The 57,671-nt window shown below is 39.6% G+C and carries 42 protein-coding genes (2 of these 42 cut by a window edge); 26 read left to right on the forward strand and 16 right to left on the reverse strand.

Annotation, left to right across the window (positions count from 1 at the left end; genetic code table 11):
• The 4 genes from B3600_RS24185 to B3600_RS24200 all read right to left on the reverse strand — a co-directional run.
• Positions 1-1,003, reverse strand: partial view of a TonB-dependent receptor gene (locus tag B3600_RS24185; protein WP_286754734.1) — the 5' end (the start) only. It extends 2,456 nt beyond the left edge of the window; the window shows 1,003 of its 3,459 coding nt (coding positions 1-1,003); the start codon lies at positions 1,001-1,003; its stop codon lies off the left edge, out of view.
• A 304-nt stretch (positions 1,004-1,307) separates the two neighbouring features.
• Positions 1,308-2,435, reverse strand: coding sequence for a FecR family protein (locus tag B3600_RS24190; RefSeq protein ID WP_286754735.1), 1,128 nt, complete (start codon positions 2,433-2,435; stop codon positions 1,308-1,310).
• Positions 2,436-2,586: 151 nt separating this feature from the next.
• The gene (locus tag B3600_RS24195; RefSeq protein WP_286754736.1) at positions 2,587-3,162 is read right to left on the reverse strand and encodes an RNA polymerase sigma factor; all 576 of its coding nucleotides are present in this window, start codon (positions 3,160-3,162) and stop codon (positions 2,587-2,589) included.
• Positions 3,163-3,322: 160 nt separating this feature from the next.
• Positions 3,323-4,750, reverse strand: coding sequence for an arylsulfatase (locus B3600_RS24200; RefSeq protein WP_286754737.1), 1,428 nt, complete (start codon positions 4,748-4,750; stop codon positions 3,323-3,325).
• Positions 4,751-5,157: 407 nt separating this feature from the next.
• Here B3600_RS24200 and B3600_RS24205 point away from each other — a divergent pair, with 407 nt between their 5' ends.
• The 22 genes from B3600_RS24205 to B3600_RS24310 all read left to right on the forward strand — a co-directional run bounded on the left by B3600_RS24205 (position 5,158) and on the right by B3600_RS24310 (position 43,418).
• Entirely contained in the window at positions 5,158-6,144 is a 987-nt protein-coding gene (locus tag B3600_RS24205; RefSeq protein WP_286754738.1) for a LacI family DNA-binding transcriptional regulator, read from the forward strand.
• Between the two features lie 146 nt (positions 6,145-6,290).
• Complete coding sequence (locus tag B3600_RS24210) at positions 6,291-8,639, forward strand: GH92 family glycosyl hydrolase (protein ID WP_286754739.1); 2,349 nt, start codon at positions 6,291-6,293, stop codon at positions 8,637-8,639.
• A 10-nt stretch (positions 8,640-8,649) separates the two neighbouring features.
• The gene (locus B3600_RS24215; protein ID WP_286754740.1) at positions 8,650-9,372 is read left to right on the forward strand and encodes a basic secretory protein-like protein; all 723 of its coding nucleotides are present in this window, start codon (positions 8,650-8,652) and stop codon (positions 9,370-9,372) included.
• A 10-nt stretch (positions 9,373-9,382) separates the two neighbouring features.
• On the forward strand, positions 9,383-11,677 hold the full coding sequence (locus tag B3600_RS24220) for a GH92 family glycosyl hydrolase (RefSeq protein ID WP_286754741.1): 2,295 nt from the start codon (positions 9,383-9,385) through the stop codon (positions 11,675-11,677).
• Positions 11,678-11,765: 88 nt separating this feature from the next.
• Positions 11,766-13,088 (forward strand): sensor histidine kinase, encoded by a 1,323-nt coding sequence (locus B3600_RS24225; RefSeq protein ID WP_286754742.1) that lies wholly within the window; start codon positions 11,766-11,768, stop codon positions 13,086-13,088.
• Positions 13,089-13,790 carry a response regulator transcription factor gene (locus B3600_RS24230; RefSeq protein ID WP_112374000.1) on the forward strand — a complete coding sequence of 234 codons (702 nt, stop codon included), beginning with the start codon at positions 13,089-13,091 and terminating at the stop codon, positions 13,788-13,790. It abuts the gene before it with no gap.
• 158 nt (positions 13,791-13,948) lie between these two features.
• Positions 13,949-17,203, forward strand: a complete 3,255-nt coding sequence (locus B3600_RS24235) for a SusC/RagA family TonB-linked outer membrane protein (RefSeq protein WP_286754743.1) — start codon at positions 13,949-13,951, stop codon at positions 17,201-17,203.
• A gap of 19 nt (positions 17,204-17,222) precedes the next feature.
• Positions 17,223-19,145 carry a RagB/SusD family nutrient uptake outer membrane protein gene (locus B3600_RS24240; RefSeq protein WP_286754744.1) on the forward strand — a complete coding sequence of 641 codons (1,923 nt, stop codon included), beginning with the start codon at positions 17,223-17,225 and terminating at the stop codon, positions 19,143-19,145.
• A 159-nt stretch (positions 19,146-19,304) separates the two neighbouring features.
• Positions 19,305-21,602 (forward strand): GH92 family glycosyl hydrolase, encoded by a 2,298-nt coding sequence (locus B3600_RS24245; RefSeq protein ID WP_286754745.1) that lies wholly within the window; start codon positions 19,305-19,307, stop codon positions 21,600-21,602.
• 117 nt (positions 21,603-21,719) lie between these two features.
• Positions 21,720-22,082, forward strand: a complete 363-nt coding sequence (locus B3600_RS24250) for a hypothetical protein (RefSeq protein WP_286754746.1) — start codon at positions 21,720-21,722, stop codon at positions 22,080-22,082.
• A 269-nt stretch (positions 22,083-22,351) separates the two neighbouring features.
• Positions 22,352-23,458: an efflux RND transporter periplasmic adaptor subunit gene (locus B3600_RS24255; RefSeq protein ID WP_286754747.1), complete on the forward strand. Its 1,107-nt coding sequence runs from the start codon at positions 22,352-22,354 to the stop codon at positions 23,456-23,458.
• Between the two features lie 14 nt (positions 23,459-23,472).
• A complete protein-coding gene (locus tag B3600_RS24260) occupies positions 23,473-28,023 on the forward strand; it encodes an efflux RND transporter permease subunit (protein WP_286754748.1) in 4,551 nt (1,516 codons plus the stop codon).
• A 164-nt stretch (positions 28,024-28,187) separates the two neighbouring features.
• Positions 28,188-29,816: a DUF6377 domain-containing protein gene (locus tag B3600_RS24265; RefSeq protein WP_286754749.1), complete on the forward strand. Its 1,629-nt coding sequence runs from the start codon at positions 28,188-28,190 to the stop codon at positions 29,814-29,816.
• A 255-nt stretch (positions 29,817-30,071) separates the two neighbouring features.
• Positions 30,072-33,050, forward strand: a complete 2,979-nt coding sequence (locus tag B3600_RS24270) for a SusC/RagA family TonB-linked outer membrane protein (RefSeq protein WP_286754750.1) — start codon at positions 30,072-30,074, stop codon at positions 33,048-33,050.
• Between the two features lie 11 nt (positions 33,051-33,061).
• Positions 33,062-34,579: a RagB/SusD family nutrient uptake outer membrane protein gene (locus B3600_RS24275; RefSeq protein WP_286754751.1), complete on the forward strand. Its 1,518-nt coding sequence runs from the start codon at positions 33,062-33,064 to the stop codon at positions 34,577-34,579.
• 78 nt (positions 34,580-34,657) lie between these two features.
• On the forward strand, positions 34,658-36,130 hold the full coding sequence (locus B3600_RS24280) for a glycoside hydrolase family 30 protein (RefSeq protein WP_286754752.1): 1,473 nt from the start codon (positions 34,658-34,660) through the stop codon (positions 36,128-36,130).
• Between the two features lie 57 nt (positions 36,131-36,187).
• Positions 36,188-37,528 carry a DUF5125 domain-containing protein gene (locus B3600_RS24285; RefSeq protein WP_286754753.1) on the forward strand — a complete coding sequence of 447 codons (1,341 nt, stop codon included), beginning with the start codon at positions 36,188-36,190 and terminating at the stop codon, positions 37,526-37,528.
• 190 nt (positions 37,529-37,718) lie between these two features.
• Positions 37,719-38,096, forward strand: a complete 378-nt coding sequence (locus tag B3600_RS24290; RefSeq protein WP_075990767.1) for a hypothetical protein — start codon at positions 37,719-37,721, stop codon at positions 38,094-38,096.
• 384 nt (positions 38,097-38,480) lie between these two features.
• Positions 38,481-39,386, forward strand: a complete 906-nt coding sequence (locus B3600_RS24295; protein WP_286754754.1) for a hypothetical protein — start codon at positions 38,481-38,483, stop codon at positions 39,384-39,386.
• 5 nt (positions 39,387-39,391) lie between these two features.
• Positions 39,392-41,380, forward strand: coding sequence for a TonB-dependent receptor plug domain-containing protein (locus tag B3600_RS24300; RefSeq protein ID WP_286754755.1), 1,989 nt, complete (start codon positions 39,392-39,394; stop codon positions 41,378-41,380).
• Positions 41,381-41,403: 23 nt separating this feature from the next.
• Positions 41,404-42,252, forward strand: coding sequence for an MbnP family protein (locus B3600_RS24305; RefSeq protein ID WP_286754756.1), 849 nt, complete (start codon positions 41,404-41,406; stop codon positions 42,250-42,252).
• Between the two features lie 143 nt (positions 42,253-42,395).
• Positions 42,396-43,418 carry a cytochrome-c peroxidase gene (locus B3600_RS24310; protein ID WP_286754757.1) on the forward strand — a complete coding sequence of 341 codons (1,023 nt, stop codon included), beginning with the start codon at positions 42,396-42,398 and terminating at the stop codon, positions 43,416-43,418.
• A 7-nt stretch (positions 43,419-43,425) separates the two neighbouring features.
• On the opposite strand, the gene folP is transcribed toward B3600_RS24310, so the two are convergent.
• The 4 genes from folP to B3600_RS24330 are packed head-to-tail and all read right to left on the reverse strand — an operon-like array spanning position 43,426 to position 46,203.
• Positions 43,426-44,268 carry a dihydropteroate synthase gene (folP, locus tag B3600_RS24315; protein WP_286754758.1) on the reverse strand — a complete coding sequence of 281 codons (843 nt, stop codon included), beginning with the start codon at positions 44,266-44,268 and terminating at the stop codon, positions 43,426-43,428.
• 32 nt (positions 44,269-44,300) lie between these two features.
• Positions 44,301-44,780: a DUF4920 domain-containing protein gene (locus B3600_RS24320; RefSeq protein ID WP_070561720.1), complete on the reverse strand. Its 480-nt coding sequence runs from the start codon at positions 44,778-44,780 to the stop codon at positions 44,301-44,303.
• Position 44,781: 1 nt separating this feature from the next.
• Positions 44,782-45,360, reverse strand: coding sequence for an L-threonylcarbamoyladenylate synthase (locus B3600_RS24325; RefSeq protein ID WP_070561718.1), 579 nt, complete (start codon positions 45,358-45,360; stop codon positions 44,782-44,784).
• A gap of 24 nt (positions 45,361-45,384) precedes the next feature.
• Entirely contained in the window at positions 45,385-46,203 is an 819-nt protein-coding gene (locus B3600_RS24330; RefSeq protein WP_070561716.1) for a 2,3,4,5-tetrahydropyridine-2,6-dicarboxylate N-succinyltransferase, read from the reverse strand.
• Positions 46,204-46,380: 177 nt separating this feature from the next.
• On the opposite strand from B3600_RS24330, the gene B3600_RS24335 reads away from it, so the two are divergent.
• Together B3600_RS24335 and B3600_RS24340 are read left to right on the forward strand one after the other, a co-directional pair.
• Entirely contained in the window at positions 46,381-46,791 is a 411-nt protein-coding gene (locus B3600_RS24335; protein WP_070561714.1) for an RNA-binding S4 domain-containing protein, read from the forward strand.
• On the forward strand, positions 46,784-47,833 hold the full coding sequence (locus tag B3600_RS24340) for an isoaspartyl peptidase/L-asparaginase family protein (RefSeq protein WP_286754759.1): 1,050 nt from the start codon (positions 46,784-46,786) through the stop codon (positions 47,831-47,833). The genes B3600_RS24335 and B3600_RS24340 overlap by 8 nt, the downstream gene beginning before the upstream one ends.
• A gap of 118 nt (positions 47,834-47,951) precedes the next feature.
• On the opposite strand, the gene ytxJ is transcribed toward B3600_RS24340, so the two are convergent.
• From ytxJ to B3600_RS24365, 5 genes are all read right to left on the reverse strand, one after another.
• The gene (gene ytxJ / locus B3600_RS24345; RefSeq protein ID WP_197084070.1) at positions 47,952-48,290 is read right to left on the reverse strand and encodes a bacillithiol system redox-active protein YtxJ; all 339 of its coding nucleotides are present in this window, start codon (positions 48,288-48,290) and stop codon (positions 47,952-47,954) included.
• A gap of 1 nt (position 48,291) precedes the next feature.
• The gene (locus B3600_RS24350; RefSeq protein ID WP_286754760.1) at positions 48,292-49,032 is read right to left on the reverse strand and encodes a hypothetical protein; all 741 of its coding nucleotides are present in this window, start codon (positions 49,030-49,032) and stop codon (positions 48,292-48,294) included.
• Between the two features lie 287 nt (positions 49,033-49,319).
• A complete protein-coding gene (gene ribH / locus B3600_RS24355; RefSeq protein WP_070561710.1) occupies positions 49,320-49,808 on the reverse strand; it encodes a 6,7-dimethyl-8-ribityllumazine synthase in 489 nt (162 codons plus the stop codon).
• A gap of 88 nt (positions 49,809-49,896) precedes the next feature.
• On the reverse strand, positions 49,897-50,568 hold the full coding sequence (locus B3600_RS24360; RefSeq protein ID WP_046674761.1) for a tetratricopeptide repeat protein: 672 nt from the start codon (positions 50,566-50,568) through the stop codon (positions 49,897-49,899).
• 78 nt (positions 50,569-50,646) lie between these two features.
• A complete protein-coding gene (locus B3600_RS24365; protein ID WP_070561708.1) occupies positions 50,647-52,572 on the reverse strand; it encodes a polysaccharide biosynthesis protein in 1,926 nt (641 codons plus the stop codon).
• Between the two features lie 134 nt (positions 52,573-52,706).
• Here B3600_RS24365 and B3600_RS24370 point away from each other — a divergent pair, with 134 nt between their 5' ends.
• Positions 52,707-53,918, forward strand: a complete 1,212-nt coding sequence (locus tag B3600_RS24370) for an alanine dehydrogenase (RefSeq protein WP_112373985.1) — start codon at positions 52,707-52,709, stop codon at positions 53,916-53,918.
• Between the two features lie 112 nt (positions 53,919-54,030).
• A complete protein-coding gene (locus B3600_RS24375) occupies positions 54,031-54,882 on the forward strand; it encodes an alpha/beta hydrolase (protein WP_070561704.1) in 852 nt (283 codons plus the stop codon).
• Positions 54,883-54,891: 9 nt separating this feature from the next.
• On the opposite strand, the gene B3600_RS24380 is transcribed toward B3600_RS24375, so the two are convergent.
• The 3 genes in view from B3600_RS24380 to B3600_RS24390 are tightly spaced (at most 24 nt apart) and all read right to left on the reverse strand, a layout consistent with a single transcriptional unit that may run on beyond the window.
• Positions 54,892-55,938 (reverse strand): ABC transporter ATP-binding protein, encoded by a 1,047-nt coding sequence (locus tag B3600_RS24380; RefSeq protein WP_070561701.1) that lies wholly within the window; start codon positions 55,936-55,938, stop codon positions 54,892-54,894.
• Between the two features lie 24 nt (positions 55,939-55,962).
• Positions 55,963-56,373 (reverse strand): tRNA (adenosine(37)-N6)-threonylcarbamoyltransferase complex ATPase subunit type 1 TsaE, encoded by a 411-nt coding sequence (gene tsaE / locus B3600_RS24385; RefSeq protein ID WP_070561699.1) that lies wholly within the window; start codon positions 56,371-56,373, stop codon positions 55,963-55,965.
• Between the two features lie 12 nt (positions 56,374-56,385).
• A protein-coding gene (locus B3600_RS24390; RefSeq protein ID WP_070561696.1) for a bifunctional response regulator/alkaline phosphatase family protein crosses the window boundary here: on the reverse strand, positions 56,386-57,671 show its 3' portion. 268 nt of this gene lie beyond the right edge of the window; only the last 1,286 of its 1,554 coding nucleotides appear in the window; its start codon lies off the right edge, out of view; it ends in the stop codon at positions 56,386-56,388.

Below are 57,671 nucleotides of genomic sequence, written 5' to 3' on the forward strand. Positions count from 1 at the left end.
CTATCTTTGTTGTCACTAAAACAACTCCGTTTGCTCCACGGGAGCCATATACGGCTGATGCGGTGGCATCACGTAAGATCGAAAAATTTTCGATGTCATCAACGGGGATACGTGCCAAATCATCCGCTGTGACCTCCATATTATCGACAAGAATCAATGGTTTATTATTTGTTCCAAAAGTACCTACACCCCTGATGAAAAAATCGGCATTGTCGCCCCCCGGCTCTCCACTACGTTGGAATGAAACGACACCAGCAACTTTGCCTTGTAATGCTGCTGTAAGGTTGCTTACTGGTGCACGTAGTTCTTTAGGGCTAAGTGATGAAACGGAACCAATAAGGTCGCTCTTCTTGGAGCGTTGACCAAATGCTGTAACAACGACTTCGTCAATAGAACTTGATACAGATTCTTTTAATATGATATCAAATTTTGATTTTCCGTTAACAGCAACTTCCTGTGGATCATATCCAACCATTGTGAAAATCAGGGTCGCATTAGTGGGTACTTTTAGTACAAAAGCTCCATTGACATCTGTAGCAGTACCAAGACCTGATTTTCCCTTGATACTTACGCTTACCCCGGTAAGTTTTCTGCCTAAGGTGTCACTGACAGAACCTGTTACTTGAGTTTCTTGCTGAAGATCTAAATTCTTATTGATTATTGGTTTGCTAATAATCTTGTTAAGGGCATCTCGTTGCGGTTCATTTTTTTTCTTAATGACAATTGTTTTGTCAAAGAAATCATAAGTAAAATCTGCATTCCCCAATAGAATGTTTAAAACCTGTGAAAATGGCTGGTTTTTTACATCGATTGAGATGTCTTTATTGGCAGATATTTCATTCTTTTTATAGAAGAAAGTATATCCACTTTGTTTCTCAAGATCTTTTAAAATAACTTGAAGACTTGTATTATGCTTTTTAAGCGTAATTTGCTGTGCATAGGTATGAGCATCCACTTGGGATAGTCCTAGGCCGATCAGTAAAGTGATTAAGTTGACCCTCATAAGAGATCTAGGTAATGGTCGCGCAAAAAAAGGTTTTTGTTTTTCACTTTTAAGGCTTTTATTAGGCGCAATGTTAACGCCCAACAATCCTTCATGAAAATCCCTCTCCTTCTTCATGAACGGAGTTATTGAAAATTTCATTAAATTCGTTTGGTTTTAATGTGTTAATAATTGAGATGTTATACGATGCTTAAATACCAATTACTACTACGGATTCTGCGCCAACAGGGTCCGTTTTTTTATTGGTATTAGCAGTAAGGATTTATGGCGGCAGTTTTGTGCTTATCATAATTTTAACAATTGGTTATGTAATGATTAATTTAATTCGGCTATTGTCACCCATCAAAGCTTTTGTATTGAGATCTGCATAATTGAGCAGTTCAATCAATTTATTTAAACTTAGATTGCGGGGGATTGTACCCGTGTATTGTTCTTTGCTTTTACTTCGTTTGTATATAATGTCAATATTATACCAGCGGGCAATTTGTTGCATTACCTCTTCCGTGTTATTACCATTAAAATAAAACTGACCTTTTTTCCAACTTAGTACTTCTTCAATATCTACGTGGCGGGAATTTAGGGTGCCATGTTGCAAAGTAGCCTGCTCATTTGGTTTTAGGTAAATATTGGATTGCGGTACATCTTGCGCTGAGACCATCACAGATCCTTCCTCTAGGGTCGTTTGTGTTCTATCTGTTTCGGGATATGCATTGACATTGAAGCGGGTTCCAAGAACTTCAATTTTCTGACCACGTGTTTTAACAATAAATTTGCTTCTATTGGTTGTTTTCTGCACATGAAAATAGGCCTCACCCTGTAATTCAACTTCTCTGTCTCTATTGTCAAAGGAGGTTGGATAAGAGATTTTCGAATCAGCGTTTAGTGTCACCAATGTGCCATCTGATAAGGTTAGGTCATAGGTGGCTCCTTTTGGCGTATACATGCTATTTTTCTGTATACTTAATTGTCCTGTTTTAACATCATGATAGCTGATTTGACCATTTCCATCCTTTTTTATAATAACATCGCCTGTTTGTATACTTTGATTGAGCGAAAGATGTTCGAGATCTATTCGTTTGCCATTTCCCAAGATAATGATTGCTCTTTCTTTGCCAGGCGGTATTGATGCCAGTTGCGCTGTGGTCGCTAAGATCTCGGGCTTTGGCCAGAATCGTAAGATCGAAAAACCGATCAGTAGGACGCTGGCAGCGACAGCTATATATCTGGCTGTACGAAGCTGTATAATTTTTCTTTTCGGATTTTGTATATCCTTGATAAGGCTCTTTCTCGCATTATGTTGAATAGCTTCAAATTCGGTCTCAGAAATGCCATCTTCTGATTGTTTTTCAAACCAGTCAAGTAGTTCTTTTCGCTCTTGAACAGTATCCTTCCTGTTCAAGAAGACGGAAATCAGCTTGTATATTTCGTTCATTTGATTCATAACAGGTTCCATTGGAATGGTCAGTTATTATACAAGTGTGTGAAATAAGGGGGAACCTCTAGTCGAAAATGAAAAAAAAGTGTTTTTTTTTCAAATGGTTGAAATATCTATAATATACCTGTTAAAGAGTTACGGGTATTGACTAAAAAAACAGTGTAAAGTGAAATAAATGGCTTGTTGCTGCGCGAAGATGTTTGAGTGCTTTATTAATGTGTTTTTCAACTGTAGACTCACTGATATTAAGCTGCAGAGCAATAGCTTTATTGCTCATGTAGAAATCACGGCTCAATTTAAATACTTCTCTGCACTTTTCGGGAAGGTTTTCGACTTCTTTAGCGACAATATCGATGATATAGCGGTAATAGAGTTTGTCTTCTATTGCAACGGTTTCATCTTCTAGTTCGAGCTCGTCAAACTCGAGGGATGATACCTTTAATTTTAAATTCTTACGATAATGAGCAAGAATGAGGTATCTACAGGAGCTAAATAGATAGGCTGGGAGAGATTCTATTTGTTCAATCATTTCCCGATTTTTCCATACTGACATGAAAAGGTCGTGCAGTATATCTTCAGCGGCTTCACTGCTAGCAACTTTTTTTGCAATAAAAGCAATTAAATCGGGTGTGAATAGATCATATAATACAACAAATGCCCGTTGGTCCCCTTTGCGTATAAGAGGGAGGAGTTCGTGATATTGATATGATTTTTGATTTTTCATGGGGTACTCGGGCAGTAAACTTAGTGAAAAAAATACGATTTCTTGTTACAGGAAAGATAATCTCTATTTTTTAACGTTCTTCCTATATTCTCAAGGACTTTAATAGCTTTTTGGGGGAATAAAACTCAGTTAGCTACCCCCCAAATCGTTGTTTTATTTTTTATGGCTGAGTTATACTTGTCAATGGGAAAATACCACTTTCGACATGCGCTTTTTCAATCAGCTGGCGTAATTCTTTTACTTTCTTTGGATTTTCCTGGGCAACATTGTGTTGTTCTTTGGGATCTCGTTGGAGGTTATATAGTTCGGCTGTAGATTGGCTACTTTTAACTTTTTGTAAGATAAGTTTCCAGTCTCCCTGACGCAAGGCTTGACGTCCCCCATCTTCATGAAATTCCCAGTACAGGTATTGGTGCTGTTTTTGTTGCTTGTTTTTACCTAGTAGCGTTGGCACAAATGAAATACCGTCTGTATAATGCGGTTTGTTTGCTCCGGCAAGCTCAACCATCGTAGGCATAATATCCCAAAAGGCGCCTAGGTAGTTTGAAGTTTTCCCTTCGGCAACTTTACCATGCCAGTACACAATGAAAGGGGTCTTGATGCCACCTTCATAGAGGTCGCGTTTGTTGCCACGCAACCCACCGGAGCTATTGAAAAAATTGGGGTCAGCTCCGCCTTCCTTGTGCGATCCGTTGTCGCTCGTAAAAATGATAATTGTATTGTCCAATAGCTTGTTTTCACGTAACCGATCAACAATTTGACCGACATAAGCATCCATACGGCTTACCATACTCGCATACATCGCATGTGGTTTTTCAACCGAAGTGTAACCGGGAACAGTTGCTTGTGGTCCATAGTCATTTCCTTTATGCGGTTTTTCATCAAACCGGTCTGCATATAATTGGTAATATTTGTCATCCGGACCTGATAATTCGGCGTGTGGAAGAACGGTAGGTACATAAAGGAAAAAAGGTTTCTCCTTATTTTCATCGATAAATTCCAGGGTCTTTTCTTGGATTAATGCTGGTGCATACTGCCTTTTGGCCATTAAACCATTGCCATGGAGTTCTATCCTTTCCTTATTATGCCAGAGGTGAGTTGGGTAGTAACGATGGGATTGACGTTGACAGTTATAGCCATAAAATTCATCGAATCCTTTTTGATCGGGCGCCCCTGTTGTATTGACCATTCCAAGGCCCCATTTTCCAAATGCACCGGTTGTATATCCTGCCTGTTGTAGAAGCATAGCGAAAGTTTGTACAGAGTCTGCTAGCGGTTGTTGTCCTTCGGGTTCAATTTCTTTGTTCCCGCGTACATAGGTGTGGCCAGTGTGCTGTCCTGTCATTAAAGATGATCGCGACGGAGCGCACACAGATGTCCCAGCGTAGAAGTTGTCAAATTTCATTCCTTTGGCAGCCAATGAATCGATATGTTTCGTTTCAATTTTTTGCTGACCGTATACACCAAGGTCTCCATAACCAAGATCATCTGCCATAATAAGTACAATATTCGGTCTTTGGTCCTTCTTTTGAGCTATGGCAAGAGAGGCTAGATTCAAAAGAAGAGACAAGATAAAAGATGTTTTCATTTGCATTAGGTTATTTCTTCAAATTAATTTTTTCTTCGCTAAGACTGTCCACTAGTTTATATAGTAGTCCAATTTAATCCACTAAAACAGTCAGGTGGTCCTAATTTAGTTTTATTGGTTATGCTTCGTATGCTTTTTTTAGTACTTCTATTTTTGAGAAGTATATTATTCTAATTATTCCAAAAAAGAATGAGGGTTAAATTTACTCAAAAATAGCTTTTGATCGTACTAGTTCGCATTGGTTGAGATATAATAGCGGTAATGAAAGAGCCTTAATTTGATAATATGTTACTTTTTACTGTCTACGCATACGATTGTGTAATAATTTATTGTGTGCTATCAATTGTAATCTCCGATATGTTCATATTTATTTTCTAATTTCACCCTAATTTTATGAAAATGCTCTTATGGCCAAATCAATTAAAGAAATAGCACAAGAACTCAATGTGTCTAAATCAACTGTTTCATTAGTCATTAATCACAAAGCCGAGCGAGCACGCATTAGCAAGGAATTGGAAAACCGTGTACTTGCATACGTTGAAAAAGTAGGCTATAAGCCCAATGCTCTCGCTAAGAGTTTAGCTACGGGGCGGTCAAATACCATCGGTCTAATTGTAGAGAATATTGGAGATTCTTTTTTTGGTCCATTTGCTTTATATGTAGAGGAATTGTTCCGAAAGGAAAATTATCACGTCCTCTACAGTAGTACGCTTGGCGATTCACAAAATGCACGCGATATCATTGATTCGATGTTGGAAAAGAAAGTAGAGGGTATTATTTTGGCTCCGACAGTAGATTTGGAAGAATACCAACGCAAAATATTGGAGCATAAAGTTCCATTGGTCGTTTTTGATAGAAATTCTCCAGCAGTGGAAACCCATTATGTGCATATTGACAATGAAGTTAGTGGGAAGAATGCATGTGACCATTTGAAATCTATTGGTTGTAGAAATTTTGGACTGGTAACCATCGATTCGGATCAACCACAAATGTTGGCGCGCAAACGTGCCTATTTAGATTTTTGTGACACATACGGAATGGAGCCTCGCATACTGCAATTACCTTATCAGCATCTGAAGCAGAAAGGTTCACGTACGTTGAAAAATTGGGCAGCTAAGCAGGTTGGATTAGATGGTCTCTTTTTTACGACAAATTACCTTTGTATTCTCGGCTTGAAGGCCTTGCGGTCAGCGGATGAAAATAACTATGATTTTCCGATGTTTTCTTTTGATGACCATGAGTTGTTTGATCTTTTAAACCCTAAAATCTCCTGTATACAACAACCATTGGAACCTCTGGCTAAGACTTGTGTGAAAGTTTTGTTAAAGGAAATAGATCAAGGGATATCCACACCAAAAGAATATATCATCTCAACAAAATTGATCCGGCGCTAAAATGGGGCAATAAAAGGATGTGTAGAAATTGATTGTAAAAATAATAAGACCTGCTTCTCAATGCCAGGTGTTTGTTTTGATTTAATATTCTTTTTTATATCTTTACTAATACGTTTTAGTAGAAATATTTTTATATATCCTAAATAATGAAAAAATCTATAAGTGTTTTTCTGGGTTCGTTATTGTCTTTTGGTTTGTTTTGCGCAAAACCGGTTTTGGCTCAGAAATTTAGAGGGCAGCAAATGGAAGCTGTCGATCTTGTTAATCCATTAATGGGTACGGAATCCAAATTTGAATTGTCCAATGGTAATACCTATCCCTCAATAGCGCGACCTTGGGGAATGAATATGTGGACACCTCAAACGGGGAAAAATGGCGACGGATGGCAGTACCAATATACTGCGGATAAGATTCGTGGTCTAAAACAGACTCACCAGCCATCACCCTGGATGAATGATTACGGTGTTTTTTCAATCATGCCTGTGACTGGAAAGCCGGTATTCGATCAAGAGGAGCGCGCGAGCTGGTTTTCGCATAAAGCGGAGATTGTAAAACCGTACTATTATTCGGTTTACCTAGCGGACCACGATGTGACTGCAGAGATGACACCAACAGAACGCGCGGCAATGTTTAGGATCTCGTTTAATAAAACAGACGATGCGTATATTGTTTTGGATGCTTATGAAAAGGGATCTGAAGTTCAGATTATTCCAGAAAAAAATATGATCATTGGCTATTCTTCTAAATATGCACGGGGCCCACTGCCTGCTAATTTCAAGAATTATTTTGTTTTGGTTTTTGATCAACCTTTTGCAAGTGTCGCTACTTGGGAAGGCAAAGAGAAGAAGGATGGGCAACTTCAGATCAAAGGTGATCACACTGGTGCAATCGTAGGGTTTAAGGTAAAAGACAAATCGAAACCAGTACAGGTGAGCGTAGCATCTTCCTTTATTAGTGCCGAACAAGCCTTATTAAACTTAAATGAGTTAGGTAATAAGTCTTTCGATCAAATAAAAGAAGATGGACGTCAGATCTGGAACTCTACGTTAGGAAAAATTAAAGTAGAAGGCGATGATATCGATCAGTTGCGTACATTTTATTCGACGATGTATCGGACCTTATTTTTCCCAAACAAGTTATATGAAATTGATGCGCAAGGAAAGGCTGTACATTACAGTCCATATAATGGAAAAACACTTCCTGGTTATTTATTTGGAGGAACAGGTTTTTGGGATACTTTCAGAGCGTTGTATCCATTCTTAAACTTTATGTACCCTTCCATTAATAAGGAAATGCAGGAAGGTCTTCTCAATGCCTATTTGGAAGGAGGTTTCCTACCTGAATGGAGTAGTCCTGGATATGCCGATATTATGGTGGGCAATAATTCCGCTTCGGTGGTTTCGGATGCTTATATGAAGGGATTACGCGGTTATGATATCAATAAGTTATACGAAGCTTTACAACACGGTGCTAATAACGAAGGACCAATGAGTGCTGTTGGAAGGAAGGGCGTTGACTATTACAATAGTTTGGGGTACGTGCCATATGATGTTAAAATCAATGAAAATGCAGCACGTACTTTAGAATATGCCTATGACGATTTCACGATCTACCAATTGGCAAAAGCGTTGAACCGTCCGAAGGCTGAAATTGATTTGTATGCTAAGCGTGCGCAGAACTATAAGAATTTATTTGATCCATCGACCAATCTTATGCGTGGAAAGAATAAAGATGGAAAATTCCAGGCTCCTTTTAATCCATTAAAATGGGGTGACGCATTCACCGAAGGAAATAGCTGGCATTATTCGTGGAGCGTATTTCACGATGTTCAGGGGCTGATCGACCTAATGGGAGGAGAAAAGACATTTGTGAGCATGTTGGATTCGGTGTTTGTCCAGTCTCCAGATTTCGACGATAGCTATTATGGCGGTATTATCCATGAAATACGCGAAATGCAAGTTGCGAATATGGGGCAATATGCACATGGTAATCAGCCAATTCAGCATATGCCATATTTGTACAATTACGCTGGCCAACCTTGGAAAACACAATATTGGGTGCGTCAAGTGATGGATCGCATGTATAAGCCTACACCTGATGGCTATTGTGGTGACGAAGATAATGGTCAAACTTCTGCATGGTATGTTTTTTCAGCACTGGGATTCTATCCTGTTTGTCCGGCAACGGATGAATATGTGCTCGGAGCGCCATTATTTAAAAAAGCGACCTTAACATTTGAAAATGGTAAGACGTTGACCATTGATGCTCCAAAGAATTCTACTGAAAATGTATATGTAAATACATTGCAAATGAACGGTAAGGACTATGGTAAGAACTGGTTAAGTCACAAAGCATTGCATGAAGGTGGGACACTTAATTTTGACATGGCGGCAAAGCCTAATTATACGAGAGGAGCGTCCAAAAATTCAGCACCTTATTCAATGACAACAGATTTGCAAACAAATATCAAGTTGAAATCGAACAAAAAGAAATAATCATTAGGTTATGATAAACTTTAAAAACTTAAAAATCGTTGTTACTGTATTTGGCTTGGCATACTCTTGTTCACTTTTTGCGCAGGACAACTGGAAACATACCGAAAATGATCGCAAGGTTGCTGTGGATATTGATAGTATCAGTAAAGGTGGTTATACCCTAATTTGGATTAATAAAGACAAAGATTTTAGTGCTTCTTTAAAAGAAAGGCTGGTAGCGGCATATTTTACCAACTATCCTAAACTAGCCAAGAAATATAATAAAAAGACTATAAAAAAGGTCTCTTTTGTTATTGATCCGGACTATAAAGGTGTGGCAGCGACAGCGGGTGGGATTGTCCGTTATAGTCCAGCCTGGTTTGCCAAAAATCCAGGGGATATTGACGTGGTTACCCATGAGGTCATGCATATTGTTCAAGCATACCCCGATGGGGCGGGCCCGTGGTGGATTACGGAGGGGATAGCCGATTTTGTTCGATTTGATGATGGCCTAGATAATGCGGGGGCAAACTGGAAGCTGCCAGAATATAACGAAAAGCAGAAATACACCGATTCTTATCGTATTACAGCGCGCTTTTTGTACTGGATCAATCTACATGTAAAGAAGGATTTTGTCAAAAAATTGGATGCAGCGATGCGTAGCAAAAGCTATAGTGATGCTTTTTGGAAAGTGGAGACGGGTAAAACTATTGATGAGCTATGGGCCGATTATAGCCAAAATCCCACACTATAATTCATAAGCGATGAATATCAGAAGTTTAGTCTTTTTGGGATTAATTAGTGTCCCATATCTATTAAAGGCACAAGAAACTAAATTAGTTCAGTATGTCAAACCACTCATCGGAACGGCGAAAATGGGACATACTTTTCCGGGGGCGACAGTTCCATTCGGTGCTGTACAATTAAGTCCTGATACGGATACATTATCTTATGCTGTCAATGGACGGTACAACGGTGATGTTTATAAATATTGTGCTGGTTATCAGTATGATGATCCGACGATTGTCGGGTTTAGTCATACACATTTTAGTGGCACAGGTCACTCCGATCTTGGTGATATACAGATCATGCCGACACAAGGAAAAGTTCAATTAAACCCGGGAACAGCTGATCGACCGCAAGATGGTTATCGATCATCCTACTCACATGCCAATGAGCGAGCTGAGGCCAATTATTACAGTGTTCTACTGGATAAACATCAGATTAAGGCTGAATTAACGACTACAACACGTGTAGGGCTCCACCGTTATACATTCAAAGAGTCTGACGCTTCACATCTTATCGTAGATCTAACTGCTGGGATTTATAATTATGATGGCAAGAATGTTTGGACCGTTGTCAAGGTATTGAACGATTCAACACTGGTAGGTTACCGTCAAACAAACGGTTGGTCGAGAACGCGCTCCGTATACTTTGCAATAAAGACCTCAAAAGCTTTTAAGAATTATGGCGCCAAGTATGAAGATGGAAAATCTGTGTATAATGGTTTCTGGCGTAAGTTTGATCAACAAAATAATTTCCCCGACCTTGCAGCGCACAATATTAAGCTACACTTGGATTTTGATACAAAAGCACAAGAATCCATCCTTCTGAAAGTAGCTTTAAGTCCAGTAAGCATGAAGAATGCATTGGCCAATATGGAGGCTGAGGCTCCGGACTGGAATTTTGATGGCTACGTTAAGAAAGGCCAAGAAGCTTGGGAAAAGGAGCTGCATAAGATAGAAGCTGAAATGTTGAACAAGGAAGACCTGGTCAATTTTTATACAGCCATGTACCATGCAAGCTTAATGCCGACAGTCTATATGGATACGAATGGTGAATATAAAGGCTTGGATCAGGAGGTGCACCGCGCCAAAGGTTTTACGAATTATACTTCATTTTCGCTGTGGGATACTTATCGGGCTTTTCATCCGCTGTTGAATTTAATTAACCCTTCTCGTAATGCTGATATTGTAGCATCCATGATGGCTCATTATGACCAGAGTGTATTGAAGATGTTGCCAATTTGGTCGCATTATGCGAATGATAATTGGTGCATGAGCGGCTATCATTCGGTGTCTGTTATTGTTGATGCAATACTTAAGGGCGTTTACAAAGGCGATGCGCAAGCCGCTCTAGCGGCTTGCGTACAAACGGCAAATACACGTCAGTATGAGGGAATCGGCGCCTACATTGATAAGGGGTATGTTCCTGCAGATGTATCGGGAACATCCGTTTCTAATACATTGGAATATGCGTATGACGATTGGTGTATAGCGCAATTGGCGAAAAAGTTGGGAAAAGAGGATATTTACACGACTTTTTCCAAAAGAGCTGAAAGCTGGAAATCACTCTATGATTCCTCCATTGGATTTATGCGTCCCAAGAATTCGGTGGGTAAATTTCAGGAGAAATTTGATGTTTTGGATACACATGGACAAGGATTTATTGAAGGGAATTCATGGAATTACAGCCTGTATGTACCGCATCAACCTACTGAAATGATGGCATTAATGGGAGGCAAAAAACGTTTAGAGTCTTATTTGGATTCCCTGTTTACCATGGAATTACCGGATAAATATTTTGAACATACGGAGGATATTACCCGCGATGGCATTATCGGAAATTACGTGCATGGAAATGAGCCTTCACATCATGTGGCATACTTGTACAATATAACCAATAGTCCCTGGAAAACCCAGGCCCGCGTCAGACAGATCATACGGAATCAGTATCACAATGGCCATGCGGGTTTAGGGGGAAATGATGACTGTGGACAAATGTCTGCCTGGTATTTATTTACTGCATTGGGTTTTTATCCAGTGGCACCTGGGGAAGATAGTTATTGGATTGGTAGTCCTTTGGTAAAATCGGCAAAGGTTAATCTTGAAAATGGACGCAGTCTTTCCATAGTTGCCCGTAACCAGTCTGAAAAGAATGTTTACGTTAAATCCGTTTCTTTAAATGGGCGGAAATTGGATAATTTTCTGTTACCCTATAGTAGCATTATAAATGGTGGTGAATTAATCTTCGAGATGAGCAATAAACCAAATAAATAAAAGCCTGCTCACAAAGATGAGACGATCAGGTGTGTACAAATGGATAGCTATCTGTTGCTTAGTTTTGTTTCTGATATTACAGTATCTCATGATCGCACGATCATATGAGATTAAAAGAAGCGAACTATTTCAGAAAGAAAAAAAGGCAATTAAGGTTGTTTACGATAAGCATATCTCGAACGATAAGATATTTCCGGGCGGGCAGAAACTTATCGATTCAACCTTAATGCCTCATTTAGTTCGTCTGAAAGCTTATTACCAAGACGATAGTAATGCTTTCAATAATCTGAAAGATAGCATCGCAAAAACGTTGGTAACGAGGCTTCGAAATCATCCAGCCATGGACAGCCTATTTCATAAGATCAGATCCGAAGTCAATTTGGGCGAAGGTTTTGGTTATGCCATTGTGTTGAAAGATATTTCGGTGACTTTTGATGCGAACACTTTTATACCAATCCTAGACTTTGGCATAGATAAGCATACTCCTATTGGGGGTGAATTTCGGTTTATTGACAAAGACAATATCGTATCGTCGATTGCAATAACCGCAAATAGTAAGATGTCAAACCGTGTGGCTTTTACGTTGTATGTTGGGAATATTGATACAAATTTTTCAGTATTAAAAGCCATTTTACCATTATTATTACTGTCGGGCTGCTGTATAATTGGTATTGTTTGGTTGTATTTGGTGACATATGGTAGCTGGATAAAGCAGAAAAGAATGGCGGAAATGGCTTCTGACTTTATTAACAATGTCACCCATGAATTCAATACACCATTGACAACCATACGAATTGGTTTAACTAACTTGGTGGTAAAGGTTTCTAAAGAAGATAGACTAAAAATGGCAACAACTTTGGATACGTTGATGCGTCAGGTAAACCGTTTGGATCGATTAGTTAACAAGGCTATTGATTTGAGCGTGTTTAATCAGGAAGAGGTGGTTCTCGAAGAACACTTTCTGGCAGAACTTTTGGACCAATTAGAACAAGACCTAGCGATTTTGGTATCAGAAAGTACAGTAATTCAAATTTTAATGGATGAAAACGTTAAAGACGTAAAGGCGCTTGTCAATCCATTTATGTTCGTCACTGCTGTAAACAATTTGGTCGATAATGGGCTGAAGTATAATAAAGAGCCAATAAAACGTATCCATATTCGCTTGAGTATGGGTGGAGTAAATACTGTGATGATGACTGTACACGATAACGGAATAGGTATTTCACATAACCAACTGCCGTATATTTTTACGAAGGGATATCGGGGTAAGCAAGAAGCTTCTTCAAATGGGCTAGGTTTGGGACTTTTTTTCGTAAAGGAAGTTATGCGGATTCATCGATGGAAAATAGACGTTAAATCAGGAACCCAGTCTGGAACAACGTTTTCGGTTTCCATACCAATAATACAATAGATGATACTAAAATATGGACATATATTGCTGATTGAAGATGATCTTGATTTAGCGACAATGCTCATAGATTATCTATCAAATTTTGGATTTGATGTTAGTCATGCTATGTCTGCTGAAGAGGGGATATCCTATTATGAGATTAATAAATATGATATCCTTATAGTAGATATACAACTTCCTACTTGGGACGGATTTCAATTTGTTGAATATATTTCACAGTTAAATAAAAACCAATTTGTACTTTTTCTCACAGCCAGACTGTCTAAAACAGATCGATTAAAGGGACTCCGTCTAGGGGGTAATGATTACATAACAAAACCGTTTGATGTTGAAGAATTGTCTCTGAAACTTCAAAATTATATTGTTAAGCAGCCTGTTGTTTCTCAATTGCAACTCAATATTGGTGACATTAAACTTGACCGTAATTTACTTGCAATAGAATTTAATGATAAATCTCGGCAGGTTGTATCACCACGTGAATTTGAACTTTGGACTTTCTTAGCCAGCAAACCGAATATTGTATTGAAAAGAGAAGAGATCTTACTTGCTCTTTGGGGAGATAACGATTATTTTTTAGGACGAAGTCTTGATGTTTTTATATGCAAGATTAGAAAAATGCTGAAAAGATCGCGGTATGTTGCTATTAAAACTGTTTATAAGGTGGGATTTATTTTAGAGGTCGATTTCAATAATTGTCATTAACAATCGATTAACAACTTTCTCTTTTCTTTCTTTTTAATTTTACTAAAACGAATTAGTTTATCAGCTTAAGGTTGATTTCTTTGGAGGTGTTCATTCCAAAGAAATAACTAATTAACGACCAATTTTTGTATTAGTAAACCAATCATTAATTATTATTTATGAAAAGAAAGGTAATTCCATTATTTTTTACGCTTTCGGTGTGTAGCACATTCAATTTGTGGACCGAATTGAAAGCTGCGTCTAGCCACTTCAGTTTCCAACAAGAAGGTATTATTGTAGAGGGAACAGTTTTAAACAGTTCGACAGGTAAAGTTTTGCAAGGTGTTACCATTGTCGTTAAAGCAAGTGGAAAATCAACGAAAACAGATGCATCAGGCCGATATCGAATAGAAATTCCCTATAAGGATGCGGTGTTGACTTTCTCGTATATTGGCTTTCAGCCTCAACAAATTGTTGCCGCTGGAAGATCGGCGCTACAGGTTAGTCTGATAGAAGATGTAAAAGCATTAGAGGATGTTGTTGTTGTTGGATATACAACACAGAAGAAAAGAAATGTAGTAGGTGCGGTAGCAACAATTACGACTAAGGACCTGGTGCAGAGCCCTGCTGCAAATATTAATAACATGCTCGCTGGGAGATTACCAGGACTGGTCGTCAACCAATATGCTGGAGGAGAACCAGGGGTAGATCGTTCAGAATTATTTATTCGTGGTAAGTCAACTTATGGCAATCAATCACCCATTGTAATTGTAGATGGAATTGAGCGTGATATGAGTTATTTGGCCCCAGACGAAATTGAAACGGTTTCCATTTTGAAAGATGCAGCAGCTACAGCGCCATATGGAATTCGGGGAGCAAACGGTGTTATCGTTGTTACAACAAAACGGGGGCAATCCGCAGATAAGGCAACGGTGGATTTCAAAGCGTCTTATGGCCTAAATACACCCGCACAATTGCCGATGCTTTTGGGATCTGCAGATTATGCAACTCTCTACAATGAAGCGTTAACGAATGATGCGAAGCTGTCTGGAGGAAATACCGATAACTTAAAATTGTTTAGTCAGGATGCTATAGATAAATTTAGACGGGCAAAGGGAGATAATTCGGATGGGCTAGGCTATAACTGGGACTATTTTGATTATATTTTTAGAACTGCACCTCAACATGAATACAATCTTTCTATACGGGGAGGCAATGATATTGCGAAATATTTTGTGATGGGCGGTTATATGGGGCAAGACAATAATTATGATCATGTTGATTTATCTAAATATAATGTTTCTCCTAAATTTCAACGCTATAACTTTAGATCCAATATTGATGTCAACATTACAAAAAACTTGTGGGTTAAGCTCAATTTAGGTGCCCGTATTACCAATCGAACCTCGCCTGGAACTTCCGCCAGTAGATTGATGACATTGGCGATGACACAGCCGCCGTATTTGCCCATCATTCTCGAACCCAATAGCCAACCTTCGACTCAAGGTTATCTGCTAAATAATCCATCAGGACTGTTGTTTGGTAATCAAATTTACCGATTTAATGTTCTTGGAGAATTGACTAGATCAGGATATCATACAGAAAAAAACACCTATCTGGAAGGGAGTTTTGCCGCCGGTTGGAATATGGATTTTATTACGAAGGGACTTTCTGTTGATGGAATATTTTCCTATGATGCAAGAGAGCAACAATGGGTCAGACGCGAGCTGGGCACTTATAGTGAAGGATATAGGGTATATCCCAATTATGCGACTTTTCAGCCTACAGATGGTATAGATTTATTTATGAATCCACAATACTATGAGGGTACTTATAGAAATGGGAACAAATATACGGTAGATCAAACTGTTGGAAATTCATTTACACAAAGTAGTCCTTTTAATAGAACCTTCATTCAAGGAAAAATAAACTATAACCGGCTATTTAAAGATAAACACAATGTTACGGGAATGTTGCTTTTCAATCGCTCGAGCCAGTCTGTTTATGATGCGGCGAATTCAAGAGCCAGTGTTGATATCCGTTATCAAGGTATGACAGGACAGTTTACCTATAATTATCTAGAAAAATATTTGGCGGAATTTAACTTTGGTTACAATGGATCCGAAAATTTTATAGAGGGAAAACGTTACGGATTTTTCCCGGCTGGAGCATTGGGTTGGGTGGTTAGCAAGGAGAAATTTATGTCGAATACCAAAGATTGGCTGAGCTTTTTGAAGCTTAGAGCTTCGATGGGCCTTGTGGGCAATGATAAAATGCCAGGTGATGCTCGATTCGGATATCTAGCATTTTTTCAGGGAGGAGACGGTTATAGTTTCGGCGAACAGAATTTTAACAATGGACTAAGTGGCCTTCGTGAAGGGCGCCTAGCAAATGAAAATATAACATGGGAGAAATCTAGAAAAACTAATATAGGTCTCGATATGGGTTTTTTAAAGAACAAGATGAACTTTAGCATCGATGTTTTTGAGGATTATCGTTATGACATTATTACCGAACTTGGGGCGGATGACATTGGTTTTCCAGGCGTAGTTGGTAAAGGTTCTCCGCTGATCAATATTGGAAAGGTCCGCAACCGTGGTATCGATATTGAAATGAGTTATTCAGATATGATCGGGGATAATTTCAGATTCTCTCTGAAACCTAATTTCACCTTTTCCAGAAATAAGTTGATCTACCGACAAGAGGTTCCGCGACAATATGAATACAGGCAAGCAACAGGTAAACGACTTTATGAAAATTTTGTCTATGTTTTCGATCACTTCGTTAGGGATCAAGCCGAGGCGGACAAGTTAAATCAGGCTAATTTTCAACCTTGGGGAACAGTAGGACCAGGTGATGTCGTTTATAAGGATTTGAATGGCGATGGTAGAATTACGGACTTAGGCGATCGTACAGTTATGGGAAATCCTAGAAGTCCAGAGATTCAATTTGGCTTACCAATATCACTGCAATATAAAGGCTTTGATTTTAGTCTTTTATTTCAAGGAGCGTTAAATTCTTCAATTTTGTTGAAAGATGCGGCTGTATGGGATTTCCCAACTTTCGATCAAGATAAACTCGGCTCGGTTAGACCAATTCATATGGGGCGTTGGACACCAGAAACGGCCGAAACTGCAACTTACCCCGCTCTACATATAGGTAATTCTGAAAATAATAAAAATAGCAATAGTAGTTTGTTTTTATACGATGCTAAATATTTAAGACTTAAAAATATAGAGATTGGTTATAATTTGCCGAAAGATCTTATTAAAAGAATTGGTTTAAATCAATTACGCATTTATGCGCAAGGAATGAACCTATTTACCTGGTCAGGTTTGAAGGATTTAAGTATAGATCCTGAGATGGGAAATACAAGCGGTTATTGGTACCCGATTCTAAAAGTCTACAATTTTGGAATAAATCTTAATTTCTAACCTTATGAATGTATTGAAGATGAAAAAAATACTTTTTTTTATGGCAGGTGTGGTTGCTTTTATGATCGCAAGTTGCAACAAATATTTGGACAAATTACCCGACGATCAGATCCGGGAAGATGAGGTTTTTACTCGTTATGAAAAAGTAAATCAGCTCGTTACGGATGTGTATGCTAAAGCGAAGGGTGTCAATCAGCCTATCTCGTGGTTCTATCATTTTTCGAGTGCTGCGATAACCGATGAGGCCGAAGGCTCTACAGTAGAAGGAAATATTACAAATAGATATAATACAGGTGATTGGAATATCAATGAACTACCCGGAGACAATGGGCAATTCTGGAATAGTATGTTTGACGGGATCCGTAGAACAAACGTTATTTTGGAAGGAATTAAAAAATATAGTACACCAGATGATATCTTAGAACCAGGTTCACTGCCTATGCGCGTGGGTGAGGTCTACTTTTTAAGAGCTTACTTTCATTTAATGGCTGTTCGTATATATGGTGAGATACCTTACATAGATCATGTTGTTACGGCAACAGAGAACATGAACTTCGAGCGTGAGTCAGTTCACAAAGTTATTGATAAAATTGTGGCTGATGCAATAACAGCATATAATGCCGTCCCAGAAAAATGGGAGGGTCAGAATTTTGGACGTATCGATAAAGGTGCATGTCTTGGGCTGATTGCAGAAGCGCGGTGGATGGCCGCTACACCACTTTGGAATGGAGCTGCTGCAAAAGGCTATAATGGGACGCGTAAGTTTGAGTCCGAATACGCTACGTACGACCCTCAGCGTTGGGTGAAAGCTAAAGAGGCGGCTAAGGCAGTTCTTGAAAGTAAGGTTGCAGGGGGAAAACGTTATAGTCTGTATCAGAAATACTCAAATACCGATTTTGGAGATAGTGGCGGTCAAAACACGAGTAACTCAACAGTTTATACACGCTTATGGCAGATGTTTTATGATATGGAGGCGTTCAAAAATGAGTATGTTTTGTTTTTTACACGCTATAAGGGTGAAGGGTGGTTTGGTGATGTATATCCGCCAAGCCGCGGTGGTGGAGCTCGTCAGATGCCCGTTCAAGAACAAGTAGATGAGTATGAGTACTTGTCGCCAGATGGCTTTGGTTACCCGATTTATAGTACCAAGGCTAAACAGGACGGGTATGATGACGCAAATCCTTATACTTCAGTAAAAAGGGATCCACGTTTTTATCGCGACATTATATTTCACGGTGCAGCATTCCGCGGCGGTAACAATAATCCATCCCAGACAAATATTGCGAGTGGTGCCGATCAGATCGGAGCGAATAATGCAACGCGCACGGGATATTACCTGAGGAAATTTTTGCAGGAAGCTTGGAATAAAAATGGAAGTGTTATCATCAGCGCACCTCCAGTATGGCGTTTGCCGGACTTTATTTACATTTATGCTGAGGCAGTTAATGAAATCGATGGACCAACACAAGAGATCTATGATTTAATTAATCAGGTAAGATCAAGATCCTTTATGGCGCCAATGCCTTTGACAACACTTGCTGATAAAAATGTGATGCGCGAGTATATTTATCGCGAACGAAGAGTCGAATTCTTTTATGAGAATAAGAGAGCTTTTGATAGTCGCCTATATCTAGAACCAAGTAGTTCGGTAGAGAAAACCAAATTTCAGACTTTTACTGCATCAGGTGGTACAAATAATGAACGAAGTATAAACTACTGGAAAAATAGTAATACAGCGTATCCGAAACTTCAAAATATGATTAATGGCATGAGAGCCGTTGAGGACGTAAATGGTAAAATTCAAATCGGTGATAAACGTTATAGAATGGAACGCTTCTTTGTTGAAAGTAGAGTTTTTACCGCTCCAACTCATTATTTATTTCCTATTTTAAACTCAGAGATTCAAAAATCGCCCTCATTAGGGCAGAATCCCGGCTGGTAGTATTTCTGTGATATAAAATCCGCAATCATTTGATTGCGGATTTTTTTGTAACCATCTTGTGAAAAACACCTGACCATCTTTTCTATTTAATTATCTTACTTATATTTACTAATACGGTTTAGCTTTTTTTGCTAGTACGATCAACCAAATACGTAATTTATGTTTAATATTAAAAAACTAACAGGTAGTATTCTTTTTCTATTCGCGATCCATGGGGGGATGGCACAGCAGGCTTCACCTGTTGATTTTGTTAATCCACTGATTGGTACAGAATCGAAGTATGAATTGTCCAATGGGAATACTTATCCAGCAATAGCTCGTCCTTGGGGGATGAATTTTTGGACACCCCAAACAGGAAACATGGGCGATGGTTGGGTATATACTTACACGGCGGATAAAATAAAGGGTTTTAAGCAAACGCATCAGCCAAGTCCTTGGAACAATGATTATGGACAGTTTTCAATTATGCCCGTTACAGGTACACCTCAATTTGATCAGGAAAAACGTGCGAGCTGGTTTTCACATAAGGCGGAAATTGCCAAACCTTATTATTATAGCGTTTATCTTGCGGATCATGATGTGACAACAGAACTGTCGCCTTCACAACGTGCAGCAATCTTTCAATTCACATTTCCTAAAACCGATAGCGCTTATGTTATTATTGATGCTTTTGATAAGGGGTCCTATATTAAAGTAATTCCGCAGGAGAATAAGATTATCGGGTATTCAACAAAAAATAGTGGCGGTGTTCCAGATAATTTCAAGAATTATTTTGTCATTACTTTCGATAGACCATTCTCTTACAAAGCTGCTGTGAAAAGTGGAACGGTAAGCAAGGATGAACTGGAAATTCAGGATAATCACGCCGGAGCGGTCGTGGGTTTCTCTTCCTTGAAAAGAGGGGAGAAAGTCATCGCTCGGATTGCTTCTTCTTTTATAAGTTTTGAAACGGCAGAAATAAACCTCAAAGAGGTTAAATCGAAAACATTTCAACAAGTTGTTGACGAAGGTAAAGCACAATGGAACGAAGTCCTTGGGCGTGTACAGGTTGAAGACCAAAATATTGACCGATTACGTACATTTTATTCCAGCCTATATCGTTCAACACTTTTTCCGAGAGATTTTTCTGAAATTGATGGAACAGGCAGGCGTATGCACTATAGCCCTTACAATGGGCAGGTCCTTCCTGGCGAAATGTTTACGGATACAGGCTTTTGGGACACCTTTAGAAGTTTGTTTCCCTTGCTGAACTTATTGTATCCGTCGATGAATGATCGGATGCAGGAGGGCTTGGTGAATGCGTATAAAGAGAGTGGTTACCTTCCGGAGTGGGCTTCGCCGGGACATCGTGCATCGATGATTGGAAACAATTCCGCTTCTATTGTAGCCGATGCCTTGATTACTGATCGGAAAGGCTATGATAAAGAACTCTTATGGGAAGCACTCAAGCATGGGGCGAATAGTGCCTATCCGAAACATTCTTCGACAGGACGCTTCGGTTATGAATATTATAATAAATTGGGCTATATACCTGCAGATGTAAAAGTCGACCAAAATGTAGCACGCTCATTGGAATATGCGTACAATGACTGGTGTATTTATGAATTTGGTAAGGCACTGGGCAAACCCGAAGCTGAAACAGCTATTTATGCAACACGTGCGATGAACTATAAAAACCTGTTTGATCCAAGTACCAAACTGATGCGTGGCAAAAAAACAGATGGATCATTCGTCTCGAATTTTGATCCAAGTGCTTGGTCAAGAGAATATACGGAAGGGAATGCTTGGCATTGGAGTTTTTGTGTCTTCCATGATCCTCAGGGTTTAATTAATTTGATGGGTGGTAATAAATCATTTGTGTCCATGTTGGATACGGTGTTTATCATTCCGAGCTATGAAGGAATGAAGAGTCGCGGGATGATCCACGAAATGCGTGAAATGCAGGTAATGAATATGGGGCAGTATGCGCATGGAAATCAGCCCATCCAACATATGCCATATCTGTATAATTACGCTGCAGAGCCTTGGAAAGCACAATATTGGGTACGCAAGATAATGGATAAACTTTATTTGCCGACACCAGATGGCTATTGTGGTGATGAAGACAATGGACAGACGTCAGCCTGGTATGTCTTTTCTTCGTTAGGATTTTATCCTGTTTCTCCCGCCTCGGGCGAATACGTGATTGGTTCACCACAATTCAATAAAGTGACACTCCGACTTGAAAACGGGAAAGAAGTCTTGATTCAGGCCAAACAACAGGAGCCAAATCAGGTTTACGTAGATCAGTTATCTTGGAATGGAAAGCCTTATAATCGCAATTATATCCGGTATAGTGATTTATTGCAGGGCGCTAACCTTGAATTTAAAATGAGTGACACACCGAATAAAAATAGGGGAACAAAAAAAGAGGATGCTCCATATTCCTTTAGTAACGAAAAAATTAAAGGAAAATAAAGATAGAATTCTTTATTGAAAACCATGACTGCTAATTTTAGGCTGTCATGGTTTTTTTACACGAATAAAATAATCTTAGCTATTTAAAGTCATACCTTTGTGATTCGAAATTTCGATATGTTAGGCAAAATATTTCATTTTTTAACACTCTTTGCATACCTTAATCTGTTGACCTATGAGTCTTTCTCCTCGGCAACTGGGCAGGTCCTGCATGCAGGTGAGACCATTGTGGAGTATTTTTTGGATGATGTATTGAATTTGGAGCCCATTCATTCTTCCGAAGAAGAAAGCGTACTATTGCAGGATGATTATCGTATATTTTCGCTCAATAGTCAAGTATTACCAATCTTTATTTTTGTTTTTGGAATCGTCTTTACGGCATTATGTTTTGCAAAAGATGATGAACATCCTTTTTATCGATCTAAAACCCTATGCTTACCAGGGTATTATCGATTCCTATCCCGCTTTAGGCCATTCTAGTTACCTCCAATAATTTTCTATCGGAGGCTGCAATAGTTTTATTTTATTTCTGTATATGGTATGGAAGGCCTTAGGCCGCTCTTTGCCCTATAAAATTGCTGTAGCTCCTATCTAATACATTCTCCTAACGACTGACTTTAAAATGCCGTAGGAGAGTTTAACATTTTACATTTTTTATCGTTTATGAAATACCAATGTTTGGCAAACACCAACGTGGATGAAAAACAACTGGGTATTCCATATGACCTTTAAAAAAAGATTATTCCCATATGAACAAATTACGAATACTGTGCCTTTTGCTTGGCGCGGTCGGGATGTTGGCCTCATGCCGCTCCACAAATGCTAATGCTGACCAAAAAGAAGAACTCAAAAATATACCCGTCGCCTCTTTGATGGTGATGGACACAACTGTTTATCAAGAATATATTGCGGATGTCCAAGCCTTGAAAAACGTCGAAATTCGTTCCAAATTGAATGGTTTTTTGGATAAAATATATGTAGATGAAGGTGCATGGGTCAGAAAGGGACAAGTACTGTTCAAATACAATAATGAAGAGTATCGTTCGGAACTGGCAAAAGCGAAAGCACAATATGACAACTCCATCGCTGAAGCACAAAAGATCAAGCTTGAGATGGAACGGACTCAAAAACTAGTTGACAAGAATATTGTAAGTTCCTCGGAGTATAATTTATTGAAAATCCAGTTGAAAGCTGCCAATTCGAAAATTGAAGAAGCCCGCGCATTGGTTAACCAGGCTCAGACCAGATTGGATTATACTGTCATACAAGCGCCTTTTGATGGACGTATAGACCGGATTTTGTTAAAAGAGGGCTCACTATTAACTGAAGGAAGTCTGATCACAACTATTTCGGATCTAAGTAAAGTGAATGTTTATTTTGATATTTCGGAAAGAGAATATCTTGCACTTATGCGTGATAAGCTGAATGGCAAAGAAACGCAAAAATCGGTAAAATTAATTCTGGCAAATGGCGAGTTGTATCCACACGAAGGGATTGCCCACTTGGTAGAAAGTGAATTTGAAGCAAATACGGGATCGATAGCGCTACGTGTACAATTTCCGAACGCAGAACATATTCTAAAGCATGGCGCAACAGGTAAGATTGCTGTACCAATGGAAACGGGTGAACATACTTTTGTGCACCAAAAATCAGTATTTGAAATTCAGGATAAGACTTACGTATATACCATGCAGGCCGATAGTACGGTCAAAATGACGCCTTTTGTTGCTGGACCACGTGTGGGGCATTATTACATTGTCGAAAGCGGTCTGAATCCTGATGTCAAGGTGGTATATGAGGGAGTCCAGAGTTTGCGTAGTGGAATGAAGATTAATCCAAAAATGAGGAAACTGTAGCGGGGGGATAGATTATGTTTGAAACATTTATAAAGAGGCCAATATTATCGTTGGTCATTTCGGTGTTTATTACCCTTTTGGGACTTTTGGCTTTGTTTACATTGCCTATAACACAATTCCCGGATATCGTACCACCTTCGGTCGTAGTAAATGCCAACTATACTGGTGCCAATGCTGAAGTAAGTACAAATGCTGTAGCTATTCCCTTGGAGAAAGCAATCAACGGTGTAGCTGGGATGACTTATATGAATTCAGTGTCTACCAATAACGGTAGCACAGTGATTCAGATCTTTTTTGAAGTCGGTACAGATCCAGATATTGCAGCTGTAAACGTACAGAATAGGGTAACAACGGTATTGGATGAATTGCCTGAAGAGGTTATCAAGGCGGGAGTAACAACGGAGAAAGAGGTGAACTCAATGCTGATGTACCTGAATGTTTTTACCGATGATAAAACGGCAGATGAAAGATTCATATACAACTTTGCGGACATCAATATTCTCAAGGAACTAAAACGTATTGAAGGGGTTGGTCTGGCTCAGATTATGGGAATGCGGGATTACGCTATGCGTGTTTGGGTTAAACCTGATCGTATGGCAGCGTATAATATTTCTGCAGAGGACGTGGTAGCTGCATTGCGAAAGCAGAATATCGAGGCCGCGCCAGGACAAACAGGTATCAGTTCGGATAAAATGCGCAACATGCAACAATATGTGTTACGTTATCCGGGTAAGTTCACTGAAATTGAAGAGTATGCGAATGTCCCCATCCGAGCGACTTCAAATGGTTCCATTATCCGTATAAAAGATGTTGCCGATGTTGAATTTGGCTCATTGGATTATGAAATGGTATCCAAGACGGATGGCCGACCATCTGCCTCCATCATGTTGAAGCAATTGCCAGGATCAAATGCACAGGAGGTAATTCAACGTGTGAAAGATCGCATGGCCGAATTAAAACAAACCCAGTTCCCTACCGGCATGACTTATACCATGGGTTACGATGTGTCGCGGTTTTTGGATGCTTCGATTTCCTCGGTCATCAAAACCTTATTGGAGGCCTTCCTCTTGGTTTTTATTGTTGTGTTTATCTTTTTGCAGGACTTTAGGGCGACTGTTATTCCTATTTTGGCTGTCCCGGTCTGTTTAATTGGGGCTTTATTTTTTATGCAGATGCTCGGTTTCTCGATCAACTTACTGACCTTGTTTGCATTGGTACTGGCTATAGGTATTGTGGTGGATAATGGGATTGTCGTCGTCGAGGCTGTATATGCCAAAATGGAAGAGGAACATCTTCAACCTATGGAAGCGACATTGGAGGCAATGAAAGAAGTCGGTGGCGCTGTTGTGGCTATTACACTTGTCATGTCTGCGGTATTTGTTCCGGTTGCCTTTCTATCGGGGCCAGTAGGGATTTTTTACCGACAGTTTTCGTTGACGTTGGCCGCAGCAATTGTTATTTCTGGGATTAACGCGTTGACATTGACACCCGCCTTATGTGCGCTTTTCTTGAAATCGCCTCACGATCGCAAACCATCGAATAATTGGCTCGATCGTTTCTTTAAAAAATTCAACGCAGTTTATGATAAGACAGCCTTTGGTTACAAGGGGATTTTGGTAAAAACAAGTGCACGGCGCGGATTGACCTTGCTTTTACTTGGCGTTTTCTTTGTCGCCACCTGGGGAAGTAGCGCGATCTTACCTTCGGGTTTTATTCCAACAGAGGACCAGGGAATGATTTATGTCGCTGTAACCACACCTCCGGGAGCAACGGTGGACCGTACCGAACGTGTTTTGGATAAAATTGATTCTGTATCACGTCAGCTTGATATTGTGGAAACCGTTTCTACATTATCGGGATATAGTATCATTACCGAAGTGTCCGGCGCTTCCTACGGGATGGGGATGATCAATCTGAAGCCCTGGAAAGAGCGAGATCAGACAGTAGATGATGTCATTAAAGATTTACGCGAGAGAACCAAGGACTTTGCCGATGCGGAAATTGATTTTTTTCCTCCACCAACAGTTCCAGGCTTTGGTAACTCATCAGGTTTTGAACTACGTCTATTGGACCGTAGTGGTAATGAAGATCTCAATAAGACGGCCGAAGTGCTGCAGAAGTTTATGGACGATATGGAAAAAAGTGATGTTCTTCAGGATATCAACTCCAGTTTTGATGTGAACTTTCCACAGTATATGCTGAAGGTGGACTACGATATGGCTGCAAAAAAAGGAATATCGGTGGAGAATGCCATGAATACGCTGCAGACCTTAATGGGAAGTCTTTACGCGACAAATTTCATCCGTTACGGACAGATGTATAAGGTCATGGTACAGGCTGGTCCCGAATATCGCCAAAGACCAGAAGATGTATTACGCTTATATGTGAAGAATGAGACGGGTGAGATGGTACCATACAATGCCTTTATTTCGATGGAAAGAATTTATGGTCCTGAACAAATTACCCGTTACAATATGTTTAGTTCGGCCATGATTACAGGACAATCCTCGGCAGGCTTTAGTTCTGGACAAGCGATCGAAGAAGTGGAAAAAATAGCGTCATCTCTTCCTCAAGGTTATAGTATCGAATGGTCTGGTATGACTCGGGAACAGAAAATCTCGGGAAATCAGGCTTTGTATATCTTCGCGCTTTGTCTTCTGTTTGTTTATCTGTTGTTATGTGCACAGTACGAAAGCTTCTTATTGCCGTTACCAGTTCTGCTCTGTCTTCCAGCGGGGATCTTTGGTGCTTTCATTTTCCTGAAGGTCTTTGGATTGGAAAACAATATCTACGCGCAGGTCGCATTGGTCATGCTGATTGGTTTGCTGGGCAAAAATGCGATTCTGATTGTGGAATATGCCAATTTGAAATATAAGCAAGGAATGGATATCGTGACAGCTTCAATAGAAGGCGCTGTTGCCCGGTTACGGCCCATATTAATGACTTCGTTTGCTTTTATTGCAGGTCTGATACCCTTGATGATGGCCAGCGGAGCCGGTGCATTGGGTAATCGAAGTATCGGTACGGCTGCAGTCGGCGGAATGCTTATCGGAACCATTCTGGGGGTAATTGTCATCCCAGGCTTAGTGATCTTATTTTCAAAAAAAGAGAATAAGAAACAAGTTGTGAAACAAGCTTCTTTAGTTATTGCTGCACTTATTTTATTTGGAAGTTGTTCGGTTCCCAAAAAAGCTCTCCAACCGGAGAAAGTAAACGTACCGAATTCCTTTTCTACACATCTTTCGCCAGATAGTTTAAATGTGGGAAGCCGACCTTGGAAGGAAATTTTTAAAGATTCGCAGTTGGTTTCCTTAATTGATTCGGCTTTGCAGAACAATTTAGATATTCGTCAATCCATCCTACGTTTGGAATCTGCACAAGCTTATTTTAAGCAACGGAAAGCCGCTTTAGGTCCTAGGGTCGAGGCCGCAGTAGAAGGAGGAATACGGAAGTATGGCCACTATACTGAGTCAGGGATCGGTAATTACGATTCAAATTTCTCGGAGAATTTGAAAAATGATGAAAAATTACCCGAACCATTTATCCCGGATTATTTTATCGGACTTCGTTCATCTTGGGAGATTGATCTTTGGGGAAAGTTAAAGAGCCAAAAACAAGCTGCTTATTTTAGCTTCCTAGCAGAGCAGGAGGGAAAGCGTCTCTTGGAAACGGAATTGGTATCCAATATTGCGACAGCTTATTATGAACTAATTGCTTTGGATCAAAAGATAAAAGTATATAATCGGAATATTGAATTGCATAAGAATGCACTGGAAGTTGTTGAAGTAAAAAAAGATGCTGGTTATGCGACTGAGCTTTCTGTACAACAGTTTAAAGCGCTTTTGGCCAATTCTAAAGCTGCTAAAGAACAATTGATCCAAGAGATAGCACTTTGGGAACACCATATAAACGGTTTATTAGGACGTTTTTATCAACCTATTGTACGAAGTACATATGCTGAAAATGCGGATTTATATCATGCAATGCATTTTGGTACACCGGATGATCTTGTCAACCAACGTCCCGATATCAAGGCCGCTTATTTGAAAGTGATTGCGTCTTCGAATAATCAGGAAGCATCACGTTTGGCTTTTCTGCCTTCTGTAGCAATAAGTCCATTTATCGGATTGCAGAGCTTTAGCTTTAACAAGTTATTTAATTTGGATAAATCTATTGCTTATAATTTATTTGGAGGTATTACGCTTCCGATATTTAACCAAAGGCAACTGAAAACGCAGTACGAGATTGCAAAAGCGGACTATGGGATTGCTTTTTTGGATTATGAAAAAATGGTTCTGAATGCTTATAATGAGGTTTCTAATGTGATTATGACGCAAGAGGCAATAGGCAGACGACGTGGTTTTGTCGATGAGCATGTTCAAGCATTAAAGCTCTCTATCGAGGCCGCACAGGAACTATTTATTGCTGGACGGGTGACCTCTCTGGATGTCGTTACAGCACAGAAGGAGTCGCTGGAAGCCCAAATCGGAAAAGTAGAATTGGAGAAAGAAAACACGTTAAACCAGATTCTACTATACAAAGCCTTGGGAGGAGGTTGGCAATAGGTTGCCATACATTAAAAAGAAAACTATTTTTCATGCGATAAAGAATTAACTTGTTAATTCTTGGACCCTTAACTGGGTCGGGGGAAGAGGCCGTCGGGAGACGTCCTCTTTTTTGTTGTTATTTTTATGTAGTTTAGTCTACACGATGTTGAACCGAGTTTATTATGTTGCAGCGCATTTTTCTTTTTATTCTTTTTGCTCATTTTAGTCTTTACCTATCTGCGCAAGTAGATTCCGATAGTACCCGGGTTTTGCAACGATTGGAATATTTGATGGAAAATCAGAAAATTTACATCAAGAACCGTGAAGATAAATTGGAGAAATTAAAACAGGAGGCCAAAGCATTAGAAAGTAATCCCGTTCAATTTTTGAAGAAGAACTACGAAATCTTCGAAAATTATAAGAAGTTTGATTCTGACGCAGCGCTTACTTATATTTTACTGTGTCAAAAGCTCGCTCCACCGAATAATGACTCCTTACAGGCGGTTATTCATCTCGATTTGGCCTGGGTGTATTCCACCGTCGGACGGTATATAGAAGCTTCACAATTGTTAAAGCAAGTTGAGCCCGCTCATCTTGGCCGGGATCTCCTGGCAAAATATTACGATACCTACAGCTCCTTTTATAGTCATTACGGTCAGAGCAATAATCGATCAGAATATTACCAGGCAAGTGAAAAGTATCGTGATTCTCTGTTAACGGTACTACCAAAGTCTTCCTTGGAGTATCGTACAACCATCGCTATAAAAACACTTTTTAATGGTAATCGTGAGGATGCTAAAAAGCAATTGTTGGTCCTCTGGAATGAGAACAAAAAGGATATTGAGCAGCGCGCGCTGATAGCCTATTTTATGGGGCTCATTTATAAATATGAAAAGGATACGAAAAGTCAAATTTACTATCTTTCCATATCGGCCAGTGCAGATATTGAAATGGCTAATCGCGACAACGCATCTTTTCATGATCTGGCGCTAACGTATTACGACCAACAGGATTTCGATCGCGCTTTTCAGTTTATTGAAAAAGCCATAGACGATGCGATGTTATGTAAAGTGCGGTATCGCATTATTGAAGGTACCTCTTCTTATCCTATAATCAATGCCGCCTATCAGCAGAAAATCAGTAGCCAAAATCGGCAACTGGTAGGCTTGGTCATTATCGTCAGTATTTTATTGATTGGTGTAATCATTGGACTTGTCATTATTTATAGACAGGTGCAACATTTGAGAAGGATACGATCGGAATTATCGGCTACAAACCAACAACTTCGATCATTGAATGATGAAATAAACCAGACTAACCTTAAATTATCTGAATCCAATCATATTAAAGAAGAATATATTGCGCAATTCTTTGATATGTGTTCGAGTTATATCGATAAAATGGAAGATATCAGAAAAGCACTGTTGAAAAAAGCGACGAATCAGCAGTGGGATGCCTTACGCGAACAGTTAAAGTCAACGCAAATGGAAGAAAGAGAGGTGCAGCAACTCTATGTTAATTTTGACCGCATCTTTTTAAATCTATATCCAACCTTTGTTGATGAATTCAATGCCTTACTTCAGGAGGACGAGAAAATCTATCCAAAAAAAACAGAATTGTTAAATACTGAACTTCGGATTTTCGCATTGATTCGATTAGGAATCGATGATTCCGTGAAGATTGCAAGTTTCCTTCGATATTCTCTTCGGACAGTTTATAATTATAGAACAAAAGTGCGTAATAAGGCTGCGGGAAACCGCGATGCTTTTGAAGCTGCTGTGTGTCAGATTGCGGTGATCGACCGGGCCTAAAATGTAGGGTAATACCCGAAAATTGGCTGTTTTAAAGACGATTGTACGCTCCTGTAGGTACTTTTTAATGCTGTATTTAATTTGTAATAATCTTTATGTTAGCTGTTTGCATTTTTTTTCTGGTACTTTTTCAGTACTAGCTCTTTTTTCTCCGTCTTGGTGATCTTAGTTTTGTTTTGAGCAATGAAGCAGGGGAAACTCATTGCCATTTTGGAATAACCAAAAGATTAAACAATAACCAATTTTTTATTTCATATGATTTACTTTACACGAAAAGTTGCCTTTTCAATGGGGCTAGCTTTCTTGTTTACTTTGGTGAATTTGGTATTTGCCCAAGACCGAGTTCAAGTCAGTGGACGTATCTTGGATGCTCAAGATCAGAAACCACTCTCTGGAGTAACCATTACACAAAAAGGAAGTAATAATGCAGTCTCCAGTAATGCAGATGGGCGTTTTCAAATTTCTGCTAGCACCGGCAGTATACTCCAATTTACGTTTGTTGGCTACGACAGCAAAGAATTGCCTGCCAACAGTACCATGGTCGTCCAATTGAATTCATCAACCAATATGCTGGAGGATGTCATTGTAATCGGTTATGGTAGCGTCAAAAGAAAAGATGTCACGACTGCAATCTCTTCTGTTTCCACGAAAGACCTTGAAAAGAGGCCCGTCACCAATTTTGGACAAGCCATTCAAGGTAAGGCTGCCGGCGTCACTGTTATTCAGCCGAGTGGTCAGCCAGGTGCAGCACCTCAGATACAAATTCGGGGGATAACGTCTTTTAATAGCAATACGACTCCCTTATATGTTGTTGATGGAGTTCCTGTGGAAGATATTAAGTTCTTGTCTCCCAATGATATCACGGACATTCAAATTCTAAAGGACGCCTCATCGGCAGCGATCTACGGCTCGCGTGGTTCAAACGGTGTCATCTTGGTTACGACAAAATCAGGAAAAGCCGGCGAGGCAAAAATTACGCTTGGAACACAGTGGACAGCCAATGTTGTCAATAACACTGTCAACGTTTTAAATACCAGTCAATACAAAGACTTACAGGATGAAATAGGTATGATAAATCTGCCAGAGGGATTGTTGGATCAAACGGATTGGTTCAAAGAAACCTACAAGACAGGTATTCAACAAAATCATCAGATATCCATCTCGGATGGCAATGAGAAGCTTCGTTACTATTTAGGTGGGGGGTATTTGAACGAAAAAGGAACATTACAAGGATCCTTTTTTAGACGATATAATTTTCGTGCTAATATTGATAACCAAGTTCGAAAATGGCTAAAGGTGAATGCGAATATCAATTATTCCGATAACAATGATAATGGAATTACCTCCGGATTGGGTTCTAACCGTGGTGGAGTAGTTACATCTGTAATCACAACACCTACTTACGCCCCTGTATGGGATCCAACAAATCCAGATCGATTCTATAATAATTTTTATGGGATCAACAACATTACAAGTCCATTGGAAAACTTAGCCCGGACAAGGAATAACAATAACCGCGAAAACCGTCTTGTTGCCACAGGAAGTGCATTGATTTCCTTTATGCCTAACTTAACATGGAAAACTTCGTTTTCATTAGATCGAAGATCCGGGGTGATGACCACTTTTTTGGATCCTTGGACGACAGCGTGGGGAAGAAATCAATTCGGGGAAGCTTCAGATATTCGTAATACAAATACCGTGTTAACGTGGGACAATTTCTTGACATACACGAAGAACTTCGGAAAGCATAATTTGGAAGTAATGGGCGGTTCGTCATGGACGGATTCTAAGTACTCCAGAAGCTATATCTATGGTTCAAACTATGCTAATGGAATCATTGAGACACTTAATGCTGCAAATAAGATCTCTTGGGATAGAACAGGATCTACAGCATCCAATTGGGGGATTATGTCCTATTTCGCACGCGCAATGTACAATTATGATGGCAAGTATTTATTGACCGCAAATATGCGTGCCGATGGTTCTTCCAAGCTAAGTCCAGAACGACGCTGGGGCTATTTTCCATCGGTATCGGCTGCTTGGAGAATCTCTGCTGAAGATTTTATGAAAGATGTAACCTGGATAAACGACTTAAAAATCCGGGGGGGATGGGGACAGACAGGTAATCAATACGGATTAGGCGATTATGCTTACCTGCAATTGAGCGGTATCCAACGTCAACAATGGTTTGTTGAGGGAAAAGACAATGCTGTACCAAATATCAATAAACCAACAATTTTAAGAGCGAAAGATTTAACTTGGGAAACGACAAGCACAACCAGTATCGGTTTTGATATCACGATGTTGAATAATCGACTCAGCATCAGCGCAGATTACTACAACAAGGATACCAAGAATCTTTTAATGAATGCGAGCTTGCCTGCAGGACAGCAAGCAACTACAATCCAAAGAAATGGTGGAAGGTTGAATAATCATGGTTTTGAATTTGCGGTAAATTCGAAAAATCTGACCGGAAACTTGACTTGGAATACAGATTTTAATATCTCTTTCAACAGAAATAAGCTTCAGCAGCTCGACTTACAACAGGTGTATTATGATGTCAAAACGAACGATTATGTCAATGATTTTGTGGTGAAAAATGAGCCCGGAAGATCGCTTGCAGGATTCTTCGGTTATATTTCAGATGGCGTAAACCCTGAAACCGGTGAGCTCATGTATCGCGACCTGAACGGAGATGGCAAGATCTCGTCAAGCGACCGTACGTATATCGGCAATCCCCTGCCAAAGTTTGTGTATGGTATGACAAATAGTTTCTCTTGGAAAAATTTCGATCTAAGCATATTCATTCAGGGAACTTATGGAAACGACATCTTCAATGCCAGCCGTATGGAAACAGAGGGGATGTATGATGGTCGAAATCAAACGACAGTTGTATTGGATCGCTGGCGGGTACCGGGACAGATTACACATGTTCCTAAAGCTGGGTTTGACATGAAAAATTCAACCTATTTTGTTGAAGATGGTAGTTATTTGCGGATGAAAAATGTGTCCTTGGGCTATTCCATTTCTCCGGAGAGACTGAAGCGTATTGGTATCCATAAAATTCAGCCTTATCTATCTGTAAGCAATCTGTTTACCTTGACTAAGTATTCAGGTATGGATCCGGAAGTAAACCAATATTCGGGCGGATCCGATTCGAGAATCCAAGGTATAGATTGGGGTACCTATCCACAGAATCGTTCATTTGTTTTAGGTCTTAATATTGAGTTTTAATTGTCTGTATCATGAAAAAATATATAAGTAATGCTCTTTCTTTGCTAACCGGCTCTTTGTTTTTATTTTCTTGCTCTTTGAACCGTGATCCACTTTCAGATTATTCGGATGTGAGTCAAGGGAAGACCGAGACAGGAACGCAGATTGTTTTTAAGAATAGAGCTGAGGTTGAGACCTATTTGGCGGGGATTTATCAGCAAATGAAAGATCGGCAGGAACATTGGTATCTCGATCTGCTCCTAATCGGAGATTCCCATGCCGATAATTCCTATGCGGGAACGACGGGAGCGGAAGTTGTACCTTTCGAAAATAATTCTATTGAAGGGTCTAATTCGGTTGTTGACCGGGATTGGGGAAGATATCTGGAAGATGTTGGACGTGCAAATCGATTGATCATTTACGTTGATAGTGTTGCTGATAAATCGTTGAGCGATACGGATATTAGAACGTATAAGGCACAAGCTAAACTATTCAGAGCATTGGCGATGTTTGATATGGTCCGTATATTCGGATCTATCCCTGTCATTACCACAATTGCACCCGATATTACTGGTGACAATGTCAATGAAGTTTATCCGCAATATTTTCCAAAACAAGCCACAGAAGAAGAAGCCTATAAGCAGATCGAAAAAGACTTGATGGACGGATTGGCTGATGCACCAGCCAACAATAATGGGAATAAGACTTTATTTACCAAATCCGTCGCACGAGCGATGCTGGCAAAGATCTATGCCGAAAAACCAATTCGCGATTACGCTAAAGTTATCCAATATGTTGACGCATTGACTGCGGATGGATTTGATCTGAATACCAATTACTCAGATCTATATGCAATGAATGCAAGCAACACAGATCTTGCACAGCGGAATACGAAAGAATCGATTTTGGAAGCACAGTTTACTTCGGGTGGAGGTAATTGGGCGACTTGGATGTTTGGAAGGGATTTGTCCAATTATGATAATAACTTCACATGGGCCAAATGGATAACCCCATCTCGGGACTTGATTCAAGCGTATACGAATGAAGGGGACCAGGTTCGTTTGGGGCAATCTATTGTTTATTATTCCACTACTTGGAGCAACTATTATCCGTCAAACCATTATCCATTCATGTTTAAATTACGTTCTGCATTTAATAGTATTGTCAAGCTTCGTTACGCAGACCTTTTATTGTTAAAAGCGGAAGCATTAATTCAGCAGGGATCAGATCTATCTGGAGCGGCAGACATTATTGACAAAATTCGCACCCGTGCTAAATTGCCTAAAATATCCGCTGCCGTACGTTCAAATAAGGATGCTTTATTAGACGCTTATTTGAAAGAACGTCGTCTTGAATTGGCCTTCGAAGGACAAAGATGGTTTGATCTCGTGCGCTTAGATAAGGTGGAATCTGTCATGAATGCTGTTTATGCTAAAGATGCTGGAAGAAAGGCACAGGTGTATCCCTTCACGAAGAACTCTTACCGTTTACCGATTCCGCAACCAAAAATTGATCAGAATCCTAATCTAGTTCAGAATCCGGGGTATTAACTGATTTAACAACGGAAATCCTCATTTGATGGATGGCGAAAAATTTATTAACAGATGAAACGCAATAATAAAAAAACTATGATATATACATTCTTGTTGTCCTGTCTAGTGACGGCAACATCTTGTAACCGTGACAGCTATACACCTTCACAAGGTGATGAAATTAAAAAAAGTGGTGACGTTACCATTTATACGACGACAGGCAGTCGGTCTTTGGATTTTGGAAAACGCTTTGTTGATTTCAGTTCCAAATTTAACATGTCGCCCAATACAATTACGCTAGATCCAGCTAAGAAATTTCAGACAATGGACGGCTTCGGTGCAGCAGTTACAGGCTCTACCTGCTATAATCTGATGAAGATGAGTAAGGAAGATCGAACAAAATTTCTTACGGAGACTTTCTCAGATAAAGATGGAATGGGAATGAATTACATCCGTATTGCTATTGGATGTTCCGACTTCTCTTTGAGTGAATATACCTGCTGGGATAAGGAAGGAAAGGAAAATTTTGGACTACAGTCGGAAGAAACACAATATATCATTCCAGTGCTGAAAGAAATACTTGCCATCAATCCATCCATAAAAATCATGGGCTCTCCATGGACTTCACCGAAATGGATGAAAGTTAACAACTTAACTGATTTAAAGCCCTTTGATTCGTGGACCAGTGGTCAGTTAAATCCAAAGTATTATCAGGACTATGGTTGGTATTTCGTTCAATGGATCCAAGCAATGAAGAAAGAAGGCATTAATATTTATTCGATTACTGTTCAAAATGAACCATTGAACAGAAAAAATTCCGCTTCGCTTTATATGTCATGGCAAGAGCAACAAGCTTTTGTCAAACAAGCTTTGGGCCCACAGTTAAAAGCGGCTAACTTATCAACAAAGATCTATGCATTTGATCATAATTATAACTATGATAACATTGCTGATCAGGCTGATTACCCTGTAAAGATCTATAACGATGCCGGAGCGGCTTCATTCTTCGCCGGAGCGGCGTACCATAATTATGGTGGGGATAAGGCTGAACTTATCGATATTCATAATCAACGCCCAGATAAGGAACTGGTATTTACGGAAACATCCATTGGGGAATGGAATGATGGACGCAATCTTGAAAAACGTTTGATGGAGGATATGCGTGAAGTTGCATTGGGCACCGTCAACAATTGGAGCAAGGGCGTCATTGTATGGAACCTGATGCTTGATACCGACAAAGGGCCAAATCGCGAAGGTGGCTGTCAGACATGTTATGGCGCCGTGGATATTAGTAGGGCAAATTATAAGAATATAACGCGCAATTCGCATTACTATATTGTTGGTCATCTTTCCTCGGTGGTCAAATCAGGGGCCACACGGATTGGGGCTTCTGGGTATACAGCGGAAGGGTTGGTTTATACTGCATTTCAAAATACAGACGGAACCTATGCTGTTGTTCTGTTAAACGAATCGGGCGATAGTCGTAAAATTACCTTGGCAGATGGTAAACATCATTTTAGTTATGATGTGCCAGCTAAGTCGGTTGTTTCTTACCGCTGGACCTATTAATTGGAGGATGATAAACCTTAAGCGCTATCAAATGGATAGCGCATAAATTATGAACAAATGAAAAGATATCTCATCAATATACTATTGGGAACTGCTGCTATTACGGCAGTTAGTTCCTGTAAAAAGGATGAAAAATATACCTATCAAATAGGGGATCCTAAAATCGAATTGAAATCGCCTATCTCGACTGCAAATTTTGGGGATAGTCTCGAATTTCAGGTGCATGTGTCGGATAGTGAAGTTGCGCTGTCTACTGTTAAAGCACAATTGTATTTTACAGACGACAAGGTAACAGAAACCGTCATTCGTACCAAACAAAATGGAGATTATACTGGAAAAATTTATGTTCCGTTCCTGAAAGATATTCCCGATGGAAAAGCAACCCTTAAGTTTGTCTTACAGAATATTAGCCAAAAAATAACGGAACAATCTTTTGATATTAATCTGAGCAGACCCGACTTTCCATATTTAACTTTAGTCACAGCATCTAAGTCCTATCGCATGGAAAGGGTAGGGCGTAATCAATATGCGGCAAAAGAGAATTTTCCATTTTCGGTAAAGGGCTATATTCAAGCACCAAAAGTGGGCGCACAAGGCAATCTGATGAATTTTGGTTGGGTCAATAATGTTATAAACCTAGGGTCTACGGCTGAAATCCCATTTTCAAATTCAACTTCTGGAACCTATAGCATCGCATTTAATACCTCAACTTATCAAGCTTCACCGTTTATTATTGCTTATGCCATTAATGGAACGGTATTCAGTCGCCTTGATGATGAGCACTTTAAGGCAGAGTTGAATATGGTAAAAGGCGAGAAGGTGGTTATTGACGGAATAGAAGATCTGAAGAATTGGTGGATTGATCCGGACTATTTTACACAAGCTCCTGACGGATCAATCGCTTTCAACGGAATGAACGGTAAGTATCGCGTTACTGCGGACTTTACCTTAAAATATTTTGTGGTTGAAGCGATGACAGGTAATGATTTAGCAAAATTACAAGATGACGGAAGTGGGGCGGTTTGGATTATTGGTGAAGGAATCGGAAAACCTAAGGTATCCAGTAATCAGGTAGGCTGGAACACAGATAAAGCGCTTTGTCTGGTGCCGCTAGGCAACAAGAAATACCAGATAACTGTTAAGGCAGGAGAGTCTATAAATTCTGATAACATCAATTTCAAATTTTTCCATCAAAAAGGATGGGGCGGTGAATTTGGTGGCACAGACCTGACAACGACAAGTGATATCGTTTTTGTGGGGGATGGAAAGAATGGACGCGACTCGGGCAATCTTGGCATCAAAACCGCTAAAGTATTAGAGACCGGTAAAACCTATGTTTTTACATTGGATTTAGCTGCAGGCAATAAGAAAGCTGTCTTGACGATTGCGACAAAATAATTATAATTGAGTCTTATAAGTCCTAGGTAGTAGTCTTCCTAGGACTTTTTCTTTTAAATAGCATTTGTTTATTCCAAGATTCATTTGTTATATTTGCCCAAACTCACACAGATTATCAAGAGTTGGCCAGTTTACAAGATAATGAAGTAATCTTCCTGATGTAAGCTGCTATTGAGAATAAAATATTCGAATGAAAATCAGACTGTTTATATGGATTCTATTACCCTTGATGCTCCTGCAGAGCTTCTCAACGGTATGGCTATGGACAGTCTTCGAGTTGAATCGAGATTATATCGCACGTTACGAATGTATCAATCGTTTTAACGATAATGCGCTTGCCTGTCGAGGCCAGTGTATTTTGATGAAGAAAATGCGCGAACATGAGGAAAAGGAACAAAAAAATCTTGAATTACGTATCATTGATGTTGTTTTTATAAATAATACGCAAGATTTTACGTTTAAAAACACGGCTCTTTATGAAGACACTGTGGAGCGCCTGCTTCCAGTATATAAAGAAGATTATTCCTATAATCCCATCTTTACAATATTTCATCCCCCTTTGGTTTAAATCCAGCTAGTAATTTATTTGAATAAGTAATCGATCGCTGATGATGATTTACAGTGTATGCTAACGCTAGCATCGCTTTAGAATTGCGTTGTCAAAATGCGTTTAGCGATGTCTTGTCAAAGTAATCAATCTTCCGATTAAACTACTTATTCAGTATTTATTTCAGAGAAACCAATATGGTTATTTGGACTACATTGCGATGTGGCTCTGAATCATTATAATGTTGATCGTGGTTAGTAATCTACTTAATATCAACAGGATGATTTCATTTCGCTACAAAAATATATCCATTTGTCATATAGGATGCCAGCATGATTTATTTAAACCGGGCTTGCGAGTTCACGAAGTAAATCGGAAAGCTTCCTTATACATGAAATATTATAGATGAGAGATTTATTTATAAAAAAAGCGGGTTTTTATATCGCGATTATAGGTCTTCTTGTAGTCGGCTGTACCAAGGCGAAAACAGACTATGAGGCCGAACGAGGAAATACTGTTGAAGAGAATATGGAGTTTAAAGAGGTTACAAGCCTTATTTCTTCAGGGTACAATATTCATATTGAAGCCCCGGGCGGGGTATTGTACCGCGGTTATAATGATATCCGCGTGAAAATCAATAAGCAGCAAAATAATGAACCTGTAGCCGTTTCCGCAGTCAAATTGCTGCCCATCCAAACCAATATGCAAGGAATGAAAATTGTTTGTCCAAACCAGTCCGTAATGGACCATACGTTGGATGGGAGCTACTTTTCGGGTTACAGTGTGTTTACAGATGAAAGTTCTGCAGCAGCAAACTGGAGCTTGGAAATCGATTTTAAAATTGGCGATCAGATTTTCTCTGCTACACAGCATGTAACTGTAATGCCGCAGACCAATAAAAATCGTAATATAACCACCTTTACCGGGAAAGATGGCGAACACTATTTAATCGCCTTGATTGCTCCTTGGAAACCAAATGTTTCTGAAAATAAACTGGTCGCAGGGATTTATAAATTAGACGCTGCACAATCGTCTTATACAACTGTCAATGGATACACCTTGCAATTAGATCCACGTATGCCAGAACCTTCGATGGGCAACCATTCTTCTCCCAATAATAAGGACTTGGTACAACAGGCCGATGGATTGTACCAGGGTATTGTAAATTACACAATGACAGGTAACTGGACGTTGAATTTTATTTTGGTCAACCAAAATGGAAGGGTAATAGCAGGAACTGAGGTACCCAAAGACTTTACACCTGGGGTAGAAGGGCGTAAAAGTGAGTTATACATCGACATTCTATTTTAGAGGCTATGAAGAAAATAAGTGTTATGCTCTTTATGTTGTCTTTGGGATGGAACGTACACGGACAAAACAATCCTATTACGCGCGATACCACGAGACGTCTAGCGGAGGTTACAGTCACCGCAGCTACTAAAAGGAGGATCGAAAACGATCTAAAGATGACAGTCTCCGTGGATGAATATTTGGCTTCTGCAAGTAATATCAGCTTCATCAAACGTGGTGCCTACGCTTGGGAACCCCTACTCAATAATATGAGTAGCGAGCGTTCGATAATTACGATCGACGGGATGCATGTCTTTGGAGCATGTACGGATAAAATGGACCCGATAACCTCTTATGTAGAAAGTAATAATCTTGCTGCCATCGATATTAAATCGGGGCAGGAGGGTAATCTGCATGGCGCTACGGTCGCGGGCAGTATAGATCTAAAAAGAAGGAATACCTCGTTTGGGCTGCAGAAAAAAATTGGCGGAGCCTATCAGACAGGTTTTGAATTCAATAATAAGCAGACGTTCAATCTTGGAAATTTATATTACTCGAGCGACAAATTTGTGGCAGATGGAAGTATTGCCTTCCGGAAGGCTGGAAATTATTATGATGGAAATGACGATGAAGTACGGCATTCGCAATATAATAAATTCAATGCGTCTTTGGGCTTGGCCTATAAAACAAGTCCGCTCTCTGCCGTTAGGGTGGATGCTATTTTTGATCGGGCAAAAGATGTGGGATTTCCAGCTTTACCAATGGACCTATCCTTATCCAGAGCGATCATCACTTCCGCTACATACAAACAGTTGTTTGAAGAGGGCTTGGTAAAAGTATGGGACACCAAAGTTTATTTTAATGCTGTTGAGCACTATATGGATGATACAACCCGTCCGGAGAATTTGGTCCATATGGATATGCCAGGCTGGAGTACGACCTACGGTCTTTTATCTAAAATTAATCTGCAGAAAGATCGTTATTCTTCGGAAATACAGGTAAATGCTTACGATAATCTATCGATAGCTGAGATGCGTATGTATCCGCAAGATCGATCGAAACAAACTATGTTTGCCTATAGCTGGCCATGGGTGACCACCCGTTTCGCGAGTGTAGCCATTAATAACTCGTTAGATCTTTCTGATATCAGTAGACTTGTCTTTGGGGGGTCATTGGGTTTGAACTATAACTATTCGAAATACGTTGAATTCAACTGGATCTTCCATCCGGGTTCTCCACAGAAGAAAAATAGAATTCTGCCGAGCCTACATGCTAGCTATCAGTTAAATATTGGTCAGTTTGACTTTTCTCTAGGAACAGGGTTTGGGCATCGTGCTCCTTCTGTTTCGGAAGCGTATGGTTACTACATCTATAACAGTTTCGATCGTTATGACTATATCGGAAATCCAGATTTAAAAAATGAAGTTTCTTATGAAGCCAATGCCAGTGCCGGATTTAAGACCGGAAAGCTAAGCATTGGGGCCAAGGCCAATTATTTCTTTATACAAGACTACATTATTGGCCGGATTTTGAGTTTGGGTAGCCCCATGAACTATCAATCGGTAGGCGTAAAAGGCTATACCTCTTTAGATCATGCGACGCTGTTTAATCTGGCACTCAATGCGCAATATCAAATTTTGCCTGGTCTAGATTGGAAAGCTATACTTACCTATGCCAGAGGGCAAGACAATATGGGCGGAAACCTGCCCTTTATACGTCCCTTAAGTTATCAAACATCAGTGCATTACCGATACAAAATGATCGGCGTGCAAACTTCAATGAACGGGGACTTTAGTCAAGTCAATTTTAGTCCTGAATACGGAGAGGACCAAACTGCATCCTATAAGATTTGGAATGTTTCGGCAGATTATAACTTCAATATTGGGAAATTAAATGCCGCGTTTCAGGTCGGTGCGGAGAACCTTTTCAATGAATACTATAGTACCTATGCGGATTGGGGAAATATACCACGCATGGGTAGGAATATTTTTACATCCTTAAAAATCAATTTTTAAATACCTTAAAACTTAAAAATAAAATGAAAAACAATGCAATTAAACTCCTGATGATCTCTTTGGTTATGGTTTCTTGTAGCAAAAGTGAAGACGTCGCTAACAGTGTTAACTTACATTTCAACAATACATTTAAAAATGCAACAATTGTGCTGGGTAGTGCAGATTCCCCAGCTGCCACGACAAATACATCCGCCAGCGGACAACTGTATCAGTTTTCTGAGCTAAAGTATGTAATTAGCAATATCAGACTTATTAAAGCCGATGGGTCTGAGATCCCTTATAATGTAAATGACCTGGATAAAGGGGCTACAGTAATTGATCAGGCGAAAGCAGCAACTTTAAATTATGTACTGAGTAATATACCTGTTGGCGAGTATAAACAGATCAAATTCGGTTTGGGGGTAAAACAGGAAATAAATACTCTGGATCAACTGAGATTCCCAGTTTTCTATGCAACAGCAGGAGCAAATGATACTAAAATGCATTGGGAATGGGGGACAGGTTACCGATTTACGAAATTGGAGGGCTTTTATGGTGTTGATCATAAAGAGTTGTCTATTCACACAGGGAGTACGGTCAACGGTACAAACGGCGATGAATCCACTTATAAACAGGGCGTAGATGCTTACCGGGACATTACGTTGAATTTACCTTCCATAGTTACTGTTGGAAAAAGTATACCACAGATTAACATCAGGGCAGATTTCGATAAGCTCCTAAGCGGTAAAACGAATACCATCACCTTGGGGGCCAATAATGCTACACCTAGTATTCATTCAGCAGTGGAAATGGTGAAGTTTGTTGATAATCTTGGCGGCAACGGAAGCAGCGATACAGCAGGGATGTTCACTGTTGAAGGTGTTTCTAACTAAATATGATATAAATGGCTATGATCTGGAATGCGATTGTAGCCATTTATGGAAAATACATTAGGCATAAAAGCGAACGGATGCTTTCTGCATTAGACTCTTGTTTGCATTTTGAATATTCATCAACCCTTGATAAAATTAATAGGATGAAAAAAGTCATCTTAATCCTGACCATTATAGTGATTGCTTTATCCTGTAGTAGGGATGATATTGTTGGTTCTAAGCTGGAAGATAACCCTATAGTCACTTTCAATATTCCTGCGGATTTTCCGAATCTAAATAATGCGTTTAAGAGCAATAAGCCAACAAAATATGGTGTTGAATTGGGGGAAAAGCTGTTTCATGAGAAAAGATTCAGTGGAAATAATACGATATCATGTGCCAGTTGCCATAACCCCGCATTTGCTTTTTCCGATGGAAAAATGCAGGCGGTAGGGATAGATGATCGTGTTGGATTTCGGAATACGCCGCCTTTGCAGAATTTGGCTTTTATGAAATTTTATAATTGGGATGGCAATATACTCGAACTGGAAAAGCAACCTTTAGTTCCAATTATCACGCATGAAGAGATGAACTCTTCTATCTTGGAGGTTATCGGCAAAATTAAAGGGGATTTTGACTACAAAGTATTGTTCAAGAAGGCCTTTGGCGATGAGAATGTTACACCTGAACGAATTTATAAAAGCATTGGACAATATGAGTATACTCTAATTTCAGCCGACAGTAAATATGACAAGGTAAAACGAGGTGAAGGAGAGCAATTCACTATCGAGGAAGAACGGGGGTATCAGCTGTTTAAATTGAAATGTGAAAGCTGCCATGCATCAGAACTATTTACCGATCAGAGTTTTAGAAATGTCGGGTTTCCTTTAAACAAACATCCAGATGAGGCCGGGCGAGCACGTATCACAGGTATCGAAACAGATTATATGGCTTTTCGGGTACCGTCTTTACGAAATGCCGAATACACAGCGCCCTATGGAAGTTTTGGGCAGTTTCCAACGTTGAAATCTGTGCTGGATTATTTCGACAAGGGTGTTTTGGATGCAGCTAACCTTGATCCGATTTTGAAAGAAAATGGAAAAAGAATTCCTATGACAGAAGAAGAAAAGGAAGCGATCATCGCTTTTATTAAAACATTAAGTGATCCGAAATTTGTAGGCAAATAATGCTGATTTACGAATAGAAGAGATCAACCAATTGCTTTGCTTCCTTTACATCATGTACGCGGAGAATTTGTACACCTCTTTCGAGAAGTAGCGTATTTAAAGCAGTGGTGCCGTTTAAAGCTTCCTGGGCGGTGATTCCGATTTTTTTATAAATCATGGATTTACGGGATATTCCGCCCAAAATTGGTAATTCAAAGTAATGAAGTTCATTGACACGATAGAGTAACTCATAGTTTTGTTCCACTGTCTTTGCAAAACCAAATCCCGGATCAAGAATAATATCTTTCACCCCCATACTTCTTAGCGTCGCAATGCGGTCACCTAAAAAGGTGGCTACGTCAGTTACAATATCGTTGTAATCGGTTTTTTCCTGCATATTTTCGGGAATACCGCGCATATGCATGAGAATATACGGAACCTGATATTTTGCTACCGTGGCGAACATGTTATCGTCGAGCGTACCTCCCGACACATCATTTATGATGTGCACTCCCGCATCGATTGCAGCAGCAGCAACATCAGCTCTAAACGTATCGATCGACAAAATAGCATCAGGAAACGCTGCTTTAATCGCCCGAATAGCAGGAAGAGCTCGATCCATTTCCTCCTGTGATGAGATCAATGGAGCACCTGGACGTGAGGAATAGGCGCCAATATCAAGAATTTGAGCACCTTCAAGCAATAGCTTCTTGGCTTTCTCTACCGCAAGTTCGACGGTTGTATTGTCGCCACCATCATAAAACGAATCTGGAGTCACATTGAGTATCCCCATAATAATGGGCTTTTCGAAGGTCATTAAGGTACCATCGACCAGTATGGAATGACAGGGTGAGGGGTGGAATCTTTTCATCAGAACAATGCTAGGCGTGGTGAAAGACGGTCTTATTTGACAACCAAAACGCCGTCGGCAATAATGCTAATATCTTTTTTAGGTTGAGTAATCTGATCTATTTCAGCCTGTGATTTACCCAGATCCTTTGCCGCATGTTGTAACGACGCTACAGAAACTTCTTTTTTCTTCGCAATACCCTCGACAACAACCGTTTTACCGACAATGTCTGCTGGCATGAAGAAACCATAGTCCTTAAAACGAACGGTAATAGGCTCTTCACCTTCCCGTTGCAACGTCATGAAACAGCCTTTTTTCTTACATACCTCAACGACCTTACCGGCTACCTTTCCGTTGAATGCGTTCTTTTGCGTAAGTTCTTTTTCAAGCTTTGCTACTGAAATCGCATTGGACGCAGAGATTTCTTTCCCATATTTTACACCAGGTTTGGCGCCGGGAATATCCTTTTGCTGTGCCAAAGATATATTGGTAACAGCAAAGGCTAATGCAAAAAATAAAACGATCTTTTTCATGCTATTTTCTAATAAATTCAAATTTACCACTAGGGTCCAGCTTCATGACAGTAGATGATTTCCCATCTGTTGTTACGTTTCTGTCATAGGTAACAATATAGTCTACCCCATCCTTGATGGCATCCGATATTTCGTCAAAATCTTTTGCCGTTGGCTCACCACTGATATTTGCCGAAGTTGAAATGATCGGTTTGCGAAACCGTTGCAAAAGCTGTTCACAAAAAGGGTGTTTGACAATTCGAATGCCAATTGAACCGTCCTCAGCAATTGCATTGGGCGCAAGATTTTTGGCATTCGAATAGACAATTGTCAAGGGTTTTTCTGTATATTCAATAAGTTGATAAGCCACATCCGGGATTTCATTTACATAACTCGCTAATTGATTGTCGTTGTGTAAAAGGACGATCAGACTTTTGGATTTATCTCTTCCTTTTAGTTGGAAAACTTTCTCCACGGCTTCTGGATTGGTGGCATCACAGCCTATCCCCCAAATGGTGTCGGTGGGGTATAGAATTAATCCGCCGTTTTTTAACGTCTCCAAGGCCTTATTCAAATCCTCACGATCTACGAATGCACTCATCTTATCTTTATACTAGTTTTAACTTTATACAGCTACATTATGATCACGTAGTGCGTCATTTAATGAAGTCTTTTTGTCTGTAGACTCTTTACGTTGACCAATGATCAAAGCGCAAGGAACTTGGTATTCCCCCGCTGCAAATTTCTTGGTGTAAGAACCCGGAATAACAACAGAGCGGGCAGGTACATAACCTTTATATTCTACAGGTTCAGGTCCCGTAACGTCGATAATTTTTGTTGAGGCTGTCAATACAACATTGGCACCTAATACAGCCTCTTTTTCTACACGAATGCCTTCTACTACGATCGCTCTTGAACCGATAAAAACATTGTCCTCAATAATAACCGGGGCTGCTTGTACCGGCTCCAATACACCTCCAATTCCGACGCCGCCACTTAAGTGTACATGTTTCCCAATTTGCGCACAAGAGCCAACAGTTGCCCAGGTATCCACCATGGTACCTTCGTCTACATAAGCACCGATATTAACGTAAGAAGGCATCATAATCACTCCTTTAGCCAAATATGCACCTAAACGAGCGGAAGCTCCAGGTACAACACGTACACCTGTGTGCTTGTAGTCTGTTTTTAATTTCATTTTATCATGAAACACAAAAGGACCTGCAGTCATTTCGCGCATATCATTGATTGGAAAATATAAGATGACCGCTTTTTTTATCCAATCATTTACATGCCATCTTGTACCGATCATCTCAGCCACACGGATTTCACCGCTATCCAACTTCATGATAACAGCGCGGATCGCTTCTGTATATTCTTTATACTCCAATAATTGTCTATCTTCCCAAGCTTCCTCAATCAATTTTTTAAGTGGCTCTACCATATTATTTGTTTGCTTATTTGAATTAGTTTATTTTGATGTACAAACTTAGATAAAGTTGCAGTTAAAAGCAACTTTATCCATGGCTCCTTGTGCTTTAAGCATATATTTATAACGGAAATATGTTAATTTACCTGGAAGGGGCCCCGATAGTTTCTGAATATAATTATTTTTGTAAATATGGCTGGAACATCAGAAAAATTGAGAATTGATAAATATTTGTGGTCAATTCGCTTATTTAAGACAAGAACCTTGGCAACAGAGGCCTGTAAGGCTGGACGAGTAAAACTCAAAGGCCAAAATATAAAACCCTCTTATGAAGTTAAGATCGGAGATGTATACCATATCCAAAAGGGAATTGAAAAAAAAGTGGTGCAGGTGACAGGTCTTTTAGACCGTCGTGTTGACGCCAAGACTGCTGTTCAATTCTACGAAGATCAGACGCCTGTAGAAGAAACGGTAGGGTTTAAATCCGTATTTCATGCTCCTGTCCTAAAACGCGATCGCGGTACAGGGCGTCCTACGAAAAAAGACCGTCGTGAGATAGATGATTTACAATCTTCAGAATGGTGGGAGAAAGAAGATGAATAAGCTCAAGATAAGTGCTGTGATAATTGCGGGAGCCCTGTTGGCTATCTCCTGTAAGTCGTATAAAAAATCTGTAAACGTGACAGAGGGCGGATTTGTTTTGGCGATCCATGGTGGAGCGGGGACGATCTTGAAAAAGAATATGACAGATTCGATGGAACAAGCTTATCGGATTGTCTTAGAGCAAGCACTTCGTATAGGCTACCAAAAGTTGCAAGAAGGTAAATCCAGTTTGGATGCCGTCGAATCGGCTATCCATGTGATGGAAGACTCACCTTTGTTTAATGCAGGGAAAGGAGCGGTTTTTACACATGACGGACGCAACGAGCTGGATGCCTCGATCATGGATGGTAAATCCTTGGCTGCGGGCGCAGTTGCAGGAGTGACGACGATCAAAAATCCAATCTCAGCAGCAAAAGCGGTGATGGAACAGTCTGAGCATGTTATGATGGTGGGGAAAGGTGCCGAAGAATTTGCAAGAAAAGTGGGGCTAACCATCGTAGATCCTTCTTATTTTTGGACTAAAGCACGTTGGGATGCTTTGCAGAAAGTGAACAGGGAGGACAGTACGCAAACACAACTAGATCACGATCAAAAACAAAGCTCACGTTTAGGAATCATCAATAAGGATGCTAAATTTGGTACAGTTGGTTGTGTTGCTTTGGATAAAGCAGGTAACCTGGCCGCCGGTACATCTACAGGAGGGATGACAAACAAGAAGTTTGGACGTGTCGGAGATTCGCCAATTATTGGTGCTGGAACGTATGCGAACAATAATACCTGTGCTGTTTCCTGTACTGGATGGGGAGAATATTATATCCGAGCCGTGGCTGCATATTCGGTGTCTGCTTTAATGGAATACAAAGGTGAGTATGTTGATAAGGCGAGTCAGCAAGTGATCGATCGGATTGGTGAAATGGGCGGTAATGGCGGCATGATAGCGCTGGATAAAAATGGACATGTTGCTATGCCTTTTAATACTGCCGGGATGTACCGGGGTACCGTGACCAAAGACGGTAAGATAACAGTAGAAATTTATAAATAGCCAGCACAGCTGTTTTCATCATCATAATATATCCCAAGGGATCAATATAACATATTAACCCCTTGGGATAAATTTTGTTAACTAATTTTTTATTGAACAGCGATTATGGCCTATACTATTAAATTGCCGTCAGGTATTGTTCAATCTCATCAAATTGGATATCGCCATGGGAAGCATCATATAGACTTTCTTTTCCTTCAACAATCAGTATCTGAGGAGATTGATGTGTTACATTCCAACGTTGGGCAATCTCATTTGATAATGGACGGTAGCGCAAAAGATCTAAAAGATAGATTGCATAATCATGGTCTGAAGTAGCAGACATACGCTCAAGACTGCGCTTAGCCATATTGCTGATACCACAAGTCGTGCTATGTTTAAAGATGGCTGCAACTTTATCGGATTGATAAAGCTCCTGTAACTGTTCCTCTGTATTTAATTCTATCCAGTTAATCATATTATAGTTCTGTAAATTTTTTCTGTTCTACTTGTACAAAAGACGAAATAGCGGAGAATATACAACTCTTTTGGTCATTGCTTGTCGAATTGAAGAAACTAGGTAAACGTATACCATCGCCAATCTCCTTATATTTGCTCACTTCATAAGTGTTTTTTTCGCCCTTATCTGTGTATTCGTAACGTACAATCTCACCGGTATTTTGATCAATGTAAAGCAAACCATCCATCTTTGAGCCGAAGATAGGGCCAGATGAGCTGATAGTTGCGATAGTTAATTTTTGTCCACCACTAAAGCTTTCCTTTTGGCTTTTCAGCTGCACATTCTTCTGTCCGATCAAGGTGGGTAAAAGTAGTAGATTGAGATCCGAAAATAGCTGGTTTTTAATTGACTTTTTTAGCTCTGGCCCATCTCCAGCTATATTCCCTCCAATAAAGAGTTTATCGGCCCCTGGATTCTTAAAATTAAACAGATAGGTCACCTGATCTGTGCCGCTATAGCCGTCAAATCGACATGCTCCGGTGCTGCGATTGAACAAGAATTTTCGCTCTTCTTTTGACAATTGGTCGGAGATGGTATTTCCCTTTGCTGAGAATGCCAAATATTGCAAAGAATCCCATTTTTCCTGGCCACCAATACTTTGCCAAATCTGCTTGTTTAGACTATCGTCTTGCGCCACTAGATCCAGCTGACAGAATAACGTCAGCATAACGACCAAGAGTACATTCGATAATGTTTTCATAATCCTATTTTTTTAAGAAACAATCATCAAGTAAGCCGTATCAAAATTGATCGGGATAAACTTCATCATTGCGTCATTGTCTATAAAACTATCGATTGTTGTACATCTGATTTACAATACAATCAAAACAATTCAATAACAATTTATTCCAGTGAAAAAATAAAAATCGATTAATAAGATAACTGAATATGTTATTAATCGATTTGTCCAAAATATAAGTAACTGAGTAATAAGCTGTGCTCAGTAATACTTTTCATCATTGAATGGTAGGCAAAATTAATACCAAACTAGAATTTTTTGGCAATATGGGCCATTTGTATTGCTGTAATAGCAGCTTCTTCGCCTTTGTTGCCATGTTTTCCACCAGCACGATCCAATGCTTGCTGAAGGTTATCAGTAGTTAATACACCAAAAATGGCTGGTTTATTGTATTTGAGCCCTACATTGGCAATGCCATTTGCAACTGCATCGCAGATAAAATCAAAGTGTCTCGTCTCACCCTGAATGACGCAGCCTAAACAAATAACAGCATCAAAATTCTGGTTTCTGAACACAAGATCTGCTCCCGAAATTAATTCGAAACTTCCAGGAACCTCGATGACTTGGATATTTTTTTCTTGAGCGCCATGCTTCTCTAAGCCTGTAATTGCACCATTCAATAATGCACCTGTGATTTCTGCATTCCATTGTGCAACAACGATTGCAAATTTGAATGGACTTGCATCCGCAACCTGAATATGCGAAAAGTCGGATAAATTTTTAATGCTACTTGCCATAATAGGAACAAAGATAGTGATTTTAGATGGTCACAAAAAAAGAGGCTATCAAATAGCCTCTTTTTAGTATATTTTTATAATTATTCTATTATAAATGTGCTTGTACACGGCCTAATAAACCATCAATTGTTGAAGCTTCTTGGCTTTCCGGAAAATCTGTTTTAATCTTCTTGTAAGCTGTCTCTGCACTTTTGTAGTCATTTTGGGCTTCATATACAAGTCCTAGTTTTTTCAAAAAGAGTGGAGTTGTATACGAGTTGCTTGATTTTTCAGAAGCCTGCTTATAGTAGTCTGCAGCTTTTTTGTAGTCTTTTAATTCTGAATAAGCATCACCTGTTAAACCAATTACGAGTGGATCTAGAATTTGACTTCCTGTCGGAGCATATTTTTCAAGCGCTTTTGCAGCTTCATCGAATTTACCTTGACGCAAATACAAACCTCCTAAATATGCGTTTGCAATATTTGCGGATTTTGTATTGGAATATTCGTCCGCAATTTGTTTAAATCCAAGAAATGCACCATCGCCCATGATTGCTTTACTTTGTAACGAATCAATTGTAGCAAGCTGTTCTGCTTTGTACATACGATTCGAAGCTTCTTCTGCTCTTGGATCTAGATAAAGCTTTTGATATCCAAAATAAAGTAAGATCAATACAACGATACCACCTAAAATGAACACGACACTTTTTTGGTTATCTTGAAAAAAAGATCCTTTTGAAGGTTTGAAACCTTGATTTGTATTATTTGTGTTTTTAGACATTACTAATCAGTAAAATATGGATTGCAAAAATACACTTTTCGAGCAAATTTGCAAGTGTTTTGCAAATTTTAACGTGAATTAACTTTGGTTTTCCGACTCATTCGATAGTTCAATTTCCTTATCTAGCTGTTCGTAGATGGAGTTTTTACTTTTGAATTCAGGTACAATAATTTTCATTTGATAGACAACTTCGTTTTTGTTCTGCGTCGCTAAACGCTGTTGCAATTCTCCGATTTTCATACACACCCTATCATAATTATTTTCTCTGACTTTGGCGATCATGATTTTCTCGTGGTGCGTCGGTAAGGTATTCTCTAAATCATTTAGTAATTCCTCATATAGTTTTTCACCAGGCCTTAATCCCGTGAATTTTATTTCAATATCTTCATTCGGTTTAAATCCCGAAAGGCGAATCATTTTTTTAGCTAGCTCTACTATTTTTACAGATTTACCCATATCAAAGACAAAAATTTCGCCACCTTGTCCCATTGTTCCAGCTTCAAGGACTAGTCGGCATGCTTCGGGAATGGTCATAAAATACCGTGTAATTTCTGGATGAGTAACGGTTACAGGGCCACCTTTTTGAATCTGGTCCCTGAATCGGGGGATAACAGATCCATTGGAGCCTAAGACATTGCCAAAGCGTGTTGTTATAAATTTGGTGTGAACACTTGCCCCCAATGTATTTTCCAAATGATTGTTTAACGATTGTACATAGATTTCTGCGATACGTTTTGTCGCCCCCATGATATTCGTGGGATTTACAGCTTTATCGGTAGAGACAAAGACAAATTTTTCAACCTGAAATTCTACGGCTAAATCCGCCAAATTCTTTGTTCCCATAACATTGGTCTGTACCGCTTCCAAAGGATGGTTTTCCATCATTGGCACATGTTTGTATGCTGCCGCATGATAAACATAGTGCGGCTTGAACGTGTCAAAAAGCAATTGCATCCTTTTTGTACTTCGGACGTCTGCTATATAAGTATGATAGACTTGATTTGGGAATTCATCTTGAAGGTCAAGCTGGAGATTATGTAAGGGGGACTCTGCTTGGTCACAAAGAATAATCATCTGGGGCTCGTATCTTCCCAATTGGGTTGCAATTTCACTTCCGATAGAACCGGCTGCTCCAGTAACAAGGATTCTTTTGCCCTTCGTCTGGCTTAAGATGTGGTCGTCGTTAATCTTGATCGGCTCCCTTTCCAACAAATCTTCAATTTTTATTTTCTGAATCTGATTGGGGTTAAGGTCGCCATTCATGATCTTTTTAACGGGCGGAAGTGTTAAAATATTGACGTTTTTTTCGAGCGCGACATCTGTTATTTCATTTTTGCGGTCCGAAGGGATGTTGTGTGACGCGATGATGACCTCTTCAATATTTAGTGTGTTGATGAGGTGGCTAAACTTTTGAGAAGAGTAAATTTTGGTCCCATCAATTACTTTGTTGATTTTTTGATCATTATCATCCAAGAATCCTACAATAGCATTTTTGGAACGTACATCATGGTCTAAGGTTCTTTTTACAGCAATCCCCAAATCACCAGCTCCGTAGATCAGTGTTTTTTTTCTGGAACCGTTGACTTTTTTGGTGTATAGAAAGAAAATCTTAATAATTGTCCTATATACAGTTAAAATAAGAAAGGAGAATAGGGCAAAGAAGATAATGAGTGCCGTTGGAATGTTGCGCTCGATTTCATTTGCTTGGATAACTAGTTTTATAACGAGGAGAACAAACACACTGAATGTTATCGTTGATAATATACGTATGGAATCGATGGCGCTTGTGTAACGCACGATCCCAGTATACATTTTAAAGAGATAGAACGACAAAGAACATACACCGATAAATAAAATGTAACGAATGCTAAAATCAATATCGAGTAAAAAATCGAAATTAAAATCATAATAAATGACATTTGCGAGGAGATAAGCGACGGATACACTAAAGATGTCCAATAAAAAAATGATCCACCGTGGCACTATATTGACTTTACTGAGCATGGTATTATATCTGATTAATTTAAAACAAATGTAGATAAATTTGTTTCATTCCAAAGCTGTGCCAAACCAAATTTATCTTCGTTTGATAAGATTGATTATTTATTGTAATTTTAGCTAACGATCAATTTTACAAGATGAATGAGTTAGGAAAGCTTGCGAGTCAGGCTATGATTTCTCCAAAAGAGATGCTGTTTGAGAAGAAAAAGAATGCAAAAAGTTTATTTATTGGCATTCCAAAAGAAATCTCGCTTCAGGAAAAGCGAATTTGCCTGACACCATTAGCGGTTGCATTATTGGTAGAAAATGGGCACGAAGTAATCATTGAGACGGGAGCAGGAGCAGGAGCCAATTTTTTGGATCACCATTATAGTGAGCAGGGAGCCCGTATTGTATCTTCAAGAGAAGAAGTGTACCAAGCGGATCTGATCATCAAGGTTGGCAGCCCTGTAATTAGTGAAGTCAAGCTGATGAAAGAAAGACAGCTTTTATTATCTTCTCAGCAACCTTCACTTATGAACTTGGATGTCTTAAAGGCATTAATGCATAAAAAAATTACCGCAATTTCTTACGAATATTTAAGAGATGAGGGCGGTTGCCTAGCTGTGGTTCGTGCTATGAGTGAAATCGTAGGGGCGACGGCAACTTTAATTGCTGGAGAGTATCTGAGCAATGCATTTGGAGGCAAGGGACTGATGCTCGGCGGCGTTACCGGGGTAGCCTCGACCGAAGTTGTTATTATCGGCGCAGGGACCGTTGGTGAACAAGCTGCTCGGACGGCTTTAGCGCTAGGAGCAGAGGTAAAAGTATTTGATAATTCGATTTATAAACTTAGACGCCTACAAAATAACCTGGGTAGTCGTGTGTTCACATCTGTTATACAACCTATTATTTTAAACAAAGCCGTGATCAGTTCAGACGTTGTTATCGGTGCTTTACGAGCGCTTAATGGACGTTCCGCTTGCGTGATTTCGGAAGAGACCGTTTCTAAAATGAAACCCAATTCCGTTATTATAGATGTAAGCATTGATCAAGGGGGCAATTTTGAAACTTCGGAGGTGACCTCTCACGATAAACCTGTCTTTCGGAAATTTGATGTTATTCACTATTGTGTTCCTAATATAGCGTCTCGGGTAGCGCGAACAGCCACCTATGCCATGAGCAATATCTTCACTTCGATTTTACTCGATTTTGCTGAACTCGGGGGATTGAAAAATGCCATTTGGAAGAACCCTGGTATTCGAAGTTCCATTTATTTGTATCAAGGTAATCTGACGAATATAGATATGGCCTCCAGGTTTAATATGACAGCAAAGGATTTAGATTTATTAGTCGTCTCTTCGTTATAAATTCTAAGCGTATCCAGCTGCTTCTTGATCTACTCCATGCAGATGTTGCATGTAAAATGGAAGGATATTTCTAGTAAATATAATTTTGCGATCTTTTTTAAATGTTATTTAAATGAAAAAAGTTTTTATGATTTTATGTTCCTTGATCTCGCTTGTTAAAGCGCAGGAGGCAATCAACCTTTATGCAGATTCTATTCCAAATGCGACTGATAAAGAGCAGGTAAATTTAGAAAAGAACGTCCCCAAGCTATTTGCCTATACAGCAGATAAAAGTGTCGATAAAAATATCGCCGTACTGGTTATTCCTGGGGGCGGGTATGCTCATATCGCAATGGATCATGAGGGACATGCCGTTGCTAAAGAGTTGGTGAAAAATGGGTATTCGGCATATGTTTTGCAATATCGATTGCCTTCGCCGAATATCATGCGTGACAAATCTATAGGGCCTCTTCAGGACGCGCAGCGGGCAATGCAATTGATCAGAACCCTGCACCCCGGACTTCGAAAGGTGGGGGTTATCGGATTTTCCGCAGGCGGACATTTGGCTTCCACTTTAATAACGAAGTTTAAGAAAGACTATATAGTGAATCCTTCACATGTATCCCTAAGACCTGATTTTGCTGGATTAATTTATCCTGTAATCTCTATGCAAAATGATATCACACACAAAGGTTCGCGTATAAATCTCATCGGAGAAAACCCTTCAGAAGACCAAATCAACCTTTTTTCTTCCAATTTGCAGGTATCTCCTGAAGTTTGTCCGGTTTTCTTTGTACATGCCAAAGACGATACAGCTGTACCGATAGAAAACAGTTATAGAATGATTGCTGCTCTGGACAAGTCAAAAGTACCCAACAAGCTTTATACCTTTGAGCAAGGGGGACACGGTTTTGGATTAATTAACAAAACTTCGGATAAGTTATGGTTTGACGCATTTTTATCTTGGCTTGATACACAGGACTAAGCTATGCAATTAATGGTCAAAAGAGATCCAGTGGGATATTGTTAGGTCAACAGCCTGTTGTTTTTGTGGAATTATTTGCGATGTAATAATCGCATGTAAGTTAATCTCATTATTGCTGACGACGATTTCATAATAAAAACCTCTGAATCGGACATCTTTCACAAAAAAAGTAGACTGCTCGGCAGGACTGATTGAGATCCATTCTTGATGTATCGCGATTGGTTTTTCGCTTGCTATGCCTAAATTTTGAGCTTGCTCAACCTGTAATATATTGCTTTTTGCCAATAATTGGGCAGTATAAGGGTGCGATGGATTGCTGTACAACACATGTGGGTTGTTTTGATCCAGGATTTTGCCAGATTTCATCACAATAAGATTATCTGCCAGGGCAAGTACTTCCGTCGGATCGTGTGAAACTAAAATGACGGTTAGCCCGGTTTCTTTAACAATATCCTTGATGTCCTGTTGTAAGGTATCCCTAAAAGAGGCATCGACCTGATTGAATGGTTCATCCATAAGTAAGACTTCAGGCTCGTTGATTAGTGCACGACAGATTGCGACGCGTTGTTTTTCTCCGCCACTGATGTCGGCTACTCTTTTTTTAGCGAGGTGATCAATCCGTAGACGTTGTAATATTTCCGCAGTTTTGTCTTGTTTGCGTTTGATATCTGTGTTTGGCAATTGGGAAGCAACATTATCCCATACATTGGCATACGTATTCAAATCGTCAAAGCCTTGCGAGACTAATTTCATGGCATCATGTCCGGGGATCAGCTTGTCCTTGCGCGTCGGGACCTGCCAACCTTTATAGCGCACAATGCCACCAGTTGGTTCCAAAAGACCGTATATAAGTCTAAGCAAGGTACTTTTTCCACTACCAGATTCACCAATGATCGCTGTTATTTTTCCTTCGTCGATATCGAAAGAACTATTTTCAACAGCAAACTGCATATTGTTCTCATGAAAGGAAAAGCTCAAGTGTTCGGCATGTATAGCCGCTAATCCGGGCACATGGATATCAGTTGGAATATATTGACAAGAGGATGAATGAGCCATAGTAGGGAGTCGAAAAAAAGGTAGTTAACGAATAGAAATTTGACGTGTTGTTGCATCTAGGATGCTAATATGTATCTCTTTTGCTTCTTCAGGAAGTAAGTTGGGGATTTTCTCCGGCCACTCAACAAAGCAATAAGCACCTGAATAGAAATATTCCTCATAACCAAAATCGAATGCCTCCTGTTCATCTTTAATGCGGTAAAAATCAAAGTGATATACGGGGCCAGCTGGAGACTCATATTCATTAACAATGGAGAATGTTGGACTAGATGTACTATCTTGTACATTCAATTGTTTACACAGGTGTTTTACAAAAGTTGTCTTTCCTGCTCCCATGGAACCATATAATAGAAAAATCCGGTCCTTTGGAAAACTATTTAAAAGTGTCTGAGCCGCTTGAGATAGATCTGCTGTGGTATTTACAATAATTTCCATGTTGCAAAATTACTATTTCGGTAGGTATGTCGCAAAGGGGATAATCATTTCTTCCAGCGATATTCCACCATGTTGGAATGTTCCATTAAAGTAATTGACAAATTGATTGTAGTTGTTGGGGTAAACAAAATACGAATCTTCTTTGGCAAAAACGTATGTTGAACTTACATGAAGTTTAGGCAGCTGTGCCTCGTGGGGATTTTTGATAGCAAAAACATCTTTGTCAATATAGTTCAGGTTTTTCCCTTGCTTATATCTCAAATTTGTATTTGTGTTGCGGTCACCAACTATTTTACTTGGTTTTTTTACCCGGATCGTGCCGTGGTCGGTTGTAATGATCACACGAACTTTCTTTTGAGAGAGCCATTTTATAACCTCTAATAAAGGTGAGTGTTCAAACCATGACAATGTAAGCGAGCGATATGCCGCTTCGTCGTTTGCTAATTCACGAATCATAGAGCTGTCTGTACGTGCGTGAGAAAGCATGTCAACAAAGTTATACACCAATACATTCAGTTGATTGTGCATCAAATTACCAAGATTGTCTAACACATCCTTTCCTTGTTCCAGGGTCAAAATTTTCGTGTAGGAGTGTTTTATGGACTTGCGGTACAGTCGTTTGATCTGATCTTCCAAAAATTTATCCTCATATAAATTCTTGCCGCCTTCATCTTCATCGTTTTGCCATAATTTCGGAAAGCGTTTTTCCATTTCCAGTGGAGTTAAGCCACTAAAGATGGCATTTCTAGCATATTGTGTTGCTGTTGGTAAAATACTGTAATAGGTTATCTCCTCCTCAAGTCTAAAATAATCGGTAATGACCTCATTGATAATTTTCCATTGATCGAAACGCAAATTGTCTATTAGAAAGAAAAATGTCGGTATATGATCTTCTATGGTCGGAAATACCTTCTTCTTAAATAGCTGGTGGGATAGAATGGGCGCGTTTTCGGGACGATTAATCCATTGTATATAGTTGTTTTCAATAAATTTTGAGAATTGCATGTTTGCTTCGGATTTTTGCATCGTCAGAATTTCATGCATATTGTTATCTTCAAGCTTTTCGAGAGACAATTCCCAGTAGACCAATTTTTTGTAGACTTCTGACCATTGATTGAAATCCAAATTGTCATTTAGAATCATCCCTAAATTGCGGAAGTCTTGTTGATAGGCCATGGATGTTTTCTCATTGACAAGACGCTTGTTCTCCGTTAATTTTTTAATTGTCATCAAGATCTGCTTGGGGTTGACCGGCTTGATCAGATAATCATCTATTTTGGAGCCGATGGCATCTTCCA

This window comes from Sphingobacterium sp. UBA2480 (assembly GCF_002341965.1).
GTDB classification, from domain to species: domain Bacteria; phylum Bacteroidota; class Bacteroidia; order Sphingobacteriales; family Sphingobacteriaceae; genus Sphingobacterium; species Sphingobacterium multivorum.

What these genes read in the sequence shown, in the direction of transcription:
- B3600_RS24190 (WP_286754735.1), bottom strand. Translation starts at nt 2,435, where the DNA reads ATGAACGAAATATACAAGCTGATTTCCGTCTTCTTGAACAGGAAGGAT.
- B3600_RS24195 (WP_286754736.1), bottom strand. Translation starts at nt 3,162, where the DNA reads ATGAAAAATCAAAAATCATATCAATATCACGAACTCCTCCCTCTTATA.
- B3600_RS24200 (WP_286754737.1), bottom strand. Translation starts at nt 4,750, where the DNA reads ATGAAAACATCTTTTATCTTGTCTCTTCTTTTGAATCTAGCCTCTCTT.
- B3600_RS24205 (WP_286754738.1), top strand. Translation starts at nt 5,158, where the DNA reads ATGGCCAAATCAATTAAAGAAATAGCACAAGAACTCAATGTGTCTAAA.
- B3600_RS24210 (WP_286754739.1), top strand. Translation starts at nt 6,291, where the DNA reads ATGAAAAAATCTATAAGTGTTTTTCTGGGTTCGTTATTGTCTTTTGGT.
- B3600_RS24215 (WP_286754740.1), top strand. Translation starts at nt 8,650, where the DNA reads ATGATAAACTTTAAAAACTTAAAAATCGTTGTTACTGTATTTGGCTTG.
- B3600_RS24220 (WP_286754741.1), top strand. Translation starts at nt 9,383, where the DNA reads ATGAATATCAGAAGTTTAGTCTTTTTGGGATTAATTAGTGTCCCATAT.
- B3600_RS24225 (WP_286754742.1), top strand. Translation starts at nt 11,766, where the DNA reads ATGATCGCACGATCATATGAGATTAAAAGAAGCGAACTATTTCAGAAA.
- B3600_RS24230 (WP_112374000.1), top strand. Translation starts at nt 13,089, where the DNA reads ATGATACTAAAATATGGACATATATTGCTGATTGAAGATGATCTTGAT.
- B3600_RS24235 (WP_286754743.1), top strand. Translation starts at nt 13,949, where the DNA reads ATGAAAAGAAAGGTAATTCCATTATTTTTTACGCTTTCGGTGTGTAGC.
- B3600_RS24240 (WP_286754744.1), top strand. Translation starts at nt 17,223, where the DNA reads ATGAAAAAAATACTTTTTTTTATGGCAGGTGTGGTTGCTTTTATGATC.
- B3600_RS24245 (WP_286754745.1), top strand. Translation starts at nt 19,305, where the DNA reads ATGTTTAATATTAAAAAACTAACAGGTAGTATTCTTTTTCTATTCGCG.
- B3600_RS24250 (WP_286754746.1), top strand. Translation starts at nt 21,720, where the DNA reads ATGTTAGGCAAAATATTTCATTTTTTAACACTCTTTGCATACCTTAAT.
- B3600_RS24255 (WP_286754747.1), top strand. Translation starts at nt 22,352, where the DNA reads ATGAACAAATTACGAATACTGTGCCTTTTGCTTGGCGCGGTCGGGATG.
- B3600_RS24260 (WP_286754748.1), top strand. Translation starts at nt 23,473, where the DNA reads ATGTTTGAAACATTTATAAAGAGGCCAATATTATCGTTGGTCATTTCG.
- B3600_RS24265 (WP_286754749.1), top strand. Translation starts at nt 28,188, where the DNA reads ATGTTGCAGCGCATTTTTCTTTTTATTCTTTTTGCTCATTTTAGTCTT.
- B3600_RS24270 (WP_286754750.1), top strand. Translation starts at nt 30,072, where the DNA reads ATGATTTACTTTACACGAAAAGTTGCCTTTTCAATGGGGCTAGCTTTC.
- B3600_RS24275 (WP_286754751.1), top strand. Translation starts at nt 33,062, where the DNA reads ATGAAAAAATATATAAGTAATGCTCTTTCTTTGCTAACCGGCTCTTTG.
- B3600_RS24280 (WP_286754752.1), top strand. Translation starts at nt 34,658, where the DNA reads ATGATATATACATTCTTGTTGTCCTGTCTAGTGACGGCAACATCTTGT.
- B3600_RS24285 (WP_286754753.1), top strand. Translation starts at nt 36,188, where the DNA reads ATGAAAAGATATCTCATCAATATACTATTGGGAACTGCTGCTATTACG.
- B3600_RS24290 (WP_075990767.1), top strand. Translation starts at nt 37,719, where the DNA reads ATGAAAATCAGACTGTTTATATGGATTCTATTACCCTTGATGCTCCTG.
- B3600_RS24295 (WP_286754754.1), top strand. Translation starts at nt 38,481, where the DNA reads ATGAGAGATTTATTTATAAAAAAAGCGGGTTTTTATATCGCGATTATA.
- B3600_RS24300 (WP_286754755.1), top strand. Translation starts at nt 39,392, where the DNA reads ATGAAGAAAATAAGTGTTATGCTCTTTATGTTGTCTTTGGGATGGAAC.
- B3600_RS24305 (WP_286754756.1), top strand. Translation starts at nt 41,404, where the DNA reads ATGAAAAACAATGCAATTAAACTCCTGATGATCTCTTTGGTTATGGTT.
- B3600_RS24310 (WP_286754757.1), top strand. Translation starts at nt 42,396, where the DNA reads ATGAAAAAAGTCATCTTAATCCTGACCATTATAGTGATTGCTTTATCC.
- folP (WP_286754758.1), bottom strand. Translation starts at nt 44,268, where the DNA reads ATGAAAAGATTCCACCCCTCACCCTGTCATTCCATACTGGTCGATGGT.
- B3600_RS24320 (WP_070561720.1), bottom strand. Translation starts at nt 44,780, where the DNA reads ATGAAAAAGATCGTTTTATTTTTTGCATTAGCCTTTGCTGTTACCAAT.
- B3600_RS24325 (WP_070561718.1), bottom strand. Translation starts at nt 45,360, where the DNA reads ATGAGTGCATTCGTAGATCGTGAGGATTTGAATAAGGCCTTGGAGACG.
- B3600_RS24330 (WP_070561716.1), bottom strand. Translation starts at nt 46,203, where the DNA reads ATGGTAGAGCCACTTAAAAAATTGATTGAGGAAGCTTGGGAAGATAGA.
- B3600_RS24335 (WP_070561714.1), top strand. Translation starts at nt 46,381, where the DNA reads ATGGCTGGAACATCAGAAAAATTGAGAATTGATAAATATTTGTGGTCA.
- B3600_RS24340 (WP_286754759.1), top strand. Translation starts at nt 46,784, where the DNA reads ATGAATAAGCTCAAGATAAGTGCTGTGATAATTGCGGGAGCCCTGTTG.
- ytxJ (WP_197084070.1), bottom strand. Translation starts at nt 48,290, where the DNA reads ATGATTAACTGGATAGAATTAAATACAGAGGAACAGTTACAGGAGCTT.
- B3600_RS24350 (WP_286754760.1), bottom strand. Translation starts at nt 49,032, where the DNA reads ATGAAAACATTATCGAATGTACTCTTGGTCGTTATGCTGACGTTATTC.
- ribH (WP_070561710.1), bottom strand. Translation starts at nt 49,808, where the DNA reads ATGGCAAGTAGCATTAAAAATTTATCCGACTTTTCGCATATTCAGGTT.
- B3600_RS24360 (WP_046674761.1), bottom strand. Translation starts at nt 50,568, where the DNA reads ATGTCTAAAAACACAAATAATACAAATCAAGGTTTCAAACCTTCAAAA.
- B3600_RS24365 (WP_070561708.1), bottom strand. Translation starts at nt 52,572, where the DNA reads ATGCTCAGTAAAGTCAATATAGTGCCACGGTGGATCATTTTTTTATTG.
- B3600_RS24370 (WP_112373985.1), top strand. Translation starts at nt 52,707, where the DNA reads ATGAATGAGTTAGGAAAGCTTGCGAGTCAGGCTATGATTTCTCCAAAA.
- B3600_RS24375 (WP_070561704.1), top strand. Translation starts at nt 54,031, where the DNA reads ATGAAAAAAGTTTTTATGATTTTATGTTCCTTGATCTCGCTTGTTAAA.
- B3600_RS24380 (WP_070561701.1), bottom strand. Translation starts at nt 55,938, where the DNA reads ATGGCTCATTCATCCTCTTGTCAATATATTCCAACTGATATCCATGTG.
- tsaE (WP_070561699.1), bottom strand. Translation starts at nt 56,373, where the DNA reads ATGGAAATTATTGTAAATACCACAGCAGATCTATCTCAAGCGGCTCAG.